The sequence below is a fragment of the Hyphococcus luteus genome, assembly GCF_002943565.1.
In the GTDB taxonomy this organism is placed as follows: Bacteria; Pseudomonadota; Alphaproteobacteria; order Caulobacterales; family Parvularculaceae; genus Hyphococcus; species Hyphococcus luteus.
This window is the reverse complement of record NZ_PJCH01000003.1, coordinates 70,001-123,989: the sequence shown is the minus strand read 5'-3', so window position 1 is coordinate 123,989 and position 53,989 is coordinate 70,001. Positions and strand designations below refer to the sequence as shown.

General features: G+C 61.6%; 59 protein-coding genes (1 of these 59 only partly in view). 33 read left to right on the top strand and 26 right to left on the bottom strand.

Features of this window, described 5'->3' with window-relative positions:
- Positions 1-264: 264 nt before the first annotated feature.
- The 5 genes from CW354_RS03195 to CW354_RS03175 all read right to left on the bottom strand — a co-directional run bounded on the left by CW354_RS03195 (position 265) and on the right by CW354_RS03175 (position 4,457).
- On the bottom strand, positions 265-975 hold the full coding sequence (locus CW354_RS03195; protein ID WP_104828608.1) for a dienelactone hydrolase family protein: 711 nt from the start codon (positions 973-975) through the stop codon (positions 265-267).
- A gap of 92 nt (positions 976-1,067) precedes the next feature.
- Positions 1,068-1,277, bottom strand: coding sequence for a hypothetical protein (locus tag CW354_RS03190; protein ID WP_133162150.1), 210 nt, complete (start codon positions 1,275-1,277; stop codon positions 1,068-1,070).
- Positions 1,278-1,529: 252 nt separating this feature from the next.
- Positions 1,530-2,948, bottom strand: coding sequence for a pyruvate kinase (gene pyk, locus CW354_RS03185; RefSeq protein WP_104828606.1), 1,419 nt, complete (start codon positions 2,946-2,948; stop codon positions 1,530-1,532).
- A 57-nt stretch (positions 2,949-3,005) separates the two neighbouring features.
- Positions 3,006-3,488 (bottom strand): CreA family protein, encoded by a 483-nt coding sequence (locus CW354_RS03180; RefSeq protein ID WP_104828605.1) that lies wholly within the window; start codon positions 3,486-3,488, stop codon positions 3,006-3,008.
- Positions 3,489-3,491: 3 nt separating this feature from the next.
- Positions 3,492-4,457 (bottom strand): NAD(P)H-dependent flavin oxidoreductase, encoded by a 966-nt coding sequence (locus CW354_RS03175; RefSeq protein ID WP_104828604.1) that lies wholly within the window; start codon positions 4,455-4,457, stop codon positions 3,492-3,494.
- Positions 4,458-4,608: 151 nt separating this feature from the next.
- Between CW354_RS03175 and CW354_RS03170 the strand changes: the two genes are divergently transcribed.
- Positions 4,609-6,159, top strand: a complete 1,551-nt coding sequence (locus CW354_RS03170) for a long-chain-fatty-acid--CoA ligase (RefSeq protein WP_104828603.1) — start codon at positions 4,609-4,611, stop codon at positions 6,157-6,159.
- Here CW354_RS03170 and CW354_RS03165 read toward each other — a convergent pair.
- The gene (locus CW354_RS03165; RefSeq protein ID WP_104828602.1) at positions 6,156-7,331 is read right to left on the bottom strand and encodes an acyl-CoA dehydrogenase family protein; all 1,176 of its coding nucleotides are present in this window, start codon (positions 7,329-7,331) and stop codon (positions 6,156-6,158) included. The two genes, CW354_RS03170 and CW354_RS03165, sit on opposite strands and share 4 nt — an antisense overlap.
- A 76-nt stretch (positions 7,332-7,407) precedes the next feature.
- Here CW354_RS03165 and CW354_RS03160 point away from each other — a divergent pair, with 76 nt between their 5' ends.
- Genes CW354_RS03160 through CW354_RS03155 form a run of 3 tightly spaced genes read left to right on the top strand, consistent with a single transcriptional unit; the run spans position 7,408 to position 9,112 of the window.
- Positions 7,408-8,025 (top strand): glutathione S-transferase family protein, encoded by a 618-nt coding sequence (locus CW354_RS03160; RefSeq protein ID WP_104828601.1) that lies wholly within the window; start codon positions 7,408-7,410, stop codon positions 8,023-8,025.
- Complete coding sequence (locus tag CW354_RS22925; protein WP_133162149.1) at positions 8,022-8,516, top strand: hypothetical protein; 495 nt, start codon at positions 8,022-8,024, stop codon at positions 8,514-8,516. Before CW354_RS03160 ends, CW354_RS22925 begins: the two co-directional genes overlap by 4 nt.
- 35 nt (positions 8,517-8,551) lie before the next feature.
- Entirely contained in the window at positions 8,552-9,112 is a 561-nt protein-coding gene (locus CW354_RS03155) for a c-type cytochrome (protein ID WP_207764641.1), read from the top strand.
- Here CW354_RS03155 and CW354_RS03150 read toward each other — a convergent pair.
- Positions 9,109-9,663: a gamma-glutamylcyclotransferase family protein gene (locus CW354_RS03150; protein ID WP_165793494.1), complete on the bottom strand. Its 555-nt coding sequence runs from the start codon at positions 9,661-9,663 to the stop codon at positions 9,109-9,111. The two genes, CW354_RS03155 and CW354_RS03150, sit on opposite strands and share 4 nt — an antisense overlap.
- 111 nt (positions 9,664-9,774) lie before the next feature.
- On the opposite strand from CW354_RS03150, the gene CW354_RS03145 reads away from it, so the two are divergent.
- From CW354_RS03145 to CW354_RS03125, 6 genes are read left to right on the top strand one after another with little or no spacing between them, the layout of a single operon-like run.
- Positions 9,775-11,385 (top strand): acyl-CoA carboxylase subunit beta, encoded by a 1,611-nt coding sequence (locus CW354_RS03145; RefSeq protein WP_104828599.1) that lies wholly within the window; start codon positions 9,775-9,777, stop codon positions 11,383-11,385.
- A gap of 5 nt (positions 11,386-11,390) precedes the next feature.
- Positions 11,391-11,774, top strand: a complete 384-nt coding sequence (locus tag CW354_RS22920; RefSeq protein WP_133162148.1) for a hypothetical protein — start codon at positions 11,391-11,393, stop codon at positions 11,772-11,774.
- 19 nt (positions 11,775-11,793) lie between these two features.
- Positions 11,794-12,975, top strand: a complete 1,182-nt coding sequence (locus tag CW354_RS03140; RefSeq protein ID WP_104828598.1) for an acyl-CoA dehydrogenase family protein — start codon at positions 11,794-11,796, stop codon at positions 12,973-12,975.
- Positions 12,972-14,930 carry an acetyl/propionyl/methylcrotonyl-CoA carboxylase subunit alpha gene (locus tag CW354_RS03135; RefSeq protein ID WP_104828597.1) on the top strand — a complete coding sequence of 653 codons (1,959 nt, stop codon included), beginning with the start codon at positions 12,972-12,974 and terminating at the stop codon, positions 14,928-14,930. Before CW354_RS03140 ends, CW354_RS03135 begins: the two co-directional genes overlap by 4 nt.
- Before the next feature lie 2 nt (positions 14,931-14,932).
- Positions 14,933-15,793 (top strand): beta-keto acid cleavage family enzyme, encoded by an 861-nt coding sequence (locus CW354_RS03130; protein ID WP_104828596.1) that lies wholly within the window; start codon positions 14,933-14,935, stop codon positions 15,791-15,793.
- Positions 15,794-15,814: 21 nt separating this feature from the next.
- A complete protein-coding gene (locus CW354_RS03125) occupies positions 15,815-16,252 on the top strand; it encodes a VOC family protein (protein WP_104828595.1) in 438 nt (145 codons plus the stop codon).
- Here the strand turns inward: CW354_RS03125 and trxB are convergent, their stop codons facing one another.
- Positions 16,253-17,209: a thioredoxin-disulfide reductase gene (gene trxB, locus CW354_RS03120; RefSeq protein WP_104828594.1), complete on the bottom strand. Its 957-nt coding sequence runs from the start codon at positions 17,207-17,209 to the stop codon at positions 16,253-16,255.
- Between the two features lie 218 nt (positions 17,210-17,427).
- On the opposite strand from trxB, the gene CW354_RS03115 reads away from it, so the two are divergent.
- The 6 genes from CW354_RS03115 to CW354_RS03090 all read left to right on the top strand — a co-directional run bounded on the left by CW354_RS03115 (position 17,428) and on the right by CW354_RS03090 (position 23,130).
- Positions 17,428-18,561, top strand: a complete 1,134-nt coding sequence (locus CW354_RS03115; protein ID WP_104828593.1) for a homogentisate 1,2-dioxygenase — start codon at positions 17,428-17,430, stop codon at positions 18,559-18,561.
- Position 18,562: 1 nt separating this feature from the next.
- On the top strand, positions 18,563-18,793 hold the full coding sequence (locus CW354_RS03110; protein ID WP_104828592.1) for a DUF6980 family protein: 231 nt from the start codon (positions 18,563-18,565) through the stop codon (positions 18,791-18,793).
- 10 nt (positions 18,794-18,803) lie between these two features.
- On the top strand, positions 18,804-19,820 hold the full coding sequence (locus tag CW354_RS03105; protein ID WP_104828591.1) for a fumarylacetoacetate hydrolase family protein: 1,017 nt from the start codon (positions 18,804-18,806) through the stop codon (positions 19,818-19,820).
- Positions 19,821-19,864: 44 nt separating this feature from the next.
- Positions 19,865-21,889 (top strand): TonB-dependent receptor, encoded by a 2,025-nt coding sequence (locus CW354_RS03100; protein ID WP_165793493.1) that lies wholly within the window; start codon positions 19,865-19,867, stop codon positions 21,887-21,889.
- A 72-nt stretch (positions 21,890-21,961) separates the two neighbouring features.
- Positions 21,962-22,867 carry an alpha/beta hydrolase gene (locus tag CW354_RS03095; RefSeq protein WP_104828589.1) on the top strand — a complete coding sequence of 302 codons (906 nt, stop codon included), beginning with the start codon at positions 21,962-21,964 and terminating at the stop codon, positions 22,865-22,867.
- An 11-nt stretch (positions 22,868-22,878) separates the two neighbouring features.
- Positions 22,879-23,130 (top strand): hypothetical protein, encoded by a 252-nt coding sequence (locus CW354_RS03090; RefSeq protein WP_133162147.1) that lies wholly within the window; start codon positions 22,879-22,881, stop codon positions 23,128-23,130.
- A 49-nt stretch (positions 23,131-23,179) separates the two neighbouring features.
- Here the strand turns inward: CW354_RS03090 and CW354_RS03085 are convergent, their stop codons facing one another.
- Together CW354_RS03085 and CW354_RS03080 are read right to left on the bottom strand one after the other, a co-directional pair.
- Positions 23,180-23,464 carry a YMGG-like glycine zipper-containing protein gene (locus CW354_RS03085; protein WP_104828587.1) on the bottom strand — a complete coding sequence of 95 codons (285 nt, stop codon included), beginning with the start codon at positions 23,462-23,464 and terminating at the stop codon, positions 23,180-23,182.
- 172 nt (positions 23,465-23,636) lie between these two features.
- Positions 23,637-24,002: a YMGG-like glycine zipper-containing protein gene (locus tag CW354_RS03080; RefSeq protein WP_207764640.1), complete on the bottom strand. Its 366-nt coding sequence runs from the start codon at positions 24,000-24,002 to the stop codon at positions 23,637-23,639.
- Positions 24,003-24,243: 241 nt separating this feature from the next.
- Here CW354_RS03080 and CW354_RS03075 point away from each other — a divergent pair, with 241 nt between their 5' ends.
- From CW354_RS03075 to CW354_RS03055, 5 genes are all read left to right on the top strand, one after another.
- Positions 24,244-25,281 (top strand): NADP-dependent oxidoreductase, encoded by a 1,038-nt coding sequence (locus CW354_RS03075; protein WP_104828586.1) that lies wholly within the window; start codon positions 24,244-24,246, stop codon positions 25,279-25,281.
- A 102-nt stretch (positions 25,282-25,383) separates the two neighbouring features.
- Positions 25,384-25,872 carry a CC0125/CC1285 family lipoprotein gene (locus CW354_RS03070; protein ID WP_104828585.1) on the top strand — a complete coding sequence of 163 codons (489 nt, stop codon included), beginning with the start codon at positions 25,384-25,386 and terminating at the stop codon, positions 25,870-25,872.
- Positions 25,873-25,877: 5 nt separating this feature from the next.
- Complete coding sequence (locus CW354_RS03065; RefSeq protein WP_104828584.1) at positions 25,878-26,414, top strand: cupin domain-containing protein; 537 nt, start codon at positions 25,878-25,880, stop codon at positions 26,412-26,414.
- 10 nt (positions 26,415-26,424) lie between these two features.
- A complete protein-coding gene (locus CW354_RS03060; RefSeq protein WP_104828583.1) occupies positions 26,425-27,477 on the top strand; it encodes an aspartyl/asparaginyl beta-hydroxylase domain-containing protein in 1,053 nt (350 codons plus the stop codon).
- A 24-nt stretch (positions 27,478-27,501) separates the two neighbouring features.
- Positions 27,502-27,921, top strand: a complete 420-nt coding sequence (locus tag CW354_RS03055) for a PaaI family thioesterase (RefSeq protein ID WP_104828582.1) — start codon at positions 27,502-27,504, stop codon at positions 27,919-27,921.
- On the opposite strand, the gene rsmA is transcribed toward CW354_RS03055, so the two are convergent.
- The 6 genes from rsmA to CW354_RS03025 form a co-directional block, all read right to left on the bottom strand.
- A complete protein-coding gene (gene rsmA / locus CW354_RS03050; RefSeq protein ID WP_104828581.1) occupies positions 27,918-28,754 on the bottom strand; it encodes a 16S rRNA (adenine(1518)-N(6)/adenine(1519)-N(6))-dimethyltransferase RsmA in 837 nt (278 codons plus the stop codon). The genes CW354_RS03055 and rsmA overlap by 4 nt on opposite strands.
- Positions 28,751-29,770: a 4-hydroxythreonine-4-phosphate dehydrogenase PdxA gene (gene pdxA, locus CW354_RS03045; RefSeq protein ID WP_104828580.1), complete on the bottom strand. Its 1,020-nt coding sequence runs from the start codon at positions 29,768-29,770 to the stop codon at positions 28,751-28,753. Before pdxA ends, rsmA begins: the two co-directional genes overlap by 4 nt.
- A gap of 7 nt (positions 29,771-29,777) precedes the next feature.
- Entirely contained in the window at positions 29,778-31,055 is a 1,278-nt protein-coding gene (locus tag CW354_RS03040; RefSeq protein WP_165793492.1) for a peptidylprolyl isomerase, read from the bottom strand.
- A 114-nt stretch (positions 31,056-31,169) separates the two neighbouring features.
- Positions 31,170-33,443: an LPS-assembly protein LptD gene (locus CW354_RS03035; protein WP_104828578.1), complete on the bottom strand. Its 2,274-nt coding sequence runs from the start codon at positions 33,441-33,443 to the stop codon at positions 31,170-31,172.
- A gap of 117 nt (positions 33,444-33,560) precedes the next feature.
- Positions 33,561-34,655: an LPS export ABC transporter permease LptG gene (gene lptG / locus CW354_RS03030; protein ID WP_104828577.1), complete on the bottom strand. Its 1,095-nt coding sequence runs from the start codon at positions 34,653-34,655 to the stop codon at positions 33,561-33,563.
- A complete protein-coding gene (locus tag CW354_RS03025) occupies positions 34,655-35,779 on the bottom strand; it encodes an LptF/LptG family permease (protein ID WP_104828576.1) in 1,125 nt (374 codons plus the stop codon). The genes lptG and CW354_RS03025 overlap by 1 nt, the downstream gene beginning before the upstream one ends.
- A 144-nt stretch (positions 35,780-35,923) precedes the next feature.
- Here CW354_RS03025 and CW354_RS03020 point away from each other — a divergent pair, with 144 nt between their 5' ends.
- Genes CW354_RS03020 through CW354_RS03000 form a run of 5 tightly spaced genes read left to right on the top strand, consistent with a single transcriptional unit; the run spans position 35,924 to position 39,213 of the window.
- Complete coding sequence (locus CW354_RS03020) at positions 35,924-37,414, top strand: leucyl aminopeptidase (RefSeq protein ID WP_104828575.1); 1,491 nt, start codon at positions 35,924-35,926, stop codon at positions 37,412-37,414.
- Between the two features lie 17 nt (positions 37,415-37,431).
- Complete coding sequence (locus tag CW354_RS03015) at positions 37,432-37,866, top strand: DUF1499 domain-containing protein (RefSeq protein WP_207764639.1); 435 nt, start codon at positions 37,432-37,434, stop codon at positions 37,864-37,866.
- 3 nt (positions 37,867-37,869) lie between these two features.
- Positions 37,870-38,421: a pyridoxamine 5'-phosphate oxidase family protein gene (locus CW354_RS03010; RefSeq protein ID WP_104828574.1), complete on the top strand. Its 552-nt coding sequence runs from the start codon at positions 37,870-37,872 to the stop codon at positions 38,419-38,421.
- Positions 38,418-38,867, top strand: coding sequence for a DNA polymerase III subunit chi (locus CW354_RS03005; RefSeq protein ID WP_104828573.1), 450 nt, complete (start codon positions 38,418-38,420; stop codon positions 38,865-38,867). Before CW354_RS03010 ends, CW354_RS03005 begins: the two co-directional genes overlap by 4 nt.
- A 4-nt stretch (positions 38,868-38,871) precedes the next feature.
- Complete coding sequence (locus tag CW354_RS03000) at positions 38,872-39,213, top strand: TraR/DksA family transcriptional regulator (protein WP_104828572.1); 342 nt, start codon at positions 38,872-38,874, stop codon at positions 39,211-39,213.
- On the opposite strand, the gene CW354_RS02995 is transcribed toward CW354_RS03000, so the two are convergent.
- Both CW354_RS02995 and CW354_RS02990 read right to left on the bottom strand, forming a co-directional pair.
- Positions 39,210-40,145 carry a calcium/sodium antiporter gene (locus CW354_RS02995; protein WP_104828571.1) on the bottom strand — a complete coding sequence of 312 codons (936 nt, stop codon included), beginning with the start codon at positions 40,143-40,145 and terminating at the stop codon, positions 39,210-39,212. The two genes, CW354_RS03000 and CW354_RS02995, sit on opposite strands and share 4 nt — an antisense overlap.
- 118 nt (positions 40,146-40,263) lie before the next feature.
- Positions 40,264-40,557 (bottom strand): chorismate mutase, encoded by a 294-nt coding sequence (locus CW354_RS02990; protein WP_104828570.1) that lies wholly within the window; start codon positions 40,555-40,557, stop codon positions 40,264-40,266.
- A gap of 236 nt (positions 40,558-40,793) precedes the next feature.
- On the opposite strand from CW354_RS02990, the gene CW354_RS02985 reads away from it, so the two are divergent.
- Together CW354_RS02985 and CW354_RS02980 are read left to right on the top strand one after the other, a co-directional pair.
- Complete coding sequence (locus CW354_RS02985) at positions 40,794-41,615, top strand: FkbM family methyltransferase (RefSeq protein WP_165793491.1); 822 nt, start codon at positions 40,794-40,796, stop codon at positions 41,613-41,615.
- A gap of 59 nt (positions 41,616-41,674) precedes the next feature.
- On the top strand, positions 41,675-42,091 hold the full coding sequence (locus CW354_RS02980) for a DUF6491 family protein (protein ID WP_104828568.1): 417 nt from the start codon (positions 41,675-41,677) through the stop codon (positions 42,089-42,091).
- On the opposite strand, the gene CW354_RS02975 is transcribed toward CW354_RS02980, so the two are convergent.
- Together CW354_RS02975 and CW354_RS02970 are read right to left on the bottom strand one after the other, a co-directional pair.
- Positions 42,088-43,968: an ABC-F family ATP-binding cassette domain-containing protein gene (locus CW354_RS02975; RefSeq protein WP_104828567.1), complete on the bottom strand. Its 1,881-nt coding sequence runs from the start codon at positions 43,966-43,968 to the stop codon at positions 42,088-42,090. The genes CW354_RS02980 and CW354_RS02975 overlap by 4 nt on opposite strands.
- Before the next feature lie 54 nt (positions 43,969-44,022).
- Positions 44,023-44,760: a hypothetical protein gene (locus CW354_RS02970; protein WP_104828566.1), complete on the bottom strand. Its 738-nt coding sequence runs from the start codon at positions 44,758-44,760 to the stop codon at positions 44,023-44,025.
- 219 nt (positions 44,761-44,979) lie between these two features.
- Between CW354_RS02970 and CW354_RS02965 the strand changes: the two genes are divergently transcribed.
- Positions 44,980-46,182 (top strand): hypothetical protein, encoded by a 1,203-nt coding sequence (locus tag CW354_RS02965; RefSeq protein ID WP_104828565.1) that lies wholly within the window; start codon positions 44,980-44,982, stop codon positions 46,180-46,182.
- 3 nt (positions 46,183-46,185) lie between these two features.
- Here the strand turns inward: CW354_RS02965 and CW354_RS02960 are convergent, their stop codons facing one another.
- Positions 46,186-46,665, bottom strand: coding sequence for a copper chaperone PCu(A)C (locus CW354_RS02960; protein WP_165793490.1), 480 nt, complete (start codon positions 46,663-46,665; stop codon positions 46,186-46,188).
- A gap of 97 nt (positions 46,666-46,762) precedes the next feature.
- Here CW354_RS02960 and CW354_RS02955 point away from each other — a divergent pair, with 97 nt between their 5' ends.
- Entirely contained in the window at positions 46,763-46,987 is a 225-nt protein-coding gene (locus CW354_RS02955; RefSeq protein ID WP_104828563.1) for a DUF3126 family protein, read from the top strand.
- A 10-nt stretch (positions 46,988-46,997) separates the two neighbouring features.
- Entirely contained in the window at positions 46,998-48,422 is a 1,425-nt protein-coding gene (locus tag CW354_RS23275) for a hypothetical protein (protein WP_165793489.1), read from the top strand.
- On the opposite strand, the gene CW354_RS02945 is transcribed toward CW354_RS23275, so the two are convergent.
- From CW354_RS02945 to CW354_RS02930, 4 genes are all read right to left on the bottom strand, one after another.
- Positions 48,423-49,187 carry a hypothetical protein gene (locus tag CW354_RS02945; RefSeq protein ID WP_104828562.1) on the bottom strand — a complete coding sequence of 255 codons (765 nt, stop codon included), beginning with the start codon at positions 49,185-49,187 and terminating at the stop codon, positions 48,423-48,425.
- A 124-nt stretch (positions 49,188-49,311) separates the two neighbouring features.
- Positions 49,312-50,085: a PhoH family protein gene (locus CW354_RS02940; protein ID WP_104828561.1), complete on the bottom strand. Its 774-nt coding sequence runs from the start codon at positions 50,083-50,085 to the stop codon at positions 49,312-49,314.
- A gap of 291 nt (positions 50,086-50,376) precedes the next feature.
- Entirely contained in the window at positions 50,377-51,030 is a 654-nt protein-coding gene (locus tag CW354_RS02935) for a DUF4339 domain-containing protein (RefSeq protein ID WP_104828560.1), read from the bottom strand.
- Positions 51,031-51,077: 47 nt separating this feature from the next.
- The gene (locus CW354_RS02930; RefSeq protein ID WP_104828559.1) at positions 51,078-51,773 is read right to left on the bottom strand and encodes a PilZ domain-containing protein; all 696 of its coding nucleotides are present in this window, start codon (positions 51,771-51,773) and stop codon (positions 51,078-51,080) included.
- A 116-nt stretch (positions 51,774-51,889) separates the two neighbouring features.
- Between CW354_RS02930 and CW354_RS02925 the strand changes: the two genes are divergently transcribed.
- Together CW354_RS02925 and CW354_RS02920 are read left to right on the top strand one after the other, a co-directional pair.
- Positions 51,890-52,615 carry a rhomboid family intramembrane serine protease gene (locus CW354_RS02925; RefSeq protein WP_104828558.1) on the top strand — a complete coding sequence of 242 codons (726 nt, stop codon included), beginning with the start codon at positions 51,890-51,892 and terminating at the stop codon, positions 52,613-52,615.
- Positions 52,616-52,759: 144 nt separating this feature from the next.
- Positions 52,760-53,188: a CBS domain-containing protein gene (locus tag CW354_RS02920; RefSeq protein ID WP_104828557.1), complete on the top strand. Its 429-nt coding sequence runs from the start codon at positions 52,760-52,762 to the stop codon at positions 53,186-53,188.
- Positions 53,189-53,205: 17 nt separating this feature from the next.
- On the opposite strand, the gene CW354_RS02915 is transcribed toward CW354_RS02920, so the two are convergent.
- Positions 53,206-53,989, bottom strand: partial view of a patatin-like phospholipase family protein gene (locus tag CW354_RS02915; protein WP_104828556.1) — the 3' portion only. It continues 200 nt past the right edge of the window; only the last 784 of its 984 coding nucleotides appear in the window; its start codon lies beyond the right edge, outside the window; its stop codon occupies positions 53,206-53,208.

Here is a 53,989-nt window from a genome sequence, read left to right as displayed (position 1 = left end):
CGTGGCGGGCTTATCATGCTTTGCTGTCATCCCGGAGCTGACGAAGTCAGAGCCCGGGATCCATTTATGAGTCCCGCATTTCGCGCGGCGCTATTTCATAGTGCAGCGCGTGCGCGATGACAGCGGAACAGGAGACGCCCCGTGAAACACGCCGTGGAACAATTGTCGCAAATGGCGCCAAACTTGGCTGAAAGCCAGCAAAGACGCCGTTTAAAAGAAAGGAAGACTTCGTTTTACGTAAATTGTTTCACGCGGGGGCCGGCTTTACGCGAAGAGCTCGTTCAGGAAGAGCCGCATGGAGGCCCAGGAGCGCTTGTCGGCTTTCTCGTCATAGACCGTGCCGAAATCCGGATCGTTCGCGGCCGGGTTGGTGAAAGCGTGCATGGTCCCGCCATAGGCGTGAAGCTGCCAGTCGGCTTTGGCTTTGGTCATCTCTTCGCCGAAGGCCTTCACATCGTCGGGCGGCGCCATGGGATCGTCCCAGCCATGCAGCGCGAGGACTTTCGCCGTGATTGTGTCGACGGTGTTGCCCGGCGCCTTGAGGAGGCCGTGAAAGCTGACGACGCCGTCAATATCCGCGCCGGCGCGGGCGATGTCGAGGACGCAAAGCCCGCCGAAACAAAAGCCGATGGCCGCGACTTTGTTCGCGTCGGCTTCGGGCTGGTCTTTCATAGTATCGATATTGGCCTTCAGGAGATCCTGCAGCATCGGCCGGTTTTCAACGAGGGGTTTGATGAGGCCCTGGCATTCTTCTTTCGACTGGCCGAGCACGCCCTTGCCGAAAAGATCGATGGCGACGCCGGTGAAGCCGAGTTCGGCGAGGGCGTGCGCTTTGTCGTTTTCGAATTGCGAGCGTCCGGCCCAGGCGTGAGCGATGAGCACCAGCGGCGCGGGATCGCCCTTGGGCGCGGCGATAAAAGCTTCGTAGTCCTTGCCGTCGATCGTGTAATCCAGCGCGCGCGTCGTCACCGTCATGGCTCGTCTCCTCCGTCAGCTTGCCGGAAACGTTTTGCCAGTCTGCGGGGCGTTTGTCAGCCCGCGCTTTTTTATTTCGGGCGAATGACGCCTTATTGCCGGCGCGCCGCCGCCCGGTGCAGGCTTTCCGCGACGCCGGAACAGGCGGCGAGAAAGGATTGCGCAATGGTTGCGCGTTCGGGCGCCGGCGCGGGCGCGCGCAAAGGGTTTGTCTGCGACGGCCGTGCGCCGACGAAGCGGCAAACATTGTTGTCCGACGTGATGATGAAAAGCTGTTGTTTGTCGTTTGTCACAATACGCATGATCGCCTCCAGCCTTACCGCCGTGAGAACAACCGGCGGGCGCATTTCGTTCCCTCATGGCGCCGTCATTCGCCCGGAACAGGCGGAAAGGCGGCGTTTCGCCGGATCTCTGTCCGGCTTTGCGCGGGCGTCGCCCCCTCGGAAGGGGCGCCGCGCCGCGCGGATTCCATATGACCGGGGAAGGTCGCGTCCTCCACCCGCAAAAAGGGGCGAAGACGCGACGATTTATGACAGCTTATGGTGAAGGAAAGATTATTCGAGCGCGCCGATGCGGCTGATCTTGAGCGTGTTGGTCTTGCCGGGCCGCCCGAAAGGATAGCCCGCGAGAATGATGATGCGCTCGCCGTTTTCGCCGCCATTGGCCTTGGCGAGGGCGTCCGCCTTTTCGATCATCTCATGAAAATGAGAGATGTCGCTGGTGACCACCGAGCGCACGCCCCAATAGAGCGCCAGCTTGCGCGCGACCGTCTCGTCCGGCGTCGCGGCGATCACGGGGCAATGGGGCCGGTCGCGCGAAAGCCGCTGCGCCGTGGAGCCGGTCTTGGTGTAGGCGACGGCGAATTTGCAGTCGAGCACTTCGGCGATGCGCCGCGCTGACAGGGTGATGGCGTCGGCGGTCGCATAGTCGTCGTCCTGGCGGGGGAAGCTTTTATAGCTGCCGGATTCGTCGTCGCGCTCCGTCGCCGCGATGATGCGGTCCATGATGGCGACGGCGGTGGGCGGATGGCGCCCGACGGCGGTTTCGGCCGACAGCATCACGGCGTCGGCGCCCTGAAACACGGCGGTCGATACGTCCGAGGCTTCGGCGCGGGTCGGCGCGATCGACTCCACCATGGATTCAAGCATGTGCGTCGCGACGATCACCGGCTTGCCGGCCCAGCGGCAGGCGCGCACGATGCGCCGCTGCATCAGCGGCACGTCCTCGGGCGCGCATTCGACCCCGAGATCGCCTCTGGCGACCATGATCGCGTCGGAGAGATCGACGATTTCGTCGATATGCTCGACCGCGGAAGGCTTTTCGATTTTCGCGATCACCCCGGCGCGCCCCTTGATGAGCTCGCGCGCCTCGCGCACGTCGTCCGGCTGCTGCACGAAAGAAAGGGCGACATAATCGACGCCGATGGAAAGCGCGAAATCGAGATCGGCCTTGTCTTTCTCGGTCAGCGCCGAAATCGGCAGGCGCCGGCCCGGCACGTTGATGCCCTTGCGGTTCTTAAGCTCGCCCGGCGTGTCGGCCTTGGCGATGATCCGGCGGTCGGTGCGTTGGCTGACAGTGAGCTGCAGCCGGCCGTCATCGAGTTTCAGGATGTCGCCCGGATGCAGGACGTCCAAAAGCTCCTTGTGCGGGATCGGAATGACGTTTTCGTCAGTCGATTCCGAAGAGAGGGAAAGCTTGTATTCCGCGCCGTACCGCAACGTGATGCCGTCCCCGGCGAAGGCGCCGGTGCGGATTTTCGGCCCCTGAAGATCGGCGAACATGGAGAGCGGGACGCCGGTCTCCTTCTCGATCTCGCGGATGGCCTTGGCGACGCCGGCCAGCTTGTCGTGATCCCCATGGCTCATATTCAGCCGGAAGACGTCGACGCCCGCATTGAAAAGGAGACGCAGCATGGAGGGCGAGGCGCTCGCCGGGCCGATGGTGGCGACGATTTTACAAAGACGGTTTCGCATGGGCGCCGACGCTACGCGGTTTCGCCCCGCCTTGGAACACCCTATCGGAGACGGGGCTTATTCTTCCGGCGCGGCGATCACGGCGTCCTCGCCATAGAGCGAAATCGTCGAAATCGCCATTTTCGCCGAACCCTCCACGGGCCGCCGGCTAAAGGCGACATAGATCAGGGTCTTGTGCTCGGCGTCGTAAATCCGGCGCACCGCCATGGATTTGAAGACGAGGCTGATGCGCTGGGAGAAGACTTCCTCGCCGTCCTTGCCCATGTCGATATCGCCGATGCGGATCGGTCCGGTCTGGCGGCAGGCGATGGAGGCGTTGGATGGGTCCTCGAACCAGTTGCCTTTCGCCACCCGGTCCCAGAAGCCGCGGTCGAAATGAGAGAGATGACAGGTGACGCCTTCGACTTTCGGGTCGGCGAGGGCCTCCACCTTGATCTCGTTGCCGATCCAGTCGTTCTTGAATTCGCCGACTTCCGTGTCGCTGCGGCCGCAGGCGGCGAGGGCGGCGAAGAGACCGGCGAGTATAAAGAGGTCGCGCATGGATCAGCGCCCGCAAAGTTTCAACTTCGCCGCGTCATATTCCCGGGCAAAGCGGTCGACGAGGGCGGCGGTCGTCGTGACTTCCGTGACGGCGCCGATTCCCTGGCCGCAGCCCCAGATGTCTTTCCAGACTTTCTTGGCGTTTTCGCCGCCGGATTTGAAATCCATTTTCGACGGATCGCTTTCAGGCAGATTGTCGGGGTCGAGCCCGGCGTTCCTGATCGAAGGCTTCAGGTAATTGCCGTGTACGCCGGAAAAATAGTTGGTGTAGAGAATATCGTCTGCGCGCCCGTCGACAATGCCCTGCTTGTAAGCGTCGTCGGCGTTCGCTTCTTCTGTCGCGATAAAGGCCGAGCCCACATAACCGAAATCGGCGCCCATGGCTTCGGCCGCGAGAACGGATTGTCCCCGGGCGATGGAGCCGGACAAGGCGAGGGGGCCGTCGAACCATTCGCGGATTTCCTGCACCAGCGCGAAAGGCGAGATGACGCCCGCATGGCCGCCGGCGCCGGCGGCGACGCAGATAAGGCCGTCGGCGCCTTTCTCGATCGCTTTCCTTGCGAACGTATTGTTGATGACGTCGTGCAGGACGATCCCGCCATAGGAGTGGATCGCCTCGTAAACTTCTTCGCGCGCGCCGAGCGAGGTGATGACGATGGGGACTTCGTGCTTCACGCAAGCCTCGACGTCATGCATCAGCCGTTCGTTTGTGCGGTGCACGATCTGATTGACGGCGTAAGGGGCTGTTGGAAGGTTCGGCTGCTTTTCTTCGTGGCGGGCCAGCGCCTCCTTGATTTCCACAAGCCATTCGTCGAGCTTTTCGGCGGGCCGGGCGTTGAGCGCCGGGAAAGAGCCGATGACGCCCGCCTGGCACTGGGCGATGACCAGCTTCGGCGTCGAGACGATGAACATCGGCGCGCCGATGACGGGCAGGCGCAGTTTGGACTTAATCTCTTCAAGGGACGGCATGAATTTCTCCTGAGATCTTCGGTCTAGCTAAAGGGAGCAGGGCGCGTCCTGCAAGCGGTAAAGGCAGAAAAGCGCGCCACAGCGGCGATTGCCTTGGCGTTCATTCCCGGCGTAATTTCCCTGCAAACCAAAGAAAACGACAGGGAGAGACATGAGCCAGCGCGAGATCCTCAACCCGCCCATCATCGCCGACCTGATTCGCGAACAGGCGCGTCGTCAGCCTGACAAGACCGGGCTGATCTTTGAAGGCCGCCGGTTCACCTATGGAGAGATGAATGAGCGCGCCAATCGCGCGGCGCAGGCGCTGACGGCGCTGGGCGTCGGGCGCGGCGACCGGATCGTCTGGCTCGCGCGCAATGTGGCGACTTTCTGGGACGCGCTGTTCGGCGCCATGAAGATCGGCGCCGTGATGACGCCGGTGAACTGGCGCCTCGCCCCGACGGAGGTCGCGCAGATTATCGCGGACGCAAAGCCGGCGCTTCTGCTCGGCGAAACCATGTTTCTCGAAGCGCTGGAAAAAGAAGGCGGCGCGGGCGGCGTCAAAACCATGGTGCTGGAAACGGGCGGGCCTGATTGCTTTGACGCGCTTCTTGACGCGCAGGAGGCCGAAGAGCCGGATTTCGAACCGTCGCCCGACGACATTGTCGTGCAGCTTTACACCAGCGGCACCACAGGTCTGCCGAAAGGCGTGATCCTCACCCATCGTTGCTACTACGAGGTCGGCGCCGCCGGCGCCGGCGCCGCCGTCATCATGCCGCAGACGGAGGATGAGGCGATGCTGCACGCCCTGCCGCATTTCCATGTGGCGGGCGTCAATTTCGGGATCATGGGGATTGCCCGGTCCATGCCGGTCATCCAGCACCGCCAGTTCGATCCCGCCGCCATCGTAAAAGAGCTGCAGGGCGAGTCGCCGATCAATTCCTTCTTCGTGCCGGCGATGATCATGATGATCCTGGAGGCGGCGAAGAGCGCGGGCGTTTCGCTCGAGAAATTCGCCGGGATCAGCTATGGCGCGGCGCCCATGCCCGAGCCGCTGCTCGATGCGGCCATGGCCGCCGCGCCAAACGCCGCGTTCACTCAGTTTTACGGGATGACCGAGACGACCGGCGCCGTCTCGACGCTCCAGCATGACGACCATGCGAAAGGGCAAGCCCAGCGGGTTTCCGCGGGGCGGCCGTTTCCCGGCTGCGCCGTCAAAATCTGCGACCCCGCGACCGGCGAGGAACTGCCTCAGGGCGAAACCGGCGAAATCGTCGCGCAAGCGCCCTTCATCATGGACGGCTATTGGATGAACGCGCAGGCGACGGGAAAGGCGATCCGGGACGGCTGGTACTGGTCGGGCGACGCCGGCTATATGGACGAGGACGGTTTCATCTATGTGGTCGACCGCATCAAGGACATGATCATTTCCGGCGGTGAAAATATTTATCCGGCCGAAATCGAAAATGTGCTGGCCAAATGTCCCGGGATTGCCGATGTCGCCGTTATCGGCGCGCCGGATGAGAAATGGGGCGAGGTCGTGAAAGTCGTCGCCGTCAAACGCGCCGGCGCCGATCTCGACGAGGCGGGCGTCAAAGACTTTCTCCAGGGCAAGATTGCGGACTTCAAGCAGCCGAAGTATGTGGAGTTTATCGACGCGCTGCCGCGCAATCCCTCGGGCAAGATTTTGAAAACGGCGTTGAGAGCCGGGCAGACCGCTTAAAGGCCCATCTGTCTTGCGGCGAGATCGTTCATGATCTCTTCCGAACCGCCGCCGATGGCCATGACGCGCACTTCGCGATAAATGCGCTCGACGCGGCACCCGCGCATGAAACCGGCGCCGCCCAAAATCTGCATCGCTTCGCGGGCGCAGAACTCCATCGTTCGCGTCGCCTGAACTTTCAGGAGCGAGAGTTCGGCGACGGGCGACTCGCCTTTCATCACGCGCCAGGCGCAATGGTCGAGATAGCTTTGCGTGGCGTTTGTCATCCGCGTCATCTCCGCGAATTTGTGGCGGATGACCTGATGTTTTGCGAGCGGCTTGCCGAAGGTCTGGCGGTCGCGCGCCCATGCCGCGGCGTCCTCAATGCAAACGCGGGCGAAGGCGACCGCCTGCGCCGCCATGGACAGCCGCTCCATATTGAAATTGGCGACGATGCCGGCGAAGCCCGCATTCTCCTGGCCGATGAGGTTTTCCGCCGGAACGGCGACATCATCGAAATGGATGCTGGCGGTGTCCGACATCCACCAGCCCATTTTCTTCAGCGGCGTGCGCGTGATTCCCGGTCGGTCAGCTTCGATGAGGAGGAAAGACAGACCGCCAGCGCCGCCGCTTCCCGTTCGCACGGCGACGGTCAGATAGTCGGCGCGGCGCCCGCTTGTGATGAAGGTCTTTTCGCCGTTGACGATATAGCCGCCGTTTTTCTTCACGGCCTTGGTTTTAAGATTGGCGACGTCGGAGCCGCCGGAGGGCTCGGTGACGCAAAGTGCGATCAGCTTGTCGCCGGCGAGGACCGCCGGGGCGATGCGCTGTTTCAACTCTTCCGAGCCGAGCGCGATAATTGGCGGCAGGCCGATGCCGTGAGTCATCAGCCCGGCGACAAGGCCGCCGGAGCCGGCGCGGGCGAGCTCTTCGGCCGCGATCAGCGAATGGAAGACGTCGACGCCGTCGCTGATCCCGCCATACTCTTCCGGAAAGCCAAGACCGATGAGGCCCGCGGCCGCGGCCTTCTTGTGCAATTCGCGCGGAAAGGCGCCGGCTTCGTCCCATTCGTTCACATGGGGGCTGATTTCGCGGTCGACGAAAGCGCGCACCGTTTGGCGCCACGCCTCATGGCTGTCATTGAGATGCGGCGAGGGCAGGCGCGTTACGTCGAAAGAGAGCGGCTCTGTCATGGGCGTGACTGTCTTCCTCATTTGAGCGGGCGTCAACGCAGCGCTACATATGCCGTCAGCGAAAGGATGGTTGCCGATGAAACTCTATCATTGTCAGGGCGCGCGGTCGCTGCGCTGCGTTTGGGCGCTGGAGGAAATGGGACTCGATTATGAGCTCGTCACTTTGCAGTTTCCGCCGCGGGTCTTCGACAAAGCCTATAAGGAGGTAAACCCGCTCGGCACCGTGCCCTGTTTCATCGACGGCGATGTGACGATGACCGAAAGCGCCGGCATCTGCGAATATCTGGGCGTTCGATACGGCCCGACGCCGCTCGCCGTCAGTCCGGACGAAAAAGAGTACGGCGCCTATCTCAACTGGCTGCACAGGTCCGATGCGACGCTCACCTTTCCGCAGACCCTGGTCTTTCGCTATTCGGCGCTGGAGCCCGAAGAGCGCCGCCAGCCGCAGGTCGCAGAGGATTACCGCAAATGGTTTCTCGGCCGCTGGCGCGCCGTCGAGGCGGCGCTCGAGGCCCGCGACTATCTCTGTGCGGACCGTTTTACGATGGCCGATATCTGCGTCGGTTACGCCCTCTATTTTGCGAATACGCTCGGCATTACCGAAGCCATGAGCCCCAATGTAAAAGACTGGTGGGATAGATTGACCGGGAGAAAGGGTTTTCAGCGGTCAATAGCGAAAGATACAAACCAATGACTGCAACTGTAATCACAATTATAGTAAGTGTCGCAGCTATTATTATATCGGCAATATCACTTGGGTGGAATATATACAGAGATGTGATTCTCAAACCAAAAGTGGTTGTGTCTATCGATAAAGCGCGAATTTATCCGGCGGGTCTTCAGCCAGAGGATAAACTAATTATTGACGCTGTTAATCATGGGCCTGGTAATGTGCATCTCCAAGTGATCAATTTTCGTAGAGGAAACATTTTGGATAGAGTAATGAGAAAATCTAGCAGAGGAGTTATGATTCACGATTACGAAAATTTGTTATCTGGTCAGCTACCTAAGCGTCTAGATGTTGGGGAGAAGGTAACTCTTATATTCCCATGGGTGCAGGATAGTCTTCTAGCCGAGAATCCAAGCAAAGTTGGTCTCTCTGATACATTTGGACGTATAAATTGGGCCTCCCAAAAGAAAGTAAAAAAAGCTCGTAAGAAATGGGAAGATGACTTCCTAGGATAGTTATGCCAGCCCTTTAAACCTATGGAGACTATTCCATGAAATTGCCCGTTCTCTTCAAAATTCTCCCCGTGCTGGCGCTTGCCGGAACCGTGGCCTGCGGCGAAGATGCTGCGCAGGAAACCAATAAACCCGATGCGGTGCGCGAGGGCCTGACGCAGCCGCCCGCGCCGGTCATGGCGGAAACGCCGGACATGAATGCGCGCCGCGGACGGCTTCAGTTCATCACCCGCGGCTGCGTCATCTGCCACCAGGTGAACGGCGTCGGCGGGACGGCCGCGCCCGATCTTTCCGCCGCTTCGGCGCCGGATGCGGTCAATCCGCTCGACTTTTCCGCGCGCATGTGGCGCGGCGCCCCGGCGATGACTGCGTTGCAGGCGGTGGAGCTCGGCTATGTCATCGATCTCGACGCGCAGGACATCGCCGATCTCGCCGCCTTCGCCGCCAGCCCGGAGGAGCAGAAGCTCCTGACCGAGGAGTCGATCCCGGCGGAGATGCGCGACTGGTTTATCGACGCGCCGCACTGGCGCAGCGACGACTGGGCGGACTATCTCCAGCGCGGCGAGCGCATTCCCGGGTTGGACGAAGAAGACTACTAGCGGCTTTTGAGCGCGTCGGCCTCGTCGGCGTAGCCCGCTTCGTTGAGCGCGGCGAGGGCGATGCGCCGGCCCGGGCGGTCAGGCTGCGGGTCGGGCGCGCAAGGCGTATCGATAAGCGCCTTGACGTAAGTCTCGCCAAGCTCATGTTCGCGAGCCCCGGCGACGATCAGCGCCAGATACCAGTCATAAGGAAGAAGCCCTGTTACCGGCGCGCGCGCCAGGTAAGTGATGTGTGGAACGATCTCGCCCCGCGTCATGCAATGAACGTCGAACGCGTCGAAACGGTCATAACCGGTTCCCCGTTCTTCCGCCTCGTCGAGGGCCGGCATGTCCTCGATCCCGATTTCGAACAATATTCCCAATGTAACGTCATGTTCGGCGCCGGACGCCGCCAGGGTCGCCTTGCCCGACCCGTCATGGCTGCGCTTGGAAAAGGCGAGGCGATGGCGCGAAACTTCAGCCGGCCCGATAAGGCGCGCGCTGGGGCAGCGGGCGGCGAGGCGCGCCGTCAGCATGTTCGAGCCATAGGCGAAATAGGGCACGGTCTTCATGAGAGCTTCAGATAAGCGCCTTTTGCGGCATGTCCAGAGGCTGCGCGAAGCGTTTGACCCGGCGGCCCGCGCTGGGCGATGATCCGTGAAAACAAGAATCCAAGGGAAACGATGCCGGTTTTTGAAAGCGAGATCGATCCGCGAAGCGAAGCTTACGCGAAAAACCGCGCCGATCATTTAAAACTGATCGAGGACTTCCGCGCGCTCGAGCAAAAGGTCATCGAAAACTCCGCCCGCGCCAAGCCGAAATTCGAAAAGCGGGGCCAGCTTCTGCCGCGCGAACGTCTGGCGCTGGTGCTCGATCGCGGCGCGCCTTTCGTCGAGATCTCGACGCTCTGCGGCTACAAGATGCATGACGATGACGGGGATAAAAATATTTCCGGCGGCGGCGGGATGTCCGGCATCGGCTTCATCTCCGGCATCAGATGCGTCGTCTCGGCGTCGGACAGCGGCATCAAGGGCGGCGCGGCGACGCCCATGGGCGTCCATAAAGCCTTAAGAGCGCAGGCGCTGGCGCTCGAGAATAAACTGCCTTTCGTCCAGCTCATCGAAAGCGCCGGCGCCAATCTCATGCGCCAGGCCGAAATGTTCGTGCCGGGCGGGCGCACCTTCGCCAACCTCGCGCGGCTTTCCGCCGCCGGCTGTCCGGTCATATCCGTGGTGCACGGATCGTCGACGGCGGGGGGCGCCTATCAGACGGGGCTTTCCGATTATGTGGTCGCGGTGCGCGGCAAGTCGAAAGTCTTTCTCGCGGGGCCGCCTTTACTGAAAGCCGCCACGGGCGAAATCGCCACGGATGAGGAACTCGGCGGCGCGGAGATGCATTATCACGTCTCCGGCACGGCGGAATATATGGCCGAGGACGACGGCGACGGCCTGCGCATTGCCCGCGAGATCGTGGCGAAGCTCGGCTGGGACAAGACTGGTGAAACGCGCGAGTATGAGGAGCCGCTTTACAGCGCCGAAGATTTGCTTGGCATCGTGCCGGTGGATTACCGCCAGCCTTACGATAGCCGCGAGGTGATTGCGCGGCTCGTCGACGGCTCGGACATGCTCGGCTTCAAGGACGGTTACGGACCCGCGACGCTGTGCACCCAAGCCGCGATCGCCGGCCACGAAGTCGGGATCATTTCCAATAACGGGCCCATCGACGCCGACGGCGCCGCCAAGGTCGCGCAGTTCATTCAGCTGATGGAGCAGGCGGGCAATCCGGTCGTCTTTCTGCAGAACACCACTGGCTATCTCGTCGGGACCGACGCCGAACAGCACGGCATCGTCAAGCATGGGTCGAAGATGATCCAGGCGGTGACCAATATGCGCGTGCCGAAAATCACCTTGCATATTGGCGCTTCGTTCGGGGCCGGGAATTACGGCATGTGCGGGCGCGCCTTCGATCCGCGCTTCATTTTCGCCTGGCCCAACAACCGCATCGCCGTCATGGGCGGCGAACAGGCGGCGAAAACCATGCGCATCGTCGCGGAGGAAGGCGCGCGCCGAAAAGGCGAAGAGCCGAACGCCGAGTTTCTAGACGGCATGGCGAAGCATATCGTCGATACTTATGACGCGGAATCGACGGCGCTTTTTGCAACAGCGCGGCTGTGGGATGACGGGCTTATCGATCCGCGCGACAGCCGTAAAATGCTGGCCTTCTGTCTCGATACGGTCGCAGAAGCTGAGCATCGCGCGTTAAGGCCGAACGTCTTCGGCGTGGCGAGGATGTGAACGGAATGTCTATTTACCAAATGGCATCAATAATTGCAGCCGTTTTAATGTTTGTAACGCTCATTCTCAGTTTTGCTATTGGGGGTCCGAGCCAAGCTTATTTGAATGATAATTCAATTTCGAAAAATTCAAAACAACTCGCATATTTGCTTTGGTTTGGATTTTTGCTGTTCATGGGAGGAACACATGCTTCCAACCTCGCGACCTCATTCGAACTAGGCGAGAAAGTCACGGGCATACGAATGACAATCGCTGTGGCGTTGATTTTTCTTCCATTGATTTCAGTTTTCTCTGCAAAATATATGCGAGCTGCTGGCTTGCCAAATTGGAAAGTTACTACAGTGGCGTCGTTTTTCGGACTAACTGGTATTGTTGCCAGTATTATATGATCGCATGATCGAGGAAAAAATGAAACTCACCACCGAACACGACCAGATCCGCAAGACGCTGAAGAGTTTCATCGAGGCGGAAATCAATCCGCATGTGGATGAGTGGGAGGAGGCGGGAATCTTTCCCGCCCATGAGGTGTTCAAGGGGCTCGGAAATCTCGGCCTCCTCGGCGTCACCAAGCCCGAAGCCTATGGCGGCATGGGACTCGACTGGTCTTACGGCGCGGTCGTCGCCGAAACGCTGGGTCATATCAAATGCGGCGCCGTCCCTATGGCCATCGGCGTTCAGACCGACATGGCGACGCCGGCGCTTGCGCGTTTCGGCACGGACGACGCGAAAGAGGATTTCCTCCGGCCCTCCATTTCCGGCGACTATGTCGCCTGTCTTGGCGTTTCCGAAGTCGGCGCCGGGTCCGATGTCGCGTCGATCAAGACGACGGCGAAAAAAGACGGCGACGATTACGTCATCAATGGCGGCAAGATGTGGACCACCAGCGGCACGCAGGCCGACTGGATGTGCTTGCTGGCGAATACTGGCGAGGGGCCGGTGCACCAGAACAAGACGCTGATCTGCCTGCCGCTGAAAGACGACAGCGGCAAACACCGCGATGGCGTCATCGTCGCGCGCAAGCTCAAAAAACTCGGCATGCGCTCCTCCGACACGGCGGAGTTTTATTTCGAGGATGTGCGCGTGCCCCAGCGCTATCGCATCGGGGAAGAAGGCGCCGGGTTCATGTATCAGATGATGCAGTTCCAGGAGGAGCGGCTCTGGTGCGCGCTGTCGACCCTCATCAGCCTCGACGAAACCATCGATGACACTGTCGACTATGCGCGCCAGCGCAAGGCCTTCGGCAAATCCATTCTCGACAATCAGGTGGTGCATTTCCGCCTCGCCGAATTGAAGACGGAAGTGCAGATGCTGCGCTCGCTGACCTGGGATGCGGTCGAGAAAATGATGGCGGGCGAGGATGCGGTGATGCTCGCCTCCATGGCGAAGCTGAAAGCCGGGCGCGTTGCGCGCGAGGTGAACGATGCGTGCCTGCAATATTGGGGCGGCATGGGTTTCATGGAGGAAACGCCGGTCTCCCGCGCCTATCGCGACGGGCGCCTCGGCTCCATCGGCGGCGGCGCCGACGAGGTCATGCTCTCCATCATCTGCAAATATATGGGCACGCTCCCCGGAAAATCGAACAAGGCATGAGCGCCATCAAAAAACTCCTCATCGCCAATCGCGGCGAGATTGCCTGCCGCATCATGAAGACGGCGCGGGCGCGGGGCATTGCGACGGTCGCCGTTTTTTCCGATGCCGATGCGGGCGCGCTTCATGGGCGCATGGCGGGTGAAGCGATCTGCATTGGCGGGTCTGAAGCCGCGCAGAGTTATCTCAACATCGAAGCGGTGATTGGCGCCGCGAAGGCGTCCGGCGCCGATGCGGTGCATCCGGGTTACGGCTTTTTATCGGAGCGCGCGGATTTCGCCCGAGCGTGCACAGACGCTGGGCTGATCTTTGTGGGCCCGCCGGCGGAGGCCATCGCCGCCATGGGCGACAAGGCTGAGGCCAAGGCCCGCATGATCGAGGCGGGCGTTCCGTGCGTGCCCGGCTATCAGGGCGAGGACCAGTCCGATGAAACGCTTTTGAAGGAAGCGGAGAAGGTCGGCTTTCCGGTGATGGTGAAGGCGTCGGCCGGCGGCGGCGGGCGCGGCATGCGCATCGTCGAAGACAGGGAGGCGCTTGCCGACGCCATTCAATCGGCGCGCAAAGAGGCGAAAAGCGCCTTCGGCGACGACCGGCTCATCATCGAACGCGCGGTTACAGGCGCGCGTCATGTTGAGATCCAAATCTTAGCCGACGCGCATGGCAGTTGCGTTCATCTCGGCGAACGCGACTGTTCCCTGCAGCGGCGCAACCAGAAAGTCATCGAGGAAGCGCCGTCGCCGGTGATCGGCGCGGAAAAACGCGAGGAGATGGGCGCCGCCGCAGTGAAGGCGGCGCAGGCGGTGGGTTATGCAGGCGCCGGCACGGTGGAGTTTCTCTACGATCCGGCGCGGGACGAATTTTATTTCCTCGAAATGAACACGCGCCTTCAGGTCGAGCATCCGGTGACGGAAATGGTGACGGGGCTTGACCTTGTGGACTTTCAGCTCAGTGTGGCTGAAGGCGACGCTTTGCCGTTCGAACAGGGCGATATCGATTTCGAGGGCCATGCCATCGAAGCGCGGCTTTATGCTGAAGACCCGGCGCAAGGGTTCATGCCTCATTCGGGGAAAGTGCGCTTGCTGGAATTTCCGGAGATGGAAGACGTGCGTATAGATGCGGGCGTCGAGGCTGGAGATATTGTCACGACCTTTTACGATCCGATGATTGCGAAAGTCATCGCCTATGGCGCGACGCGCGATGAGGCGCGGATGAAGCTTGCGGCCGCCTTGCGCCGGACGAAGCTGCTTGGCTTTGAGCATAACCGGGATTTTCTCATCGCGCTGCTTGGAGACGAAGCCTTTGCGAAAGGCGAGGCCGACACGGGTTATATCGAGCGCAACCTTGAACGCCTGACCAAACGCGAAGCGCCGGGCGGCGCAGCGGCGATTGCGCTTGCCGGCGCCGCGTTGACCGATGCGTCTTTCGATAATCTCCTGACCGGTTGGGCCTCAAGGAGGAGTGCAGGCTTCCCCTTGCACCTCGTCAATAGCGGCGGTGAGATCGTCAAGACGGCGATCGCGCTCGACGGCGCAAAGGTGACGGCGGCGCATGACGGTGCGGAAGCGGCGATAGAGGTGCTGTCAAAGACGGAAAACACGATCCGCTATCGCCATGAAAACCGCATCGGCGAGGCGCGCTATGCGCGCAATCATTACCACCTTGAAATCGACTGCGACGGCGCCTGGGAGCGCTACACGGATTTCACGCTGGTTCCCGCGAGCGAAAGCGCCGGCGGCGACGATGTGGTGAAAGCGCCCATGGCGGGACTGGTGACGAGCCTTCGCGTCGGGCCCGGCGATCCGGTATCGAAAGGAACGGTCCTCGCGACCATCGAGGCGATGAAAATGGAGCACCAGTTAAAAGCGCCGCGCGACGGCGTTGTCGCAGATGTATTCGCGAAAGAAGGCGATCAGGTTGCGATTCGCGCGAAAATCGTCGCGTTGAAGGCGGAGGAATAATCATGGCCGAAAAAGCGATCATCACCTGCGCGCTGACCGGCGTTCTCACCAATCCCGAACAGCATCCCGTCCCTGTAACGCCGGAAGAGATGGCGGCGGAAGCCAAACGCGCCTTCGACGCCGGTGCGACGATCATGCATGTGCATTACCGCCAACAGGAAGAGGGCAAAGGCCATCTGCCCACATGGGATCCGGCGATCTGCACCGAGATCAACGAGGCGATCCGCGCGGCGTGTCCCGGCGTCGTCATCAACATGACCACCGGCGTCATCGGTCAGGATTACGGTTATGTGCTCGATTATTTGCGCGTCTGCCGCCCGGAAATGGCGGCCTGCAACGCCGGCACGCTCAACTATTTGAAGACGCGCAGGGATGGCTCCTGGGCTTGGCCGCCCATGACCTTCGACAATCCCGTGTCGAAAGTGAAAGACTTCATCGACGTGATGAAGGAAGTCGGGATCATTCCCGAATTCGAATGTTTCGACATCGGCATCGTGCGTTCGGTGGGGCTTTATATGGAAAACGGCATGACCGATTACGCCGACTATAATTTCGTCATGGGCGTCGCCAGCGGCATGCCCGCGGACCCGGATCTCCTGCCGCTTCTCATCAAATATAAAAAGGAAGGCATGCCCTGGCAGGCGACGGTGATCGGCCGCGACGACGTGTGGGCCGTTCACGCCCGCGCGGCGGAGCTTGGCGGAAACTTACGCACCGGGCTCGAGGATTGTTTCTACCTGCCGGACGGCGAGAAAGCTTCCTCCAACGGTCAGATGATCGAGGCGCTGGCGGCGGCGGCGCGCGAGGCGGGGCGGGAGGTTACGACAGCGGCGGAAACCCGTGCTAGGCTTGGCCTCTCATGACGCCAAACCGGGGAGACGGGCATGAGCATCAATCTCTATCTGACCTTTGACGGCGACTGCGAAGAAGCCTTCGAGTTTTACAGATCGGTTCTCGGCGGCGAGTTCGCCGTTATGCAGCGCTTTTCCGACGGTCCGCCCGATATGGCGGGCGTCGCCGAGGGCGAAAAAGACCGCATCATGCATGTGACGCTCGCTTTCGCGGGCGGCGTTTTGCAGGGCTCCGATACGGCGCAAGGTCATGCCGGTCCGCTCGTCAAAGGCAATAATTTTTCGATTTGCTATTCGCCGCCGTCGCGCGCTGACGCCGACGCCGCTTTTGAAAAACTGAGCGAAGGCGGCGGCGTGACCATGCCGATGCAGGAGACCTTCTGGGGCTCTTATTTCGGCATGGCGACGGACCGGTTCGGCGTCCAGTGGATGATCAATTGCAGCCTTGACGACGGCGCGGCTGCGGCCTGATCACTCCGCCGCTTCGAGCTCGACTTGCGCTTCGGCGAGGAATTTCTCCGCTTCGAGCGCGGCCATGCAGCCCATGCCCGCCGCCGTCACGGCCTGGCGGTAAATGTCGTCGGTGACATCGCCCGCCGCATAGACGCCGGGGATCTCGGTCGCGGTCGAATCCGGTTTGGTGACGAGATAGCCGTGATCTTTCATGGCGAGCTTGCCGTCGAAGAGCTCTGTCGAGGGCTTGTGGCCGATGGCGATGAAGACGCCGTCGACCTTTACCTCTTGGGTCTCATCGGTCTTCATGTGTTTCAGGCGCGCGCCCGTCACGCCGAGCGGGTTTTCATCGCCGAGAATTTCATCGAGCGTGTGATCCCAGATCACCTCGATATTCTCTGTGTTGAAGAGGCGCTTTTGTAAAATCTTTTCCGCGCGCAATTCGTCACGGCGATGCACGAGCGTGACTTTTCTGGCGAGCCCCGCGAGATAAAGCGCTTCCTCGACCGCGGTGTTGCCGCCGCCGACCACCAGAACGTCTTTGCCGCGATAGAAGAACCCGTCGCAAGTGGCGCAGGCCGAAACGCCGAAGCCCTGAAACTTTTCTTCGGAAGGAAGGCCGAGCCATTTCGCCTGGGCGCCGGTGGCGATGACGAGGGCGTCGGCGACGTAAGTCTCGCCGCTGTCGCCGGTCAGAGTGAAGGGGCGCTTTGTCAGGTCCACATCGGTGATGAGGTCGTTGGCGAATTCCGTGCCCACATGTTCGGCCTGTTTTTGCATCTGCTCCATCAGCCAGGGGCCCTGAATCACATCGGCGAAACCGGGATAGTTCTCGACATCCGTGGTGATGGTCATCTGGCCGCCGGGCTGCAGCCCGTGAACGAGCAGGGGTTTGAGCCCTGCGCGCGCGGCGTAGATGGCGGCCGTCAGGCCGGCGGGCCCGGAGCCCAGAATCAACAAACGGGTCATTTTCATCAGACTTATCCTCGAAGTTCAGCCAAGGGGTCACTTAAGGCGCCTTCGCTTGATTTGCGAGACGTCAGCGGAAGCCACAAAGCCGTTAGCATTCTAACTGTTTTGTGAAAAGGGCGCGGCTATTCCATTCGAGAAAAGCGGGGCTTGCGGGGAGGAAGGCAAAATGGTAACAAATGTTACTAATTTCATGACCCCCGAATCGCCCGAAGGAGGCGCAAATGGCGCGCAAATGGATCACCCCGAGCCGGATAGAAGGCGACGCCTCGCGGCAGGCGCACGCCGACATGCCAGCCGGCACCTATGAGCGGGAAATCTCCAAGGAAGGCTTTTTCGGCCCCGCCGCCTTCATGCATCACAAGCGCCCGCCCACGGGCTGGGTGAATTTCGAGGGGCCCTTGCGTCCGCGCGCCTTCGATCTTGCGGCCATGAAAGGCGCCAGCGCCTCGCCTTGGGCCGCGCCCCGCATTCTTCACAATGGCGCGACGGAGCTGCGCTTCTGGAAGCTCGACGGGGCGATGCCCGCGCTCGCCCGCAATGGCGACGGCGACCAGCTTTTGTTCGTGCATGAAGGCGAGGGCGACCTTTTCTGCGATTACGGTCATCTCGCTTTCGAAGCGGGCGATTACATCATGCTGCCGCGCGGCACCATGTGGCGGCTCGCGCCAAAGGGGACGGCGTCGATCCTGATGATCGAGGCGACGAACAGCCATTACACATTGCCCGATAAAGGGATCCTCGGCCCTCATGCGATTTTCGATCCGGCGGTCATGGACGCGCCGAAAATCGACGACGCCTTCAAAGCGCATCAGGAAGAAGACGGCGAGACGCGGGTCGAAATCAAGAAACGCGGCGAGGTTTCGGTCGCCACCTATCCTTATAATCCCCTCGACGTCGTCGGCTGGCACGGCGAATTATCGCCGGTGCGTTTGAATGTGCGCGACATTCGCCCGCTTATGTCCCATCGCTACCATGTGCCGCCTTCAGCGCACACGACTTTCCTGTCGGACCGTTTCGTCGTCTGCACCTTCGCGCCGCGGCCTTTCGAGACCGATCCCGGCGCGCTGAAAGTGCCGTTCTTCCACAATAATGACGATTACGACGAGGTGCTTTTCTATCACGCGGGCGATTTCTTCAGCCGCGATAATATCGACGCCGGCATGATGACGTTTCATCCGTCGGGCTTTACGCATGGGCCGCATCCGAAAGCGCTGAAAAACATGCTGGAACAGAAAAAACCGGCGACGGACGAATACGCCGTGATGGTCGACACGCGCGATCCGCTCGATATCGGCGAAAGCGCAGGCGCAGTCGAGAACCCGGATTACGTCAATAGCTGGCGCACGCAGGACTGAGATGACGCGCACGCAACATCCAAATCCGGACTCGCTTTGCTGCGAATCCATGCAAGCCGCGCTTGAGTTGAACTGCACCGAGCATGACGATCCGTTCGACTGTCCGGACAGCCTCATCGCCTATAATGAAGGGCTGAACCAGTTCGCGCTGATCGTTCATGACGGCGGGCGCGACGTCATTCTCATCCGCTATTGCCCATGGTGCGGGACGAAACTCGCAGAAACCGAATAAGGGAAAAGACATGAAACTCGCATCTTTAAAAGGCGGCCGCGACGGACGGCTGGTCGTCGTGTCGAACGATCTGACGCGCTACACCGACGCCGCGCGCGTCGCGCCGACCCTGCAGGCGGCGCTCGACGACTGGGATAAATGCGAAGCCGGCTTGCGCGAATTGGCGCAAGGGCTGGAGACAGGGTCGGTTCCGGTCGAGCGTTTTCACGAACGCGAATGCGCCTCGCCCTTGCCGCGCGCCTATCAGTGGGCGGACGGCTCGGCCTATATCAATCATGTTGAGCTCGTCAGGAAAGCGCGCGGCGCGGAAGTGCCCGAAAGCTTTTACGAAGACCCGCTGATGTATCAGGGCGGCTCGGACTCCTTCCTCGGGCCGCGCGACGATATTGTCATGGCCCAGGACGAGGGCTGGGGCGTCGACATGGAGGCGGAGATCGCGGTCGTCACCGGCGACGTCCCCATGGGCGTGACGCCGGAAGAGGCGAAAGACCATATCCGGCTTATCATGCTGGTGAATGACGTTTCCCTGCGCGGCTTGATACCGGGCGAGCTCGCCAAGGGCTTCGGCTTCTTCCAGTCAAAACCCTCAAGCGCTTTCAGCCCGGTCGCGGTGACGCCGGACGCGCTGGGCGAGGCCTGGGACGGCGGCGCCGTCCACCTGCCGCTCTTGGTGCGCTATAATGGCGAACCTTTCGGCCAGGCGAACGCCGGCAAGGATTTGACCTTCAATTTCCCGCAATTGATCGCCCATGCGGCGAAAACGCGCCCCTTAAGCGCCGGGACCATCATCGGTTCGGGCACGGTGTCGAACAAACTCGACGGCGGGCCGGGCAAGGCGATCGCGGAAGGCGGCGACGGCTATTCCTGCATCGCCGAAATCCGCATGATCGAGACAATCTATGAGGGCGAAGCTAAGACCCCGTTCATGAAATTCGGCGATACTGTCGAGATCAAGATGAAGGACGGGGAGGGGCGCTCGATCTTTGGAGCGATTTCTCAGACGGTGGCGAAATACGAACGAAAATAGTATGGCTTGCGGCGTATTGTGAAATTGTAAAAAGAGTGCGCCCCTTGTCCCGCCTAATCCTGTTGTCCGCCGGCCTTGCCGCCGCCTCGTCGCTGACGCCTGTTTTGGCTGAAGACGCGATTGTCGTTACGGCCGAGCGCCGCGAACAGGCGCTCTCCGAAGCGCCGCTCAGCATCAGCGTGCTGCCGTCTGAAGAACTGAGACTCATCGACGCCGATCATATTGCCGAGGCGCTTTCCCGCGTGCCGGGCGTATCGCTCAACCGCGGCTCCGGCGCGGAGCACCTGACGGCGATCCGCTCCCCGGTGCTCACCGGCGGGGCGGGCGCGGGCTCTTTTCTGTTTCTCGAAAATGGGGTGCCGATCCGTTCGGCGGGCTTTGCGAACATCAACGGCCTTTTCGACGCCCATTATGAACTCGCTGACCGCATCGAAGTGATACGCGGGCCCTCCGGCGCGCTTTACGGCGCCAACGCCATTCACGGCGTCGTCAATGTGATCGCGCCGGCGCCGTCGGAGGATTTTTCGGTTTTCGGGGAAGTCTTCGGCGACACCCAGGACCGCTACAAATTCAAAGGCAGCGTTTCGGGGAGGCAAGGCGCCAACGGCTTTTACGCCGGCGCTTCGGCGACGACGGAAGCGGGCTACCGCGAAGACGCCGGGCTCGACCAGCAAAAGCTCACCTTGCGTCATGTTTATGACGATGGCGGCGTCAGCATCGATACGATCTTTTCCTTCGACAATCTCGAACAGGAAACGGCCGGCTATATTTTCGGGCAGGCGGCGCTGAATGACAAGCGCATCCGCAAGACCAACGATTTTCCGCAGGCTTTTCGCGACGCCAAATCGGCGCGGCTGCAATCGACCATTTCGTTCGATGCGGGCGAGGCGACGCGCGTGCAGATCACGCCATACGCCCGCTGGAACGACATGGATTTCCTGCAGCACTTCCTGCCGTCGAATTCACTGGAGGAAAACGGGCATTGGAGCGTCGGCGTGCAAAGCGCCGTCTATCATGACGCCGGTTCTTTATCGCTGATCGCCGGGATCGATGCGGAATATACGGATGGTTTTCTTTCCGAATTCCAGTCTGCGCCCCGGATCTTTTCGTTCACGCAAGGCCAGCATTACGATTACGACGTCAAAGCCGTGAATGCGTCCGGTTTCGTGCAGGCCGAGTATGCGCTGAGCCCCCGCACGACCGCGACTGCAGGCGTGCGCGTTGACGGCACGATCTATGACTACAACAACAAGACGGATAACGGCATTGTCGGGCGTTTCCTGCGTCTGCCGGATCAGACCGACAAATTCGTCACGGCGAGTCCGAAATTCTCCCTGCGTCATGAGCTGAGCGACGAGGCTTCCGTCTATGTGAGCTACGCCCGCGGCGCCCGTCCGCCCCAGACGACCGATCTTTACCGCCTGCAGATCAACCAGACGGGCGATCAGGCGCGGCCTGAGACAATCGACTCGGTCGAGCTCGGCGTGAGGGCGGGGCTCGGCGAGCAGGTCGATCTCGAACTCGCCGGCTTTTTCATGGACAAGAATAATTTCTTCTTCCGCGACGCCGACGGCTTTAACGTCGCCGACGGCAAGACCCGCCATGTGGGCGTCGAGGCGAATGTGCGCATCGCTTTGCATGAAACGCTAATGCTTTCGAGCGCCGTCACTTATGCGAAACACACCTACCGGTTTGACCGCAATCCTGACGATACGCCCGGCGTCGTCAGCGAAAACATTTCCTTCGGCGACGATGTGGACACCGCGCCGCGGGTCATGGCCAATACGCGGCTTCTCTGGCGTCCAGTCGAGCGCGTCAGCGCGGAAGCCGAATGGGTCTCCATGGGGTCTTATTTCACCGATGCGGCAAATGATCACAAATATGGCGGCCACAATCTTTTGAACCTGCGCGCCGAAGCGGCCCTCACCGAAGAGCTCGCGGCGTTCGTCACCGTGCGGAATGTCACGGACGAGCTTTACGCCGAGCGGGCCGACTACGCTTTCGGCAATGACCGCTACTTCCCCGGCGAGACGCGCACCTTCGGCTTCGGTCTGCGTTACCGCCATTAACGGGCTGCGCATGCCGGCAAGGCTTTTCCCGCCGCGTTGAACCGTCTACCCTGTCCGGAAAAGGGAGGCGGCATGCCGAGTTTGCGGGCGAGACTGTTCAACTGGTTTATGAGAGCGACATTCCGCTCGAAGCCTATTCACCTGATAGACGGGAAGACCTTGCGCGACGGGGCGGACGCCCTGGCGCCGAAACATCCGCCTGAGGGCGTGACGCGCGAGGTCCTAGAAGGCCCGGTGAAAGGCGAATGGCACCGCGCGGAAAACGCCGAAGCCGGACGCACGGTGCTGTATCTCCATGGCGGCGGCTATGTGTTCGGCTCGCCGAAATCCCACAGCGCCTTCACCTACGCGCTGGCCAAAGCGGCGCGGGCGGAAATCTTCTCTCTTGATTACCGGATGGCGCCGGAGCATCTCTTTCCGGCGGCCGTCGACGACGCGGTGGAGGCTTATGAATGGCTCCTGTCGCAGGGACGCGACCCGGGCGAAATGGTTGTCGGCGGCGATTCCGCGGGCGGCGGTTTGGCCCTGGCGCTGCTCTTGTCGATCAAGGCGCGGGGATTGCCCATGCCGGCGGGCGCGCTGCTTCTCTCGCCCTGGACGGATCTTGCGACCACCGGCGCCTCGCTCGATGAGAATGAAAAATCAGACGCCATGTTCAAGAAGGTCTATATCGTCGAAGGCGCCAAGCGCTATCTCGGCGAGGCGGACCCGAAAGCGCCGCTGGCTTCGCCGCTTTATGGCGATCTCGCGGGATTGCCCCCCATGCTGATTTTTGCGAGCGAGAGCGAAGTCCTGCGTGATGATTCCACAAGGCTCAAGGAAAAGCTCGATAAAGCGGACGTGCAGGCGACGCTCATGATGGAAAAAGGCCTTATCCATGTCTGGCCGATCTTTCCGGGACGTTTTCCCGAAGCCATGAAGGCGATTCGCGAAGCCGCCGCCTTCATTGAAGAGAGCACGAAGGCGGAGGCTGCCTAATGCGCAGCGACATGGCGAAGCTCGTCATTGCGATCATTCTCGACCTTGTCGATTTCACGGTCGGCCGCATTCCGGGCGCTGAAATCTTTGTGGATGCAGGACTTGGCGTCGCTGCAATCGGACTCTTTGGCTGGCCGGGGCTCTTTGCTTTCTGGGAGCTTGCCGACCCGACAGGCCAGATTGACGGTTTTGTTCCGACCCTGACGATGATTGCGATCAGTCAGATGGGCAAGAATAAAAACAAACGCCCGCGCGAGGAATAATCCCGGCGCGGGCGCGAAGCGCGGTCAAAATGTTGCTTTACGGATTATTTTACGGACGGCCCGGTCCATAGGAACGGAACTCGCCGTTTTCCCACCATGTGTCTCCATATTGCGGGTCGACATAGTAGTACCGGCCGGCGCGTTGGTCGTAATAGCGCCTGTCGCCGTTCCGGGCGCGGTTCCAGCATTCGTTCGAGCGTTCGCAACCGGTGATCGCGCCGCCGACGGCGCCGGCGGCCGCGCCATAGGCGGCATTGCGTTCGGCCGTGCCGGATTGCGTGCAGGCGGAAACCAGCATCAAACCGCTGACAGCGGAAGAAAGAAGAAGTCTCATGGGGTTTGCTCCCTATTTGCCGCTCCGTTTTACGTTTTACGGAGCGCGTGTAGGCCGGAAACACGCAAGGTTGTGGCGGCGTTCCGGACCTTGCCAAATGGCAATGCTGCAACGGCAAACGGCCCGCGCCGTGAGGAGCAGGCCGTTTGCTTACGCAACTTAAAGTCGTGATTTAGTAGCGGCGGCGCGGCGGGTTCGGGCCATAGTTGCGGAACGAGCCGTCTTCCCAGTAGGTGTCGCCATATTCCGGGTCTTCGTAATAGTAACGGCCGGAATAGCGGTCATAGCGGCGATAGCCATTGTCGCGGGCGCGGCCCCAGCAGGTGCCGGCGCGCGAGCAGCCTTCATAGGCGCCCAGCGCCGCGCCGACGAGCGCGCCATAGGCTGCGCCTTTGCCGGGGCGGCCGGCGAACACTTCGCCGGCGACCGCGCCGCCAGCCGCGCCCAGCATCGCGCCCGTCAGCGCGCCTTCGCCGGTGGACTGGCAGCCCGTCACGGCGAGCATCAGCGCGCCGGAAGCCATGATCAGATTCTTCATAATCCCTCTCCTTCGCATGGGGGTATGCGTGAAATTCTTTTTGCTACTCAACCACATGCGGACCCTGCCGCTTCGTCTTGCCCAAGATTAACCTTCGGCAAGGCGAGAATGAGGCGGAGAGAGGGCGGGCTCTGCCTAAATCGGCCTATCTGCATCACGCTCTTGCGAGCCCGCCGGAATGTCATAGGGTCCTCACAAACCCGGCGGGCGAATTTCGCCCGGCGAATCAAAGGAGGCGGCCATGGGCGCCGAAGCGTCAAAAGCGATTTTTCTGAAACAGTTTCCAGCCGGCATGCCCGGGGAAAGCGATTTCGTCGAAAAAGAGATCGAGGTTCCGGCGCCGGAGCCGGGCGAAATGCTTTGCCGCACGGTGTGGATGTCGGTCGATCCTTACATGCGCGGGCGCATGCGGCCCGATGTCAAAAGCTATATCCCGCCTTTCACGCTCGACAAGCCGCTCGAGGGCGGCGCGGTGTCCGAAGTCGTCGAATCGAACATCGAAGGCTATGCGCCCGGCGATTATGTGGTCGATTTTCTCGGCGGCTGGAAACAATATTACGTCTCAAAGGGGGAGCGCACGCAAAAGGTCGACCCCAACATGGCGCCGCTCTCGGCCTATCTCGGCGTTCTCGGCATGCCGGGCCTCACCGCCTGGTCGGGCCTGACGCAAATTCTCAAACCGAAAGAAGGCGAGACCTTGTTTGTTTCGGGCGCGGCCGGCGCCGTGGGCTCCGTTGTCTGTCAGCTCGGCAAGGCCAAAGGCTGCCGGGTTATCGGCTCGGCCGGATCGAAAGCCAAATGCGACTGGCTTGAAAAGGAAGCGGGCGTCGACGTCGCGCTCAATTACAAGGATTACAAAAACGCCGGCGAGCTCACCAAGGCGCTTGCCGAAGCCGCGCCCAAGGGCGTCGACTGCTATTTCGAAAATGTCGGCGGCATGCATCTCGAAGCGGCCCTGAACTGCATCGCGCTCGGCGGGCGCATGGCCTGGTGCGGGATGATCGCCAGCTATAATAATCAGGAGCCGGAGCCCGGCCCGCCCAATCTCATCAATGTCGTCGGACGCGGCGTCATGATCCGCGGCTTTATCGTCTCGGAATTCATGGACAAGGCCATGGAATTCGCCATGGAGGTCGCGCCGCTCCTCGCGCAGGGCAAGATCAAGTTCAACGAGTCCGTCTATGACGGGCTCGCCAAGGCGCCGGAAGCCTTTATCGGCCTTTTCAAGGGCGAGAATTTCGGCAAGGCGGTGGTGCGCGTCGGGCCGGACAAGCTTTAAAAGGCAAGTTCGCCGCTAAGGCGCGTTCACGGCATGAGGCGCGGTTTTGCGCGCGGGCGCGGGCGGTGCTAGTTTTTGAAAAAACACCGGAGGCTTCGTTCCATGAAACATGTTTTGGCTTTCGCCGCCGCGCTTTCCGTCGTGGCCTGCGCCGCCGTCGGTCCGGCGGCTTACGGTCCGGCGGACACCAAAGGCTTCGGCTATGAAGAAACGCGGATCGAAACGGACCGCTACCGCATCACTTATGGCGGCTCCGGGGATATGCCGCCGGAACAGGTCGAAGATTACGCGCGCCTGCGCGCCGCCGAACTGGCGCTGGCGAACGGCTATGACTGGTTCCGCGTTATCGGCCGCGACATTTCCGGCGAGCAGCGCGGCGGCGTCGGCATCGGCGCGGGCGTCGGCGGCGGATCCTACGGGCGCTCGACCGGCGTCGGCGTCGGGGTCGGCGGCGATCTCGGCACGGTCGGCGGGCGCGATTATTTCACCGTGCGCCTTGAAGTTCTGATGGGCGAGGGCGAGCCGCCCGAAGACGGCGATTATTTCGATGCGCGCCAGGTCGTCGACTCTATTGCGCCGGTTGCGGAGTAGGCGGCATGGACTGGCAGTCGCTGCGCCGCGTCATCACCGATAACAGCAAGGAAGGCCGCTCGCGTGTCTTGATCGACGGCGCCGCGGCGAAGCTGATCGCAGTGGAAGAGGCGGGGCTCGCCGAAATCTGGTCGGCGGGGCTGGAAGAGGGAAAGCTTCTCGACGCGACAGACAGGCTGGCGGAGGCGGACTTGAAACTCGAACCCGATCCGGGCTCGGTGAAAGTGCGCTGGTTCTCCGTCGCGCCGGAAGACGCGTCGAAATCGGCTGAAGAGCTCGATGCGGCGGCGGCTTTCGCCTTCAACGCCGTTGGCGCGGCCCATTGCCGGGTCGATACGGCGCGCCATCCGATGATGCACAAGACCGCTTCGCTTGACGTCATCGTGCTTGTGAAAGGCGAGGTGGATTTGTTGCTTGATGACGGCGAGGCGACGGCCCTGAAACCGGGCGACGTCGTCATTCAGCGCGCCACAAATCACGGCTGGGTCAATCGCGGAGAGGAAACCGCGCTCCTCGTCGCCGTTCTGATCCACGCCGATTAGACCGTTCGCCATGACCGATCCGATGGAGCTTTTTCGTCGCGGTGATTTCGCCGCCGCCGCTGAAGCGCTGCTGCCGCTTTATCGGCAAAATATGCGCAACAGCATGCTGGCGCTTTTTACCGGCGGGGCGCTTTTAAAATCGGGCCGCAAGGAAGAGGCCGTGGCCGTCTGGTCGCTGGGCGATGAAGCGGGTCCCGTCGTGCGCGGCGCGCGACGGGACCAAAAGGCGCCGCCAGGAGTGCGCGCGTTGTCTACGGAAGCCGATCGGGCGCTGCGCGATTATCTGACGGCGCTGCATGCGAAAGCCGCAGAAGAATGCGACGGCGATGTCGCCCGGGTTAAAAACGCCGTCTGGACGCAAACCCACAATCAGCCGTTCCAGTTTCTGACCGACGCGCAGGCGCCGACGATTTTTTACATGCCCGACCTGCCGGCGGCGCCGGTGACGCCGAAAGACGCTTTTGACTGGGCGGCGGGGCTGGAGGCGGCGGGGCCGGCCATCGCCGCGGAATACGCCGCTGCGCTCGAGCGCAAAGTTCAACAAACGCCTTATGTGCCGGCGGGCACGCCTTCGCCGCAATGGGCGAAACTGCGCGGCACGCTGGACTGGTCGGCGCTGCATCTTTTCGACAAGACGAAACGCACGGCCATCGCCGATCTTTTTCCAAAGACGCTTGAGGCGCTTGAAAAGGTCGGTCTTGTCCGCATCGACGGCGTGCCGGTCGAAGCGTTTTTCTCGCGGTTGAAGCCGGGCGCGCATATACCGCCCCATTTCGGGCTCACAAATGCGCGGCTTACGGTTCATCTGCCGCTGATCGTGCCGGAGGATTGCGCGATCCGTGTCGCGGACAAGAACTATCACTGGACCGAGAACGAAATCATTGCGTTCGATGACAGTTATCGCCATGAGGCGTGGAATCATGCGCGGACCGATCGCGTGGTGCTGATTTTCGAATGCTATCATCCCGATCTTTCCGCCGATGAACGCCGCGCCATCGAACATACATGGGCTGCGCGTCAGCATTGGATAAAAAACCGGGTGAAGATCGCCGGCGCCGCTTAGATGAAGCGCTGATGAGGATTAGAGATGACCGAAGAAAACCTCGCCGCCGCGTTCAACGAGAACAACACCCCTTTCGCGAAAATGATGGGCGTGAAGATGACGCTGGTCACAAAAGAGCGTCTCGAAGGCGAGCTTGAAGTGACGGCCGATCATTGCACCATGCCCGCAACGCTTCATGGCGGCGCGATGATGGCGATGGCGGACAATATGGGCGGCATCGGCGCCTTCATGAACATGGCCCCGGGCTCCATGACGACGACCGTTGAAAGCAAGACGAATTTTCTGCGCGCCATACCGCAAGGCCAGACGGCGAAGGCGGTGACGACGCCGGTGCATCTCGGCCGCACGCTGCAGGTCTGGAAGACCGAGATTTTCCGTGAAGACGGCAAGCTGGCCGCCGTGGTGACCCAGACCCAGATGATAAGACCGGCGAAAGACGGCTAGCCGGCGTTTTTTTGCGCCAGGATTTCCGCCAAAAGCTTGAACTGCTCGACGCTCAATTCTTCGGCGCGCTGGGTTTCTTTCACGCCCGCCTGCTCCAGCGCCGCGGCGAGCCCGTCGCCGAAGACGGCTTTCAAACTCGAGCGCAACATCTTGCGCCGCTGGGAAAAGGCGGCTTGCGTGACTTTTTCAAGCGCTGGGAGATGCGCGAAAGGCGCGCGCGCCGGTTCGAACAAGACAACGGTGGATTCGACTTTCGGCGGCGGCGTGAAAGCGCGCGCCGGCAGGTTGAAGGCGCGCGACGGGCGGGACGCCGCCTGCGCCATCACCGATAGACGTCCATAGGTTTTCGAGCCCGGCGCGGCGAGAATGCGGTCGGCGACTTCCTTTTGAAACATCAGCGCCATGACCGACCAGAGCGCGGGCCCTGCTTTCAGCCATTTGATCAGGAGTTCGGTCGAAATGTTGTAGGGCAGGTTGGCGACGATCTTTACCGGCGCATGCGCGGCCGCAAGCGCCATCTCGTCGGCGGCGAGAGCGTCGGCTTCGACGATCTCAAGACGGTTGTCAAAAGCCGCGGCGACGTCGCCAAGCGCTTCGATGCAGCGATGATCGCGCTCGATGGCGATGACATGGGCCCCGGTTTCAAGCAGCGCGCGGGTGAGGCCGCCGGGACCCGGCCCGATTTCAAGCGCCGTATCGCCTTCGCCGACGCTGGCGGCGCGGGCGATCTTGCGCGTCATATTGAGGTCGAGCAGGAAATGCTGGCCGAGAGATTTTTTTGCGCCGAGCCCGTATTGCTCGATCACGTCGCGCAGGGGCGGCAAGCGGGTCATCGGGCGCGGCTCGCGGTCCGTCTTTCGACCATAGCGGCGGCGAGCCGGATGGCGGCGATGAGGCTGTCGGCGCGCGCCTTGCCTTTCCCCGCAATGTCGAGCGCCGTGCCGTGATCGGGCGAGGTTCGCACGATGGGGAGCCCTAAGGTCACATTCACCGCCTCATGAAAGGCGAGGGTCTTCGCCGGGATCAGCGCCTGGTCGTGGAGCATGCAGAGCGCGGCGTCATACGTTTCGCGCGCTTCGGCATGAAACATAGTGTCGGCGGGCAGCGGCCCGCGCGCGTCGATCCCGGCGGCTTTCAACGCTTCGACGGCGGGCGCGATGATCGCATCGTCTTCCTTGCCGAGCGCGCCGCCTTCGCCGGCGTGGGGGTTCAAGCCCGAAACCGCGAGGCGCGGCTTTTCGATCCCGAAATCATGATGCAACGCTTCGGCCGTAACATGCGCAGCCTTTTCAATCAGCTCGGCGGTCAGGAAATTCGCCGCCGACACCACCGATTGGTGGATGGTGACGGGAACGGTTTTCAATTGAGGTCCGGCGAGCATCATCACCGGGCCGCGCGTTCTTCCGGCCGGCATCGGCGCGGCGGCCGTGAGGTCCGCCAGAAACTCCGTATGCCCCGGAAATTTGAACCCCGCAGCCATCAGCGAGGATTTCTGGATCGGATTGGTGACGACGCCCGAGGCTTCGCCGGAAAGCGAAAGAGCGACGGCGCGTTCAATGCTCTCGATCACCGCCGGCGCATTTTCCGGCGAGGCGTCGCCGGGCTTTGCGGCGACTTTGCTGTTGAGCGCCATCACCGGCAAGGCCGAAGCAAAGGTCGCTGCGACGTCGCCCGGGTTTTCGATCTGCGCGATGTCGCCCGCCGCGAACAGGGCCGGATCGGCGGTCAGAAAGAACACCGGCCCTTCGTCGCGCAAGACGCGCCAGGCGGCGCGGGCGATCTCCGGGCCGACGCCGCCGGGCTCGCCCATGCTCAAGGCCAGCGGGGCGGGGGCAAGCGACGCTGTCATCGCGATCTTATCCGTTCGGCTGCTGGAAGTTTTCTATGCGGACGTCGACCATGGATTCGCGTTCGATATCGCGCAGATATTGCTGGCTGATCCGGCCGAGCTGGCGCGAGTAAATGCGGTTTTCAATGGCGTCGCGGGAGGGAAGGCCAAGGCCTTCGTCCTTGTCGCAAACATAGACGGAGTGATAGGCGCCGTCCGCCTCTATGACGATCGACTGCTCTTCGCGGTCGAGGTCTTCGACAAAGGTGCGGAAGCGCTCGTCGATCTGGTCGAGCGTCACGTTTTCGAGGAGGCTGTAGCCGACGCCCGGGCCGAGATCGATGCGCAGGGCCCGTCCCGCACAGATTTCCGCCGTGCTGATTTTTTCGAGCGCCGCATGCGCCTGAGCGTTGCCGAGAGATGCGTCGGCGGAGGCATAGGCGAGGGTGAAGCTCGGTTCGCCCTTCACGACCGCCGGGCGCTTGTCGCGCACGGCGAGGATCATGAATGCGCCTTCGGAGGGGATGGGATTGGTGACGGACCCGGCCGGCAGTTCGCGAATGGCGCTGTCGAGTTCCGGAGCAAGCTCGCCGGCGCGCACCCAGCCGAGATCGCCGCCCACCGCCGCGGTCGTGCAGGCGGAGAATTGCTGCGCGACGACGGCGAAGGGAACGCCGCGGCGCATCTGCTCGATGAGCTGCATGCCGCCCTGGTAATATTGCTGGGCCTGCGACGGGTTGTCGACGGGGATGCAGATTTCCGAAACGAGGAACTGTTCCTTGCTGGCGTCTTCGCGCATGCGTTCGAGCGTATTGTCGATTTCATCTTCATTGACGCGCACCCGGTCGCGGTAGCGGCCCTGAACGAGTTGCGGCCAGGCGATCTGGGCTTTGATTTGCTGTTTCAGCGAGTTGACGGAGATGCCCGCGCCTTCCAGCGTCTGGATCAACTGGTCCGCGGTGAGATTGGACTGCGCCGCCATGACGGACAATTCGTCCATGACTTCGGCGTCGCTGATCTCCATGTCGAATTCTTTGGTTTCCTGCAGCTTCAGGCGCTCCTCGATCAAGTCGCGCAGAGCCTGCGCCTGGAGCTGAGGCAGCGCATCCTGCGGAATTTGTCCGCCCGACGAAATCAGCATCAGCTTGATGCGCTGGCGCAGATCGAAGGTGGTGACGACGGCGTCGTTAACCACGGCGGCCACCGCGCTCGACGGCACGCCGGAGCGCTCGATCACTTGGTCGCTGGTCAGCCCTTCCGGTGAGGTTTCCTGTTGCGCGAATGCCTGAGAAAAGCAGGCCAGCATGCTGCAAGCTACTGTACTAATTATGGAAAATCGCATGTGCTCAGGTTTTTCCTGTTTCTTGCCGCCACGCCCCGCTATGGGGAAAATAGACAGAATTGCCAGCCGTGCAAGCGCTCAATCTACCAGGGATTTCAAGGTGAAGGTGAGCAGGACGGCGTTATCCGGCCTTAAATTGCTGGTGCGGGTGCGGTCCCGGCGATAGGTGATGCCGAAAGTGGAGCATTCATCTTCATAGCCGATGATGAAATCCTGCCGGATCGTGCGGTCGCTTTCGAGGTCGAGCCGCCAGGCGCCGCCCACGGACCAGTGATCGGTGATCTTGACCGTGCCGCGCGCCGTCAGCTCTTCGCGGCGCACGAGGTTGTTGGCGATATTTTCTTCATTGAGGCGCACATAGCTCAAATTCGCCCGGAAGCGTTTGTCTCTGTAGAAGGCGATCGATTCCGCCCGTTGAAGGGAGCCGGTGTCGTTGTCGATCCGGAAACGGTTTTCGACGCCGGCGTTGGAGCCGAGCCTGACATTCAGCGATCCCACAATATCCGACTGCTTTTCGCCGAGCCCGGATGAGAAATCGAAGGCGTTGGTTTGCTGCAGGCGGTATTGCTGCCCGATCGATCCTTCGACCGAGACGCCGTTGGGAAAGACGGCGGAAGCGGTGACGCCTGCATTCACCCGTTGACCGTCCTCGAAGGCGTCATAGCCGGTCGCCTTGTTGAAATCGAACAGGCCGGCATAGTCGAACTCGATGCTTTGGGAATCTTCGTTGATGATGTCGGCGGCGTTGCGGTTCTCCATGCTGGCGACAAGCTGCACGCGCGGCTCGATGAACAGCCGCGTTTCGCCGATTGTCCGGGTCAGCGGATAAGACCACTCCAGCCCCGCCGTGGGGGCGAAGCGCGCCGTAACGTCGTTCGTCTCTTCTGTTGAAAACCCGGGGAAGTCGTTGGCGCAGGCGTTGTTCGGATCGGTGCAGATCTCCGTGCCGAGATCGAGATCCCGATAGGCGAAAATATCGCCGCGCGCCTTGGCGAAAATGTTGAAGCGATGGCCGCTCCTGGTGATGATGTCGCGCTCCCATTCGCCGGAGAGGGTGAAACGGTTGGAATCGAGCCCTTCGGTCCGGTAAAGCGAAGCCATGTTCGCTTTCAGCGCGGCCTTGCCGCCGGCGACTTTCCGATCGAATTCGTGTTTGAAATCAACCAGCGGCAGCACATAGGGGATGGTGTCTGAATCGTCGCGCGCGCGCAGGCCCTGGAACAGGTAAGCGTCCATGATGAGCTGCGACTTGCCCGGCGTCCACGCGACGCGCGCATTTGAACGAAGCTGGTTGGTTTTTCCGCGGTCGAGTTCCTGTCTGAGATCGCCCCGGCGCTCCACATCGTACTGACGCAGATAATCTTTGTCGGAAACCCGTTCGAAGTCGTAAGAGACGCGCCAGTTGTCGCCGAAATCGCGATACCCCCGCCCGAACATGTGCCAGCGCACGCCGGGAACGTCATCTTCCTGTTCGTTTTGATTGTCGTAATTGATGACGCCGCCGGACAGGACGTGATAGCCCTCGCGCCCGCGCCGGCGCCATTCTCCCTGCCACAGGACGCCGTCTTTGGCGGTGAATTTCGGGAAGAAAGTCGCGTCCTGGTGGTTCGAGATCGCTAAGTAATAAGGCAGCTCGATATTGAAACCGAGACGGCTTGAGGCGCCGATATCGGGCGGCAGAAAACCGGACTGGCGTTCGACGGACGGGTCGGGCACCTGCAGGTAAGGCGCATAGAGTATGGGCACGCCTTTTATTTCGAGGAAGGCGTGATGGAAGCGCACGACCTTGCGCTCCCGGTCCCGGGTCACCCGCAGCGACTTGATGCGCCAGGTCGGGGTTTTCGGATCGCCGTCGTCGTCGCAGACATTGCACGAGGTGTAGACCGCGCGGCTCAGCTTCGTCTTGGCGCCGCGTTCGCGGATTGCGCTGTCGGCGGCGAGGCGCGCATTGTCTTCAAGCAGGGCGCTGAAATTCTCGGCGATGCCGTCGCGCAAATCGCCGGAGAGCTCCACCCGTCCGGCGAAGGCCGTTTCCATATTGGCGTCTGTAATCGAGACATTGCCTTCGGCGATGACGATATCGGTGGCGGGATTGTAGATGAGCTTGTCGGCGTGAAGGTAACGTTCGCCGAAATAGGCCTTGACGTCGCCCTCGGCTACGATGGGCCCGCCTTCATATTCGCGGGTGACCGTATCCGCTTCGAAAAGGACCTGCTCGGGCTCGTCGTCTTCGGCGCTCGTCCCGGCCGGCGCGCGGTCTTGCGCATAGGCCGCCAAGCCAACGCCGCCGGCCGCCCCCGCCAGCACCGTGGTCATCAGCAGGCGCGCTATAAGGCGGTTACAGGTCGACACAGGAAAGGAGCCCTTCGGCGGCGCGAATCATGACGGTTGGTAATGGGCTAGAGTTATATGAGGCCGTCAGCGAGGTCCAGACGAGGCGGCGGGTCCCGTAAAGGGCGGCGCGGGGGCCTAGCCGTCTTCGAAATGCAGGAGCGCCGTCACGGCGGCGAGACTGGCGACGACCGCCGGGATCCAGGCGGCCAGCGCTTCGGGCGCCAGCCCTGATTCGCCCATGGCGGTGGATATCTCGGACAGAATGTAAAGGGCGAAACCGGCGAACACCGAGACGATCCCGAGCCGCATGGCGCCGCCGGAACGCACGGGCCGCATGGAGAAGGCGGCGGCGATCAGCACCATGGCGAGCAGCTTCAGGGGCGTCGAACAAAGATCGTGGAAGCGCATATTGTATCGCACGGTGGGAACGCCCGCCGCCTCGGCGAGAAGGATGAACCGCGGCAGCTGCCAGATCGACAGCGTTTCCGGCGCCGTCACGCGTTCGCGCAGATTTGCGGCGCTGAGCGACGTGCGCACGGCGTAGATCGGCGTGTAAGTGCTTTGATCGTTGTCGGGCGAGCGCAGTTTGGCGTCATGCAGCTCCAGCGTGCGGCCGGACAGAAAAGCCTCGGCGGCGTCGATGCGCTCTAAAAGCACGCTCTCGGAATTGAAACGCCAGAGCGTCACCTTTTCGAGCGCGGCGCGCTCGTCGTCATAGTTCGATGCGTTGATGATCAATTGACCGTCGGCGTTGCGCTGGCGCAGCCAGATGCCGTCGCCGAAAATCCGCACCAGGTTGTGCTCGCTGTCCTGTTTGCGCTGTTTCAGGCTTTCGGCCTGCGCATAGAGGTTTGAGGAAAGCGGATCGAGGGTCGTGATGATGACGACGCCGGAAAGCGCGGCGATGAGCGCGGCCGGGGCGAGCAGGCGCCAGACCGAAAGGCCGGCCGAGCGCATGACCGAAATTTCCGACCTCTTGTTCAACTGATAGAACATCCAGATCGAGCCAAAGAGAAAGACAAACGGGATAAGCATCTGCGTCAATGACGGTGCCCTCAAAAGGGTGGTGCTCACGGCGAGCCCGAATCCGGTGTCCGGCACTTTTGACGCAAAGCGCAGATTTTCGATGAAATCGATCAGCAGCACGAGGGCCGAAAGAATCGCGAAAAGGCTGCCCACGGCGATCAGCGTGCGCCAGGCGATATATTGAAAAAGCGTTCCCGGGGGCATCAGACGGCCCCTTCTGCGGCGCGCCGGCCCCGGAAGCGGCGGGAGGGCGGCGGGGCGAGAAGCAGAAAAGCCGCGGCGCCGGTTGCGGCCATGGGCGGGGCGTAGACCATCCAGTAAGCGCCGGTCTCGCCGGCTGCGCCTTGCGCCACATAGCCGATGACGCGAAGCGCGAAGATGGACGTTCCGGCGACGGCGACGCGAATGAAATAGCTGCGCCGCGTATAGGCGCCGCCGATCAGCGCATAGAGGCCGATCAGCACATAGGCGAAAGCGTAGATTGGCGAGGCGAGGCGCGAATGACCTTCCGCGACGAGCTTCTTTGCATTCGCGCGGTCATAAGGCTCCGACATATCGGGGTTTAAAAGCTCGCCGAGATAGCGCTCGGTCATTTCAAGCTGCAATTCGCCGGCGCCGTCCTGCAGCGTCGACAGGTTGATCGCCCAGTCGTCGAAACGGATGATTTCTACGTCGCCTGTATAATCCGCGATGCTTTGCCGGCTGCCATTGCTTAAAAGCAGGAGGGGGCCTGCATCGGTCTCCTGTATGATGGCGCGCTGCGCCATGTAGGTCGTGCGGTCTTCGGCGTTGCGGTAGTCATTGATCAACAGGCCGACAAACTGCCCGCCCGGGCGCACCTCGTCCACATAAACAGTGAAGCCGTCGCCGGCGTCGACGAATTCGCCGCTCCTCAGAAGCGAGCTTGCGAAGTCGGCGCGGATATTGGCGACCTTCTGTTTCATCACCCGGTAGGTGCGCGGCATTAAATCGACATTCACATAGAGCGTCGTCAGCGCCGCCAGCGCCGTGATCGCCAGCAAGGGGGCGGCGAGGCGCGCGCGGCTCACCCCGGCGGCGAACATAACGGCGATTTCACTGTCGGAATGCAGCCGGTAGAGCGTGTAAACGACGGCGCCGAACAGTGCGAACGGAATGATCACGGCGAGGAGGCTGGGGATGATCAGAAGGCTCAGATAGAGAAAGACGCCGAGGCCTTGCCCGTGCTCCACGATGATTTCGATGCGCTGCAGGCTCTGCGTCATCCAGACAATGGTGGTGACGGCCAGGAGTATGAGGGACAGAGGGACGACGCATTGGCGCAGGATATATTTGTCCAGGCTCTTCACGGAATGGCGTCTTCCCTTATTGCGCGACGCCGTTAGAGTAGCGCCGCCAAAACCGCCCCCGGCCTAGCACGATCCGGCCCGGCGCTGGAAGCGCCCGAAAAGCCGGCCCGCAAGGCCGGAGTAAGACACGAAAAGAGGACTTTCATGCAAATTAACTTTTCCGCAGCCGCCCTCCCGAAAAGCGGCGCGATCATCATGCCCGTTTTCGAAGACGGCGCGAAGCCGAAAGCTTATGACGACCTCGACAAGGCGACGGACGGCGCTGTCGCGCGCGCGGTGAAGGCGGCGGACTTCAAGGCCAAGAAAGGCAAGATGCTTGATATTGTCGCGCCGGCGGGGCTCGGAAACAGCCGCATCCTGCTGGTCGGCGCGGGACCGTCGAAGGATTTCACCGCGCTCGACGCCGAGGCGCTGGGCGGAAACGCCGCCGGCAAGCTGCTCGCGGGCCGCGACAAGAGCGCGGCGATCGCGCTGTCCGGGCTTTCGATCAAGAAACCGGCCGCCGACGAGCTTGCCGCGCGCATCGCGCTTGGCGCGCGGATGAAGGCGTACCGGTTCGACAAATACCGCACCAAGGAAAAGAAAGAGGACAAGCCGGTTCTCAATAAAGTCACGATTGCGACGTCTTCGACAAAAGCCAAAGACGTCTACGCCGATTACGAAAAGATCGGCGACGGCGTGTTCCTGACGCGCGATCTCGTCTCGGAGCCGGCGAACATCCTTTATCCGGAAAGCTTCGCCAAGCGCTGTCAGGAGCTCGCGGATCTTGGCGTCAAGGTGACGGTGCTCACCGAAGCGCAGATGAAAAAGCTCGGCATGGGCTCGCTGCTCGGCGTTGCGCAAGGCTCGTCCCGTCCGCCCAAGCTCGTCGCCATGGAATGGATGGGCGGCAAGAAGGGCGATGCGCCCGTCGCTTTCGTGGGCAAGGGCGTCACCTTCGATACCGGCGGCATCTCGCTGAAGCCCGCCGGCGGCATGGAGGACATGAAATGGGACATGGGCGGCGCCGGCGCGGTGACGGGCGCCATGGCCGCGATCGCAGGGCGTAAGGCGAAAGCCAATGTCATCGGCGTCGTCGGGCTTGTTGAGAACATGCCGGACGGCAACGCCCAGCGCCCGGGCGACGTCGTCAAATCCATGTCGGGCCAGACCATCGAGGTCTTGAACACCGACGCGGAAGGCCGTCTCGTCCTCGCCGACGCCCTGTGGTGGACGCAGGAAACTTACAAGCCGAAAACCGTGATCGATCTGGCGACGCTCACCGGCGCCATCATCGTTTCTCTCGCCAACGAGTTCGGCGGCATGTTCACCAAGGACGACAAGCTTGCAAAGGCGCTGGATGCGGCGAGCGAGACGAGCGGCGACAAGCTGTGGCGCATGCCGCTCACCAAAGCCCATGACGAGATGATCAAGTCCGAAATCGCCGACATGCAGAATATCGGCGGCAAGGGCGGCGGCTCGTCGACGGCGGCGGCGTTCCTCGGCCGCTTCATCAAGGATGACGTTTCCTGGGCGCATCTCGACATCGCCGGCATGGCGTGGTCGACGAAAGACAAGCCGACCTGCCCGAAAGGCGGGACCGGCTTCGGCGTGCGCCTGCTCGACGAATATGTGCGCGCCAACTGCGAAGGCTGAAACGGCGGAGGCCGGGCATGAAAATCATCAGCGTTATCGTTCTCGTTTTGCTGATCGCCGGCGCCGGCGCATTTTTCATGCTCGCCCTGAAATCGAAAAGCGGCGCCTCGCCGGGCCTCGTCGAGGGCCGGCTGGCGCCCTGTCCGTCCTCGCCCAATTGCGTTTCAAGCGAGGCGGGCGCGCCGGAAAGCCACAAAACGGCGCCGCTGCCGCTTGAGGCCTGGGACAAAATCCCGGACGCGATCGAGCGTCAGGGCGGGCGCATCGTCGATGTGCGCGAGGGCTATGTCGCGGCGGAGTTTTCGTCGCCGCTCATGGGCTTTGTGGACGATGTGGAATTCCGCAAGGCTGAGACGCAAGTTCATATCCGCTCCGCCTCGCGCGTTGGCTATGGCGATATGGGCGCCAACCGGAAACGCGTTGAGAAATTGCGGGCGGCCTTGAAGGAATAGATCATGGCGAGTTTCTTTAAAGCGTTGACGGACGAACAGATTGCGTTCATCGAACGCCAGCCCATGTTCTTCGTCGCAACCGCTGCGGCGGATGGGCGTATTAATCTGTCGCCCAAGGGTCTCGACAGTTTTCGCGTGTTTTCGCCGACGGCTTGCGCATTTTTGAATCTCACCGGCAGCGGCAATGAAACCGACGCGCATCTCAAACGTGACGGGCGCATCACCGTCATGTTCAACAGCTATGAGAAGAAACCGCTGATCCTGCGTCTTTACGGGCGCGGACGCTGTGCGCCGCGCGGCTCTGCTGCGTTCGAGCAATCGAAATCGCTTTTTCCTGCCAACACCGGCGCGCGGCAGGTGGTTTTCATCGATATTGAAAGCGTTCAGACAAGCTGCGGTTTCGCCGTGCCAGAGATGAAGCTTGTGCGTCAGCGCCCGATCCTGACACAATGGACTGAGGCGAAAGGGCCGGATGGAATCGCCGATTATTGGCGCGAGAAGAACATGAAAAGCATCGACGGTTTCGAAACGGCGCTGTCGGAGCAGGTCGAATGACCGAAGTGATGTTTTACCATCTCGAACGCGGACGGCTTGAAGACGTCTTGCCGGGGCTTCTTGAAAAGACGCTGGAGCGCGGCTGGAAGGCGGTGGTGCGCGCCGGTTCGCGCGAGCGCGTCGAGGCGCTCGACACCTATCTGTGGACCTATCGCGAAGAGTCCTTCCTGCCGCACGCCGCGGCGGGGGAGGGAGAGGGCCAGCCAGTCTGGCTCACCGAAGGCGAGGACGTTCCGAACCATGCGGATATTCTGTTCCTCACCGACAACGCAAAAGCCAAAGCCGACTCTCTTGGCGGCTTTACGCGCTGCGTGACGATTTTCGACGGCCGCGACGAGGATGCGCTGGCCGATGCGCGGGGCTTCTGGAAAGAGGCGAAGGCGGCGGGCCACGACGTCGCTTACTGGAAACAGTCGCCCGAAGGGCGCTGGGAAAAGCAGAACTAAAGTCATGGACCAGGCGACGCTGGATCATTTTCGCGCGAAGCTCGAAGCGCGCCGGGAGGAGCTGCAAAGTCTCTCCGCGGGCGCAAAGGACTCGCGCAAACCTGTCGAACTCGATCAGCAATCGGTCGGGCGCCTGTCGCGCCAAGACGCCTTGCAACAGCAAGCCATGGCCAATGCGCAGGAGGCGCGCCGGATCGGCGAACTGCGTCGGATAGAGGCGGCGCTCGCGCGCATCGAAGACGGCGAATATGGCTATTGCGCCGAATGCGGCGAGGAAATTGCGCCGAAACGCCTTGAGATCGATTTGACGGCGACGCGCTGTGCGCCCTGCGCCGGCAAGGGTTAGGCGTTAAAAACGAGAAAACCGATATAGGCGGCGTAGCAGACGGCGAGAAGCGCGCCTTCCCAGCGTTCGATACGGCTGCGCGTAAAGGCGAAGAGGATCAGCGCCGCCGTCGCCGCGAGCATCACCCAGTTGTCGAAACGCACGATGGCCGGCGGCGCCGCCACAGGATGAATGAGCGCCGTCGCGCCGAGAATGCCGAGACTGTTGTAGATATTCGAGCCGACGACATTGCCGAGCGCGAGGCCGCTCTTGCCGCGCAGGCTGGCGACGACCGAGGTGACGAGTTCGGGCAGCGACGTGCCCACCGCCACTATGGTGAGGCCGATGAGCGTTTCGGAGACGGAAAGCGCGGTCGCGACTTCGATAGCGCCTGAGACGAGCAGCTTCGCGCCGAAAGCGAGCAAGGCGAGGCCGGCGAGACTGAGCGCAATGGAAGGCAGGACGGCGCCAGGCGTTTCATGGGGGATGTCGAGAAGGCCTTTGTCGGCGGCGCGCTTTTCGGTGATGTAAGCGAGCGCCAGATAGGCGGCGAGACCGGCGAGAAAGACGCCGCCGGCAATGCGGCCGAATTCGCCGGTGAGGGCGACGCCGATCATGGCGAGCGTCGCCAGCGCGAGGGCGGGCGCGTCCCGGCGCAAACCGTCGGATTGTACGGCGATGGGCGCGATCAGCGCCGATGCCCCGAGGATCAAAAGAATGTTGGCGATGTTCGAGCCGACCACATTGCCCACGGCGACGCCGGGCGAGCCCGCGAAGGCGGCGGCGAGGCTGGAGACGAGTTCCGGTGAGGAGGTGCCAAAGCCGACCAGGGTGATGCCGATCAACAACTCCGACAGGCCGAAGCGGCGCGCCAGCGCCGAGGCGCCCCTGACCAGCGCCTCCGCCCCAATGGTGAGGAGGACAAGGCCCGCGATAATGGAAAGCCAGATCATTTAAAAAAGCGCCCCTTGTGAATAAGCGAGGCATGTAAGAGGTTTAAGGCCCTGCGCCAGAGGCGAAGAAGGCCGTAGGGGAATTATTTTTCAGGAATTGTGCCGGGGGCCGCGCGGCCTATTTTTGTTTCAGGCGTTCTTCTTCGTACTGGATGCCCCAGCCGATGATGAGCCGCCACAGCGCCTCGGCCATTTCGGCGGGCATGCCGGCGGTCTCGGCGCGCGCGCGAACCTTTTCGATGACGTCCTGATTGCGCCAGGGCACCGACGCCTCGTCGGGCGACCGTTTGAAAACCCAGGCTCGGTCCACATAGGTCCAGCGCTCGGCGAGAAGATCGACCAGCGCCTGATCGACCCGGTCGATCTCGGCCCGCACTTCGTCCATGCTCTGGCAGTCTTCGGCTTTTTTCATGCCTTCGATCCTCTTTCGCGGCCCGCGCGCTCAAAACGAGCGATCGCTCCTTAGCTTGGCGCATTCCGGCGCGCAAGCTAGCATGGCGCGGGGCGAGTGAGCGAGGCGAATATGTATAAGAATTGGGTGACCTTTTTGCTTGTGGGCGTTAAATGCGAAGTTGCACAAAGAGAAAAACGCGTTCCGCCGCTCGTCAGCGGGACCGGTGCTCAACGCTAAAAAATAGGGATTTTCTTATGAATATCGCCGATGCTGTGGAAGCTCTTTTCAAGGCCAATGATGGTTTGAAGGGCAGAAATTTCAAGGATTTTACTGCAGCTTTAAAGCAACGAGGCATCATCGCCTTTCGCGATAAATTTACGGCTCGGTATCTGCGACAGTTAGGGTTTGAGGCTAAGACAATATTCGATGTTGGTGTGAATAGAGGCACGCCTGAACTATACCAGACATTTTTAGATAGGAAAATTGTGCTTGTTGAACCATTGGGCCATCACATAGATGCTATCAAGAAAAAGTGGCCTAAGGTTGACTTTGATGCTCATATCATTGCTGCTGGCAAGGAAGATGCCCAAATAGAAGTTCCTCTTACGCCGATAACCGGCCATTTTAGCTTGAAGTCGCGTGCGGGTCTCCATCTCGATGCATCGAACGCCGTTCCAGTGAAGGTTCGTCGCCTCGACGAGCTGACGCAGGAGTATGGTTATGATGGACCGTATGGTTTGAAGATAGATATTGAGGGGCATGAATATGACTGTTTGCTAGGCTGTTCTAGTATAATGGACAAAGTCGAATTTGTTATTGCGGAATGTCAAATCAAGAAGATATTTGTAGGCGTGCGGCCGATTTCCGCGACGATCGCATTAATGGCTGAGTACGGGTTCGAAATATACGATGTGTTGAATGCTCGCGCCTACGCGCCGAACCAGCTAGATTTTCTATTCTTGAAAAGGGATGATGAGCGTTTTGTGTTTAATGCTGAAAAAAGTAAGAAGCGAATTGAGATGCTGAGGGAAGCTGAAAAAAACAAAAAAGCTCGCGGCTCGACAACAGACGCATAAGTATAAAAACGAGTAAGTTCAGCAATGGGTTTTAGTCGAGGAGATACTGCGTGGCGTATATGCCCAAGTTTATGACTGTTTGCGTCATCTTCCTGACGATCGGCGGCTGTGCGACTGCAGAGCGCGAGGCGTTCGATCCTGAAAGCGACCCGCGCATCGGCGCGGAAGTGAAGCGGGCCTGTTTTTCGCAAACGGCCGCTGCGTCGGGCGGTTATGTCCGCATCGGCGGCAAAGACGCCTTTGTGACCGGCACGATGCGGCGAAAATATCTGCTCGTCTTTTCCCGGGGGTGCGGCGATCTGGGGCCAGGGGCTTCGGTTCCGGTATTCTACAATTATGGCGCCGATTGCCGGCGTCGCGGCGAAAGGGTCGAGGCGTTCAGCAGCGGTTTCGGCGTCACCGGCGCCTGCGTCATTCAGAATATTTATGAATGGAATCCCGGCGCTGAGGAAGAAAAGCCGGAGGACGAAAACTAAAGCGTTTTCGCCTCTTCATAGGCCTCAAGCGCGGCGAGCCAGTCCGTTTCCGTCTGTTCAATAGCGCTGACGAGCGCCGCGCGTTCTTTTTGCAGCTTTGTGGCGCGCGCCAGGTTCTTTTCATATAGTCCCGGCTCGGCGAGCGCGTCGTCGAGCCGGCGCAGCGTGTCGTTCAACTTGTCGAGACGGGTTTCGGCGTCTTCGGCATTTTTCTTCAGGGGCTGCAGGGCGAGGCGGGTTTCGGCGGCGCTTTTGCGCGCGACCTCCCGCTCATTGACGGCCGCTCTCGCCGGGCTTTCTTTCGCGGCGGTCCGGTTGGCGGCGAGAATGAGCTCGCGATAATCGGAAAGATCGCCGTCATAGGGCTCGGCCTTGCCCTTGTTCACAAGCCACAAACGGTCCGCGACGGCGGAAGCGAGATGCGCGTCATGGGTGATCAGAAGAACCGCGCCCTGAAAATCGTTGAGCGCTTCGACCAGGGCTTCGCGCGCGCCCATGTCGAGATGGTTCGTCGGCTCGTCGAGAATGAGAAGATGGGCGCCGTGAAAGGTGATGAGCCCTAAAAGCAGCCGCGCCTTCTCCCCGCCGGAAAGTTTTTCGACTTTCACATCGGCCTTGTCCGGACCGAAGCCGAGACGCGCCGCCGCCGACCGCGTTTCGGCTTCCGTCGCCTCGGGAATGAGCGCGCGCACATGATCGTAAGCCGACTGTTTCGGCTTTAATTCATCGAGCTGATGCTGGGCAAAATAGGCGATCTGTAGTTTCTTGTGTTTGTAGACATTGCCGCCGAGCAGCGGCAGGCGTCCGGACATGGTCTTGACGAGGGTCGACTTGCCTTCGCCATTGGGCCCGAGAATCGTAATGCGATCGTCATTGTCGAGACGCAGATTGACTTTGCTGAGGACCGGCTTTCCCTCCTCGTAACCAAGCTCGCCCTCGACGATGCGGATGATCGGCGGGGCCATCGGCTTCGGGTTCGGGAAGTGAAAAGGAACCGTGCGTTCGGAAATCGGTTCGGCGACTTCCTCCATCTTTTCGAGCATCTTGATGCGGCTTTGCGCCTGTTTGGCTTTCGACGCCTTGGCGCGGAAACGGTCCACGAAAGACTGCATGTGCCGCCGGCGCGCATCCTGGCGCGCCTTGAAGGAGGCGGCCTGGGCGCGCGCTTCGGCGCGTTTCTTTTCATAAGAGTCGAAGCCGCCCGCATGCACCGACAGCTTGCCGCCTTCGAGCGCCATGATGTGCGTGACGGCGTTGTTCAAAAGCGAGCGGTCGTGGGAGACGATCAGCGCCGTATAAGGATAGCGCCTCAGATAGGCTTCGAGCCAGATCGTCCCTTCTAGATCGAGATAGTTGGTGGGCTCGTCGAGCAGGAGAAGATCCGGCGCGGAGAACAGAACGCCGGCGAGCGCGACGCGCATGCGCCAGCCGCCGGAGAACTCCGAACAGGCGCGTTTCTGGTCTTCCGCCGAGAAGCCTAGCCCCGAGAGGATGGCGCCGGCGCGCGCTTCGGCCGAATAGGCGTCGATATCGGCGAGGCGCGTCTGGATCTCCGCGATGCGGTGGGGATCGGTCGCGGTTTCGGCTTCGGCGGTCAGCGCTGCGCGCTCCTTGTCCTCACGCAGCACCGTGTCGAGGAGCGAGATGTCGGAGGAGGGCGCCTCCTGGTCCACCGAGCCGAGGCGGCGGTTCTTACGGATCGAAATCTCGTCGCCGCCCGTATAAATCTCGCCTTTGATGATCTTCAGCAGGGTCGACTTGCCTGAGCCGTTGGCGCCGACAAAGCCCGCCTTCCAGCCGTCGGAGATCGCCGCCGTCGCCTGATCGAACAGGACGCGGCCCTCAATGGCGTAGGTGAGATCGTTGATATGCAACATGGCGGGCGCTTTTAGCTCCGCCTTTGCGGGAGGGAAAGGGCGGCGCCGGGATTTCTAGTCGTCGGCGCCGCTATCGCAGGCCGCCGCTTCTTTCGCGCGGGCCGCGCGGTAATCGGCGACGGCGCCGATCGTTGGCGCGGGATAGGCCTCCTGAAAAGCCGCGGCGCCGCCGGTCGCGAAGGTCACCTCCGTGTAGCGGTAATTGAAGATCGTTCCGTTATGGGAAATCGTGACGGCGTAGGGCGCCGTCTTTCCTGAAGGCGTTTCGCGCCAGTCTTCATAAGCGACTTCGATGCGCGTTTCGTCCGGCAGCTCGAGGAGAAGGCCGAGGGGCCGCTTGTTTTTGCCGATGGCAAGCGTCGCTTCGCCGCCACCCGGATAGACGCCTTTGCGGCCTTTATAGTTTCCGTCCTTGAAGTCGATTCCTTTGATCGCCGTTACATCCGACATGATGTCGTCGAAATAAAAGGCGAGGGCGTGAAACTGATGGCCGATGACGAAGCGGCGCTCGTTTTCGCCGGCGAGCATGTCGCCTTCGGCGCTTCGCACCCACACGAGCGGGCCTTCGACCGCCATAAGCGCCGGTTTGTCGGTGATGAAGCGCGCTGCCGCTTCGCCGGGCGTGCGGTAATAGGTTTCGACCTTGTAGGATGATCCGGCGGACGTGGTGACATCCGCCTTTGTGGAAAGCGAAGCGGTTTCACATGCTGTGTTGCTGGCGGCGTCGTTCGCAAATGCGAAAGAAGACGCCGCCGCGATTGCGGCGCAAAGCGCGGTCAGAAGATGTTTCATGCCGTGATCTATCCGCTTGCCGCGGTTTTGCGCAACCGGTTTCCACAGCGCGAAGGGCCTGTCTTTGGAAAATCGCTGAACAGATCAGACATTGTTCAACGTGCGTGCGTTCAATGTGAAGTTTTTGTTTCACGCGCTGTCCTAAAAGCAGTCTCTTTATTGAACAAAGCCGCCCGCACCCCCATCTCTTAAAAGAAAAATGAGAGAGGAGGGCGGGTTATGCTGGGGCGTATCATCAGATTGCTGACTTTGCCGTTCCGTGTTGTGGGGCGGTTTGTAAAACGCGGCGCAGGCGACGCGAAAGCGGCGGGCCGCACGGCGGCCAACGCCGGCGGGTCGATCATCGCCAGCGCGGCGGGCGCAGACATTCTGGAAGAGGAATATCGCGAAGAGCCGCCTTCAGGCGTTGAGACATTTCTCTTCAAGCAATTGCCGCGCCCGCGCCTCACGGAAAAGGCGGCCTCGGAACTCTCCCTGGAGCAGGCGGCCGGGTATGCGTCCGATGCGAGGGCGTTTTACCGTTACGGCTTTCCCATCTTCGCGCGCGGCGATTTCTTTTATGAAGAAGTCGAGCAGGAGTATCTGAACGCCGCGCTCGGTTTCGACCGGAACAGCATCGACCGGCGCTTTCTCGAGGTGACGACGCTGTTCCGCCGCACGCTGAATAACAATACGCGGCGCATGCTCCTGATCTGGACGCCGGCGCTTTATCTTCTCGTCTTCGGCGCCGGGGTTCTTTTGCTGCAATCGGGCGCCGGCGCGGCGCTACCGGACAGCGCGGCGCAGATCGGCGGCGCCCCGGCGGCGATTTTCGCGGCGGCGGCGCTTGTCGGCGTCTTCCTCGCGTTTCTCGTCTATTCCTGGCCCTATAAGGTCGTGCAGCAGCGCAACCTGATGAATCTCGACAATTACATCACGTCGAAATTCGCGCGCATCAACAACAACTTTCAGGTGGCGAAAAGGCGAGCCCTCAACGTGGAGCGCGACAAGCGCATGGCCCAGCGCGAGGAACTGAAAGACGAGGCGGGTTCATGGACGCTCGCTTATCACTGGTTCGCCATGCGGCTTTTCCTGTGCGAGCTCGCCCTGCGCAACAAATTCTACCAGGTGCGCCGCAATACGACGCTTTACTGGGCCGGCGGGCTCTTTTTGACGAGCATCGCGATTGCGGGGCTGGCGGCGCTGCTTTTCGTCAAAGGCGCGAGCCTTCAAACGCTGGGCTTCTTCGCCGGCGCCTCGCTCGTCTATCTGGCGCTGATCGGCGCAGTGATGCGCGGCGCCACGGGGATGATGTTCCGCGTCGTTGAATCGAACGAATGGAGCCGCTTCCATATCGTCGATCTCGACGCGACGATCCGCGATCATGTGGGCGAAGACAAATTGCAGATCGTCACTTTCCGCGACCGCAACCGGATGGAATAGCGGCTAGTGACCTTGATGAGCGGCGGCCTCGGCCGGGCTCATCGCCTTGAACATGACGGTCATAGGCTCGGCGTTCTCGAATTCGAGGGTGATCGCCGCTTCCTCGCCTGCTGCGATCGGGGCGGAAAGCCCGATCAGCATGATATGGGCCCCGCCGGGGGCGAGGGCGGTTTTTTCATGAGGCGCCAGCGCGAGGCCGCCTTCCGCCGGGGCCATGCTGGCCATTCCGTCTTCGTCCATGCTCGTTATATGGATTTCGGCCGCATTCGCGCCGTCGAAGTGCGCGGCGACAAGTTTGTCCGGCGCGTCTGCGCCGTTGCAGAGCTCGACATAGGCGGCGCTCATGGGCTGGCCTTCGCCGGCGGCGCGCAGCCAGGCGCCCGAGGCCGAGACGCCGTCTCCGTCGCAGGCTGAAGGCTCCGGTCCGCCGCAGGCGGCGAGGGCGAGAAAAAGGGCGATAGGCAATTGGCGAAGAATCTGCATGGCTTGGCTCCTCAGCGCCTGGAAAAGGCTTTGCCGGCGGCGGTTGGCGCCCGCGTCGGATACGGTTAAGACGGGCGGACGCAAAGGACAAGACGTTATGGACTCGATCGAAATCGCACGCCTGCAGCAATATCTGCAGACCAAATTCGGCCTGCCGGATCTCACCATTCGCGCTCGCCCGAACAAGGACGATTCGGCGGAAGTCTATCTCGGCGATGAATTCATCGGGGTCATTTTCCGGGACGACGAAGACGGCGACGTCTCCTATGACTTCAATATGGCGATTCTTGAAATAGACCTGCCGGAGCGGCCGGCCAGCTAAGAGGTGATCCTTGCCGGGCGCGCCAACGGGTTTTCTCGGAAAGCTTTCGGCTGAACGTCCATTCCTGGTCACGAGCGTTCTCGCGCTCGCGGTCACGGCTTTGTGCGTGCTTGGCGTGCGCCACAGCGCCGATCCGGCGAGCGGCTTGCTGATTCTGAAATTTGCAGCGGCGGCGGCGGCGATTGTCTGCGCGCCGCTGGCGCTGGCCGCGCTGACGCCGCAAAAGCTTGTTTTCCGCATTTTGTTCCTGGTGCTGATCACCGCGCTGGGCGCTGGGCTTGTGGCCGCCGCGTTCGGGGCGACGCCGCTCGGGGGGTCGGATTTTGCGCCGCCGCGGGCGGCCGCCGGCGCGGGGCTGGGGCTGTTCGTGTTTCTCGCGGCGCTCGCGCCCTTAACGCGCAGCACGCTGCGCCTCGGGCTGGCCGGCCCTCTCGCGGCGGTGATCGGCGCCGTCGGGGGCGTCGGCTATTTCGCGCTTGAAAATCTCGTCGTCTCGCCGTTCAGCGCGGCGGCGGCGGCCATTGCGCTTATGGGCGGCGTCAGCGTCGGGATCGGCGTCGGCGCCGATTTCGCGCAGCATTTCGCCCGCGGCCTTGCGCCGAAAGACGCTGCGGCGGCGGCGGGCCACGGGGCGGTCGCGCCGGCGGCGTTCAGCGTGCTCGCCGCGCTCGCTTATATGAGCGTCGTCACCTTCCAGGCGAATTTCGGCGCCGTCGACTGGCGTCTCCTCGCCGCGGCAGGGGCCGCGGCCCTGATCGCGGCGGCGGCGGCGCTGACCATCGCCACGGGGGTGCTCTCGATTTTCCGGCCCAGCGAGCAGGTGGCGGTCGACGAAAACCGCCGCCGCCAGCGATTCGCCGAAAGCTGGCGGCCGTTCCGCAAGCGCCTGCCGGCGACGACGGCCCTGGCGGCGAGCGCCATCGCCGGCGTGCTGACCGTTGTCGCGGCGTTCGAGACTGGCGTGCCGGAGGGCGCGAGCCTCGCCGTCTTTCTGGTTTTTGTTCTCGTGGCGGCGGGGCTCGCTTTCGTATCGGTGCGCACCAGCCTTCTGATCGTCGTAATCCTGTTTTTGAGCGCGGTCTTCACCCATTACATTTACGCCGTCTTCGCGATGACGGCGCCGGCGGCGGCGGAACGCTTTGCGGGGCTCGCGCTGTCGGCGATCGCGCTGTCGCAATTGACGGTGAGCTGGCGCAACGCCAGCGATATCTGGCGCAACGCCCGCGACGTCGCCCAGAACGCCATGTCCGACGGCTTGCGCCGTTTCGCCATCGCCTATGGGGCGGGCGGCGCGGCGACGGTCGCGTGCGCTTATGCGTTTTCATGGGAAGGCGGCGTCGGCGCTGCGGCCTATTTCGCTATCCACGCCGGGATCGGGCTTTTTCTCGCGCCGTTTTTCATGGTCGCCTTGAGCGCGCAGTTCCAGCGCTACTGATCACTCGCCCGCAAGGTGTGAGCGGTCGAGGCCGGCGACGAAATTGCGCACCGCTTCGTCGAGGGATTTCCATTCCGGCAGGTAAGGCCGCTTGAAGCGGTAGCTCACTTCGATGGTGTCGCCATATTCATATTCGCGCCAGCATTCGGGACTCTGGATGTCTTCCTTTTCCTTGAAACAGAAGATCGCCGCCGTGGCGCCGCTCTCATCGGGGCCGACGAAAAGCTCGGTGTCCGCATAGCCGTTGGTGGGCACGTTGGAGCGCTGGTCCTTGAAGGTGAATTTGGTCAGTTGGTAAGGCGTCCTGACGCCGCGCGCATCCACCGTCTGGGGCAGATAAAGCCGCTCGAAGCGTTCGGCTTCGGCGAAGGCCGAGGAGCGTTTCGAAATGACGATGTCGATGCGGCGCGTGTCGGGCGCGTTTTCGATGAACTCCCGGCGCTGGGCGGGAGTGTAGCCGTTCATGGTCGGCCACAGGGCGTAAAGCACCACCTCGTCGCGGGCGCCGCCGCGCCGGGCGCGGGGATAGACCGTGTAATTCGCGGCGGGGGAGAAAACGACGCCGCCGATCTCGACCCGCACCGGCTCTTCGGTGATGGCGGGGCTCGGCGTGTTGCCGGAAAAGTCCTCAACGCTGGGACCCACATAATAATAGAGAAAAATGGCGCACAGGACGAGCGTCGCCATGAAGATGCCGAGCGGATAGCGCCAGCTCGATTCCTGTTTGACCTCTTCGCCGCCGAACCCGTAGCCGCCGTTGCTCATTTTTCCGTCCCTTAATATGCGTCAAAAGCGGGACGTCGTCCTTACCATGGGCGGCCGGGGAGTAAAATCCCGGCCGGGGCCTTGAGCGGCCGCCCTTGGCGAGGTTATGGGCAAGGTCCTGAAATCAAAGGGCGTCGATCATTTCCGCCACCAGCGGGTGGCGCACCACGTCCTCGCGGCTGAAATGGATGGCCCGTACATTCCCGAGCGCTTCGAGCTTGGCCGTCACATCCGCAAGGCCGGACATGCCGGGCAGGAGGTCCGACTGGGCGGGGTCGCCGGTGACCACCATGGAGGAGTTCCAGCCGAGCCGGGTCAAAAGCATTTTCAGCTGGCCGTAAGTGCAGTTTTGCGCCTCGTCGATGACGATATAGGCGTTGTTCAAGGTGCGTCCGCGCATATAGGCGATAGGCGCGATCTCGATGACGCCCTCGGCCATCAGCGCTTTCAAACGCTTCGAGGAAAGGCGGTCGCAAAGCGCGTCGTAAAGCGGGCGCAGGTAAGGCGAGAGCTTTTCTTCCATTGCGCCTGGCAGGAAGCCGAGGCTTTCGCCCGCTTCGACGGCGGGGCGCGAAAGGATGATGCGCCGCACCGCGCCGGAATCGAGCGCTTCGACGGCCTTGGCGATGGCGAGATAGGTTTTGCCGGTGCCCGCCGCGCCGCAGGCGAAGACGAGCGGGACCTCGTCGATGGCGTCCAGCATCTTTTGCTGGGATTCATTCTGTGCACGGATGTTCTTGCGGTATTTCTGCTGGGGTTCGTCCGTCCGGGCGTATTTCTGATCGTCGAGGGGAGACCATTTCGGCTCGTCAAAAAGCCGCCGGACATTCGAATCTTCACCGTAATGCGCAAGTTCTTGCATGCGCCGCGCCGCGCGGCGCGCCGTGCGTTTGGCCATCTACGCCTCCAAATAACTTGAGGAAAAAAACGGCGCTGAAGGGGAAAGCGGATTTTTTCAAGACTGCGGGCTTGCAAACGCTGCGTGAAAGGGACAGGGCGCTCGCCGCGCTTTTTCCGCTTCCCGCTGGACCGCAACATTGCATTCCGACGCCCGCACTCCTTTAAAAGGCGCTTTACGCGAATCAGTCGCCGAATTCACTATAACGCGTTTTCGGGCGCGCGCCGAAGGCTTTTTCCGGCGTCAGAAAAAATTCTTAGATGTTAACGAATGAGGCGGATCGACCCGCGGTCAGGCCTGCTTGGATTTGAAATGGGCCGCGGTGATTTTCGCGTTCGGCTCCGGCGCGTAATTGGCCCAGGAACTGCGCCCGCGTGTCGCGTCGACGACGAAAATCGATTCACTGCCGCGTAAATACGGCGTGATCGCATTGCGCACGCCAACCGCGGTCAATTCGCAGGTCACATGCCAGACATTGTCGGCGATGCGGAAAGCGGGGCCGAGGCCCAGCATCGCCGCCTCGACGCGGCTCGCCGCGGCGCTGACGACGTCGAAAATGACAATAAAGTTCGCCGCGCCGGTTTCCGAAACGCCGTTGTGGTCGGCCCGCGCCGCGCGCTTGGCCTTAACCGTCTTGGCCGGCACATAGTCTGTAAGCTGATCTTTAGGCGCGTTTTCGTTGACGATGCTGTCGCAGTCGATGCGCTTGCCGAAGGCGCGATCGGACGAAACCGGCGACGTGTCATTTGCCTGGGCCGGGGTGGAGAAGATATTGGCGAAGACGAGTTCGCTGCGCGCTTCACGCCAGGATTGTCCGCCGGCCGGCGCAACAAGCGACCAGCGGGCGAGACGCCCTTGCAGGGCGAAATTGCGCATCTCTTGGGTCGTGTAAGGCCCGTAGACCTTATCTTGAACCTTAACGCACCAGTTTTCTGCTGCGAGCATCGGCTGACCTCATCTGCTTTTAGGCGCGAACGCCTTTCTTTCAGGCCCTAAAAGCCTTTCTTGCCGAAGGGTTGAGCAAATCCCGGGCCAGATGGAGCAAAAGGCTCCTCAGATGCGGTCTTTTCGACGACTTCGTCCATGCGCTCGGCGCCGCCGGTAAATACAATTCCGACGCCTTTTTCATGACGGCGCACAACCTTGGCGGTCATGCGTCCCAAAATGAGATGCGTGCCCAAGGGCGGGCGGGGGCTGACTTCGATCGACGCGCCGGTCAGCGAAATGTCCAGAATGGAACATTCCAGCTCGCGTCCGTCTTCAAGATGGACGCTCGCCGGCGTGTCGTGGCGAATGCGCGGGTTCTGGCGCCGGTCGGCGCCGCGGCGGCGATTGTTGAGGATCGATGTCAGGTCGTCGGCGATTTTCGCCTGCTTTTTACGGCGCTTGGGATAGCTGACGGCGAAGCAGTTATTGCCGGAGCGCACGACTTTGCCTTCGATGCGCCCCACCTGGTCGATGTAAAGAACGACGTTCTGGCCGAAGGCCGGCGGAAATTTCGCCCGCACCATGGCGCCCCCGGCGGAAATGTTTAAAACGACGCCTGTCTGCTCTTCGCCGGCTTCGGTCAGATAGCGCGCGCGCAAGGGCAAATCCACGCGGTGATGTTTGCGCCGCTCGTTAACGAGATTTGCGAGGTCCTCTCCGTCCATCGGACCGGGCTGGTTTTCCGGCTTGGAGTCACCCATGATCGTCTAATCGCCCTGTTGTGTTTGATTAGGACACTAGAACGCTTTGGTGAACAAAGGTTTGCCCTGGAAGGCCCCCTTCGTTAATCATTTTTACCAATTTTTGCGAGCACGGAATGACCAGCCCCGAGGACGACGACCAGCGCAGCCTGCTCGCCATGATCATCGATCCGCCCAATGCGATCGCCGGGCTTTGCGCGCTCATGGCGGCTTTGCATGCGGCGCTCGCGTTCGCTCCGGCGCGGCTTGTTGGCCAGGTTTGGCGTTTGTTCGAACTTTCGCCGCGGCCCGTCCTTATGGCGCTCGAACGGGGCGACGTCGCAAGCGCGGCGCGGGCGTTTCTCGGCTACATGTTTTTTCATGTGAACGCCGCCCATCTTCTCATCAATCTGGCCGCGATCCTCGCTTTGGGCGCGGTCGTTTACCGCGAAATGGAAGCGCGCGCGGCGGCCCGCAAAAGCGATGCGGCGGCGGCGTTTATCGCCTTTTTCATGATTTCGGGCATGGCCGCCGGCGCGGCCTTCGTTCTCGCCAGACCCGACGCCTATCAGCCGATGATCGGCGCCTCGGGCGGCGCAGCGGGGCTCGCCGGCGCCTGCGCCTGGCTGTTCGTGACGCGCACGGGCGAAGGGGGCGGGCTCGCCGGCGACGCGCTCAATTTCGTCATTCTCGTTTTAACATCGGCGGTGCTCATCATCGCGAGCATTTACCTCGACACCTCGCCGCTCAGTCATAAGCTTTTCGGCAGCGCCAGCGCCTGGCAGGCGCATGTGGGCGGTTATGTTTTCGGGGTTTTCGCCTATCCTCTGTTCGAGCGGCTCGCCGGCGCCGCCGCGCGCTGACGCCGGCGCCTGGAATTTCCGCAATTGCGAAATAAAACCCGCGCTTTGGGCGCGGTTTTCCGGGCTTTCCCGCTTGCGCGCGCATCTTGCCCATCGGGGCCGCGACAGGCATGATTATCCCAATGCGAGGGAAGGAGGCTTGGTATGAAAGTCGAACAGATCCTTCGGCTCAAAGGAACGGATATCTTCGCTGTCCGGCCTGATGACAGCATCGCCGAAGCGGTGGGCGTTCTCAATGACAAGAATATCGGGGCGGTCGTCGTGCGCGACGGCGATGGCGGCGTTGTCGGCATCCTGTCGGAGCGGGACGTGGTGCGTCGTCTCGGAAAACATGGCGCCAATGCGATGACCATGCGCGTCAGCGAGTGCATGACCGAAGATCTTCACACCTGCGAAGCGGAAACATCCGTAGACGAACTGATGACGATGATGACGGAGCGGCGCGTACGCCATTTGCCGGTCACCAATGGCGGGCATGTCGTCGGCGTCGTCTCCATCGGCGATGTCGTCAAGCGCAAGATCGAAGAGGCCGAACAGGAAGCGGCGGCCCTGAAGGAATATATCGCAGGCTAGAACCGGAGCCGTCCGGCCTAGCCCAGAAAGTCCAGCGCGCTGTCGATTTGCGGGCGCACGTCGTCGACCGCCTTGCGCCCGAGCGCGATCAGTTCCTCAGCCTTGTCGAATTCCAGAAGCGAAATATGCCCCACTTGCGGGGTCACGAGGACGTCCGGCGGATCGCCGGCGAGGCGCGAGCGCGTGACGCGGTCCATCAGAATGTTGAATGAGGCGAGCATCACGGAGCCGACGCCGGGCGCACTCGCAGTTCCCTGAAACAAGCGCCCCAATCCCGCTTTCGCGCCTTTTCCCGATGCGATGTCCGGATGCATTTCGCCGAAGCGGGCGCGGCGCTGCGCGACGCCGAGATTGAAAGCGTCCGCATGAAGACCGACGGCGATGACCACGCGCGCGCCAAGCGCGCGGCAGGCGGAAACGGGCAGGGGATTGACGAGGGCGCCGTCGATCAGCCAGCGCCCCTCGACGGCGCGCGGCGGAAAAACGCCCGGCAGCGCGTAAGCCGCCTGCATGGCGTCGGCGAGGTCGCCGTTGCGCAGCCAGACTTCATGGCCGGTGGCGAGCTCGGCCGTCACCGCCACATAGTCATGGGGCAGATCTTTTATATCCGTAGGGGGAAGGTATTTCATCATCGCCCGCTCAAGGCGCTTGCCGCCCATGAGCCCGGCGCCGTTCAAAACGACGTCCACATAGGACAGCATGCGGGTGGGGGAGAGGCCCAGGGCCCAGTCTTCAAGCGCGTCGAGCTTGCCGGCGAGCCAGAAGCCGCCGACCAGGGCCCCGACCGAGGTGCCGGCGAGG

What these genes read in the sequence shown, in the direction of transcription:
- CW354_RS03020 (WP_104828575.1), top strand. Translation starts at nt 35,924, where the DNA reads ATGCAAATTAACTTTTCCGCAGCCGCCCTCCCGAAAAGCGGCGCGATC.
- CW354_RS02935 (WP_104828560.1), bottom strand. Translation starts at nt 51,030, where the DNA reads ATGCTCGCAGCAGAAAACTGGTGCGTTAAGGTTCAAGATAAGGTCTAC.
- CW354_RS02925 (WP_104828558.1), top strand. Translation starts at nt 51,890, where the DNA reads ATGACCAGCCCCGAGGACGACGACCAGCGCAGCCTGCTCGCCATGATC.
- CW354_RS02955 (WP_104828563.1), top strand. Translation starts at nt 46,763, where the DNA reads ATGGACTCGATCGAAATCGCACGCCTGCAGCAATATCTGCAGACCAAA.
- CW354_RS03110 (WP_104828592.1), top strand. Translation starts at nt 18,563, where the DNA reads ATGACGCGCACGCAACATCCAAATCCGGACTCGCTTTGCTGCGAATCC.
- CW354_RS02940 (WP_104828561.1), bottom strand. Translation starts at nt 50,085, where the DNA reads ATGGCCAAACGCACGGCGCGCCGCGCGGCGCGGCGCATGCAAGAACTT.
- CW354_RS02990 (WP_104828570.1), bottom strand. Translation starts at nt 40,557, where the DNA reads ATGAAAAAAGCCGAAGACTGCCAGAGCATGGACGAAGTGCGGGCCGAG.
- CW354_RS02975 (WP_104828567.1), bottom strand. Translation starts at nt 43,968, where the DNA reads ATGTTGCATATCAACGATCTCACCTACGCCATTGAGGGCCGCGTCCTG.
- CW354_RS03070 (WP_104828585.1), top strand. Translation starts at nt 25,384, where the DNA reads ATGAAACATGTTTTGGCTTTCGCCGCCGCGCTTTCCGTCGTGGCCTGC.
- CW354_RS02970 (WP_104828566.1), bottom strand. Translation starts at nt 44,760, where the DNA reads ATGAAACATCTTCTGACCGCGCTTTGCGCCGCAATCGCGGCGGCGTCT.
- CW354_RS03005 (WP_104828573.1), top strand. Translation starts at nt 38,418, where the DNA reads ATGACCGAAGTGATGTTTTACCATCTCGAACGCGGACGGCTTGAAGAC.
- CW354_RS03140 (WP_104828598.1), top strand. Translation starts at nt 11,794, where the DNA reads ATGAAACTCACCACCGAACACGACCAGATCCGCAAGACGCTGAAGAGT.
- CW354_RS03065 (WP_104828584.1), top strand. Translation starts at nt 25,878, where the DNA reads ATGGACTGGCAGTCGCTGCGCCGCGTCATCACCGATAACAGCAAGGAA.
- rsmA (WP_104828581.1), bottom strand. Translation starts at nt 28,754, where the DNA reads ATGACCCGCTTGCCGCCCCTGCGCGACGTGATCGAGCAATACGGGCTC.
- CW354_RS03135 (WP_104828597.1), top strand. Translation starts at nt 12,972, where the DNA reads ATGAGCGCCATCAAAAAACTCCTCATCGCCAATCGCGGCGAGATTGCC.
- CW354_RS03160 (WP_104828601.1), top strand. Translation starts at nt 7,408, where the DNA reads ATGAAACTCTATCATTGTCAGGGCGCGCGGTCGCTGCGCTGCGTTTGG.
- CW354_RS03195 (WP_104828608.1), bottom strand. Translation starts at nt 975, where the DNA reads ATGACGGTGACGACGCGCGCGCTGGATTACACGATCGACGGCAAGGAC.
- CW354_RS03080 (WP_207764640.1), bottom strand. Translation starts at nt 24,002, where the DNA reads ATGAAGAATCTGATCATGGCTTCCGGCGCGCTGATGCTCGCCGTGACG.
- CW354_RS22920 (WP_133162148.1), top strand. Translation starts at nt 11,391, where the DNA reads ATGTCTATTTACCAAATGGCATCAATAATTGCAGCCGTTTTAATGTTT.
- CW354_RS03060 (WP_104828583.1), top strand. Translation starts at nt 26,425, where the DNA reads ATGACCGATCCGATGGAGCTTTTTCGTCGCGGTGATTTCGCCGCCGCC.
- CW354_RS03040 (WP_165793492.1), bottom strand. Translation starts at nt 31,055, where the DNA reads ATGCTGGCCTGCTTTTCTCAGGCATTCGCGCAACAGGAAACCTCACCG.
- CW354_RS03145 (WP_104828599.1), top strand. Translation starts at nt 9,775, where the DNA reads ATGCCGGTTTTTGAAAGCGAGATCGATCCGCGAAGCGAAGCTTACGCG.
- CW354_RS03155 (WP_207764641.1), top strand. Translation starts at nt 8,552, where the DNA reads ATGAAATTGCCCGTTCTCTTCAAAATTCTCCCCGTGCTGGCGCTTGCC.
- pdxA (WP_104828580.1), bottom strand. Translation starts at nt 29,770, where the DNA reads ATGACAGCGTCGCTTGCCCCCGCCCCGCTGGCCTTGAGCATGGGCGAG.
- CW354_RS02995 (WP_104828571.1), bottom strand. Translation starts at nt 40,145, where the DNA reads ATGATCTGGCTTTCCATTATCGCGGGCCTTGTCCTCCTCACCATTGGG.
- CW354_RS02920 (WP_104828557.1), top strand. Translation starts at nt 52,760, where the DNA reads ATGAAAGTCGAACAGATCCTTCGGCTCAAAGGAACGGATATCTTCGCT.
- CW354_RS03165 (WP_104828602.1), bottom strand. Translation starts at nt 7,331, where the DNA reads ATGACAGAGCCGCTCTCTTTCGACGTAACGCGCCTGCCCTCGCCGCAT.
- CW354_RS03105 (WP_104828591.1), top strand. Translation starts at nt 18,804, where the DNA reads ATGAAACTCGCATCTTTAAAAGGCGGCCGCGACGGACGGCTGGTCGTC.
- CW354_RS03150 (WP_165793494.1), bottom strand. Translation starts at nt 9,663, where the DNA reads ATGAAGACCGTGCCCTATTTCGCCTATGGCTCGAACATGCTGACGGCG.
- CW354_RS02945 (WP_104828562.1), bottom strand. Translation starts at nt 49,187, where the DNA reads ATGAGCAACGGCGGCTACGGGTTCGGCGGCGAAGAGGTCAAACAGGAA.
- CW354_RS03075 (WP_104828586.1), top strand. Translation starts at nt 24,244, where the DNA reads ATGGGCGCCGAAGCGTCAAAAGCGATTTTTCTGAAACAGTTTCCAGCC.
- CW354_RS03000 (WP_104828572.1), top strand. Translation starts at nt 38,872, where the DNA reads ATGGACCAGGCGACGCTGGATCATTTTCGCGCGAAGCTCGAAGCGCGC.
- CW354_RS03090 (WP_133162147.1), top strand. Translation starts at nt 22,879, where the DNA reads ATGGCGAAGCTCGTCATTGCGATCATTCTCGACCTTGTCGATTTCACG.
- CW354_RS03130 (WP_104828596.1), top strand. Translation starts at nt 14,933, where the DNA reads ATGGCCGAAAAAGCGATCATCACCTGCGCGCTGACCGGCGTTCTCACC.
- CW354_RS03095 (WP_104828589.1), top strand. Translation starts at nt 21,962, where the DNA reads ATGCCGAGTTTGCGGGCGAGACTGTTCAACTGGTTTATGAGAGCGACA.
- CW354_RS03055 (WP_104828582.1), top strand. Translation starts at nt 27,502, where the DNA reads ATGACCGAAGAAAACCTCGCCGCCGCGTTCAACGAGAACAACACCCCT.
- CW354_RS22925 (WP_133162149.1), top strand. Translation starts at nt 8,022, where the DNA reads ATGACTGCAACTGTAATCACAATTATAGTAAGTGTCGCAGCTATTATT.
- trxB (WP_104828594.1), bottom strand. Translation starts at nt 17,209, where the DNA reads ATGAAAATGACCCGTTTGTTGATTCTGGGCTCCGGGCCCGCCGGCCTG.
- CW354_RS03015 (WP_207764639.1), top strand. Translation starts at nt 37,432, where the DNA reads ATGAAAATCATCAGCGTTATCGTTCTCGTTTTGCTGATCGCCGGCGCC.
- CW354_RS03010 (WP_104828574.1), top strand. Translation starts at nt 37,870, where the DNA reads ATGGCGAGTTTCTTTAAAGCGTTGACGGACGAACAGATTGCGTTCATC.
- CW354_RS02930 (WP_104828559.1), bottom strand. Translation starts at nt 51,773, where the DNA reads ATGGGTGACTCCAAGCCGGAAAACCAGCCCGGTCCGATGGACGGAGAG.
- CW354_RS02980 (WP_104828568.1), top strand. Translation starts at nt 41,675, where the DNA reads ATGCCCAAGTTTATGACTGTTTGCGTCATCTTCCTGACGATCGGCGGC.
- lptG (WP_104828577.1), bottom strand. Translation starts at nt 34,655, where the DNA reads ATGCCCCCGGGAACGCTTTTTCAATATATCGCCTGGCGCACGCTGATC.
- CW354_RS02965 (WP_104828565.1), top strand. Translation starts at nt 44,980, where the DNA reads ATGCTGGGGCGTATCATCAGATTGCTGACTTTGCCGTTCCGTGTTGTG.
- CW354_RS03170 (WP_104828603.1), top strand. Translation starts at nt 4,609, where the DNA reads ATGAGCCAGCGCGAGATCCTCAACCCGCCCATCATCGCCGACCTGATT.
- CW354_RS03175 (WP_104828604.1), bottom strand. Translation starts at nt 4,457, where the DNA reads ATGCCGTCCCTTGAAGAGATTAAGTCCAAACTGCGCCTGCCCGTCATC.
- CW354_RS03190 (WP_133162150.1), bottom strand. Translation starts at nt 1,277, where the DNA reads ATGCGTATTGTGACAAACGACAAACAACAGCTTTTCATCATCACGTCG.
- pyk (WP_104828606.1), bottom strand. Translation starts at nt 2,948, where the DNA reads ATGCGAAACCGTCTTTGTAAAATCGTCGCCACCATCGGCCCGGCGAGC.
- CW354_RS03125 (WP_104828595.1), top strand. Translation starts at nt 15,815, where the DNA reads ATGAGCATCAATCTCTATCTGACCTTTGACGGCGACTGCGAAGAAGCC.
- CW354_RS02960 (WP_165793490.1), bottom strand. Translation starts at nt 46,665, where the DNA reads ATGCAGATTCTTCGCCAATTGCCTATCGCCCTTTTTCTCGCCCTCGCC.
- CW354_RS03085 (WP_104828587.1), bottom strand. Translation starts at nt 23,464, where the DNA reads ATGAGACTTCTTCTTTCTTCCGCTGTCAGCGGTTTGATGCTGGTTTCC.
- CW354_RS03180 (WP_104828605.1), bottom strand. Translation starts at nt 3,488, where the DNA reads ATGCGCGACCTCTTTATACTCGCCGGTCTCTTCGCCGCCCTCGCCGCC.
- CW354_RS03115 (WP_104828593.1), top strand. Translation starts at nt 17,428, where the DNA reads ATGGCGCGCAAATGGATCACCCCGAGCCGGATAGAAGGCGACGCCTCG.
- CW354_RS02985 (WP_165793491.1), top strand. Translation starts at nt 40,794, where the DNA reads ATGAATATCGCCGATGCTGTGGAAGCTCTTTTCAAGGCCAATGATGGT.